Below are 57,671 nucleotides of genomic sequence, written 5' to 3'. Positions count from 1 at the left end.
TTTATTCTTTTTTATCTGTATTACCGGTAATATTTCTTTTAGTGCCTCTACAGTTATCCTCGCATCTTCCTCTGTGTTCAGGTGTGAAAAACTGAATCTTATTGCTCCTTCGATATCACAAGCTGCCAAGCCAATGGATTGCAATACATGACTGTATTTATTCTTTCTTGAAGAACATGCACTACCAGTAGAGACGAAAATACTCCTTTCCTCCAGGTGGTGCAACAATACCTCTGCTTTAACATTAGGGAAAGATATATTAATAATATTGGGCAATGCATTTTCAGGCGATACTGCTTTATATTCTATATCTTTTGTTTTTAGTTCATCCAGAAAGATCCTTTTTATTCCGTTTACTTTTTCCTGGTTCTGTTTCAAATCTCTATGCACAATCTCGGAAGCAAGGCCAAAACCGCATATTCCCGGTACATTTTCCGTCCCGGATCTAAGTAGTGCTTCCTGACCTCCCCCAAAGAGTATCGGCTTAATCCTTTTGCTTTTATTTACATAAAGAACACCTACTCCTTTGGGACCGTGAATTTTATGGGAACTGAATGACATCATGTCTATCCCGGATTTTTGTGGCAATATTTTTATTTTGCCGTAGGCTTGCACTGCATCGATATGTAATACAGCCTCCTTGTTTATATTATTTTTTATCTCTGATATTTTTTCGACAGGCTGTATGGTACCTATCTCGTTATTCACCAGTACAATACTTATGAGTGAGGTATCATCTCTTATCTTTTTATGTAAATCATCAAGATCTATCATCCCTTCAGTATTTACATTAACATAATCTGCCTGATAACCGTTTGCACACAGGTATTTATATACTTCCAACACTGACGGGTGTTCGATTTTACTGCAAATAATATGCTTTCCCTTACGAGGATTTGCATCAAGATATCCCCGGATAGCCAGGTTATTTGATTCTGTTCCTCCTGAAGTAAAGTAAATTTCCCTGTTTTCTGCCCCTAAGGATGCTGCTATGCTTTCACGCCACTTCTTTATCAATCTTTCTGCTTCAATTCCCTTTCTATGGAGAGAAGAAGGGTTACCATAATATTCCTTAGAGATAATATCCATATATTCAATAACTTCATCCAATGCCCTTGTTGTAGCACTGTTATCAAGATATACTTCCGAGTACATTATAAACCTTCCTTGTAAAAATACTAACTGCATTAGTTATTCTAACATATTATACAATTTTTAACCATTATGTTTTATATTTATGCTTTTTTTACAATACTGTGGAACTTAATCACTATCTAAACCGTCTTATTTCTTGTAACTAAACCCTCTATATGATAAACTGTAAGTATCTCGAAATACTTGATTATGAAAGGTTGAGCCTAACTTGTCAAATTCTATAAAGAGAATTATTGCTACCATAATAATTATAATTTCACTAACTTCTTCTTTACCGGTAATTTCTGAAACCCTTCCGGATACACAAAAATTTTCTGATGTCCCGAAAAACAGTATTTCATATAAAGCAATACACAACCTCAGAGCAATGAATGTGTTTGAGGCCGCTGCAAATAATAAATTTGGATATGGTAAACCAATAACCAAAAGTGAATTTATATCCATAATTGTCAAACTAATGAAATGTCCTTTGTATAAACCTGAAAAAGGAAGCTTTTCCGATAATCAAAACAAAAACAAAGCATATTTTTCATACATAGAAACTGCTTTAAAGTATGGAATAATCAAAAAGGATTCCCCTACAGTACGGCCAGTTTCTTACCTTACACGTGAAGAAATGGCAGTAATGCTTGTAAGGTACATGGGTTATGATACACTTGCAGTTCAAAAATCGATTTCCTCCGAAAAGCCCTTTAGCGATATAACGAGAAATGCCGGATATATATCAATAGCACGGGATTTCGGTATAGTCGGTGCAAAAAGCGGCACTTCCTATGCACCTAATGAAACTGTAAAAAAAGAAGATGCTGCTCTCTATCTGTTTTCTGCATATGAAAAAATTAATTCAAAAATAAAGGAAATGAATGCTTTTTATGCTCTCAATGCCTTCAGGCAAAAGGATATGATAAAAAGTTTAAGCTCTGTCAGCTTTGGTTGGAGCAGACTTGAATATGATAAAGATAATAAAAAGGTTTTTCTTAATATGGAAGATAACGATAATGCTGATTTTTATCTTCCGGAGGGATTTTCCATTCCTTTTAATACGGCCAGGGAGTATACAGCTACCACTCAGTTAAGCATTTATGCTTCTCAAGAGACATTGGTATGGAATGATGAAAAAAACAGCTATACAGGCCTGCTTGAATTGGCCTTGTCTGATAAGGAATCAAGAAAATCAATTGTCGAGAGTATTATAGAAAAAATAGTTCTTACTAAAGACGATAATGCCAGTATTTCTTTTGACGGCGTAGTTATAGATTTTGAATGTTTAAAGGGGAAGAAATTACGGGATAACTTTAACAGTTTTATTACCGAATTGAAGCCAGAGCTGAAAAGACTTAACAAAAAACTTTATGTTGCCGTTCACCCTAAAAGAAAGAATCAATCATATTACGACGGATATGACTATAAAACTATTGGAAATATATCAGATAAAGTTATCCTTATGGCCCATGATTATAATGCAACAAGTCTGACTGAAACCGACATGAAAAATAATTATACTCTCACGCCTCTCACTCCTATAGATGAGATATACTATGCACTGAAAGCAATTACGGATAAGAAGGACGGAGTTGCTGACGTTAATAAAATCTGGCTGCAAATATCCTTTGGAACAGCTCAATGGCAATCCAAGGACAACAGTGTTATCAATAAGAATGCTAAAACACCTTCATATGAACAAATACGGGACAGAATAATTAATAAGGATAACATGAAAAATGTAACCATAAGTTATAGCAAAATCTTTGAAAATCCTTATGTAAAATATTATAATGAAAAGGAAAACATACATAATAGAATATGGTATGAGGACAGCAGGAGTGTTATTGCAAAAATAAAACTTGCAAAAATGTTTGGGATAAAAGGCATTTCTCTCTGGAGGCTGGGAAATATACCAGACTTTGAAGAGGTCAAAGGAAAGGCAATGTACCTTGATATTTGGCAGCAAATACTAAAAACATATCGGTGAGGCCAATGCTGAAAAAATTAGAGAATAAGCTTAATAAAAAATTAATAGTCTTTGGGACTCTGACCATTATAACACTAATCATATACTCAAACAGCTTTATGGCTCAGTTCACTTTAGATGATTTCGGCAATATTGTAAACAATAGTTCCATAAGATTTCCCTGGGATTTCCCTTCACTATGGAAATTCTATTCAAACAGGGTAATTATCTATTTTACCTTCTCAATAAACTATTTCTTCCATCAAACGGAAGAAATCGGATATCACATAGTTAATGTGTTGATACATATTTTGAATAGTATTATTGTATACCTTATAATCAATAATATCTTAAGTTTAAAGCATTTTTTCGGTAAGCTTGTTTATAAGTACAGAAATACTATAAGTCTCTTCTCTGCACTTGTTTTCGCAACACACCCCGTACAAGTAAATGCAGTTACATATATAGTACAACGTACAGCATCTCTTGCTGCTATGTTTTATTTTCTTGCTATACTTTTCTTTATAAAATACCGGTTAACTGATAAAGTGCGTAATATTCTGTTAACATTACTTTTTATAGTGCTTGCAATGTTTACGAAGGAGAATACCATTACTATCCCGTTTATGCTCATACTTATTGAGTTTCTGTTTTTTTTAAAAGACGGAAGAACGACGTGGAAAAAACGCATTGTTGTCATATTAATATTATTAATTACATTACCTATTATTCCCGCTACAAATGTAGTATTTCATGGCTACAGCCAGAGTGATCCCGGTGTAAGCTTTAAAGCCAGCACTTCCATGCCGAGAGACTGGTATTTTTATACTCAGATGAATGTCATAGTCCATTATATCAGACTACTTTTCATCCCGGACAGGCTTAATTTTGATTACAGTAACGACTACCCCATTTCGCATAATATTTGGGAAAACGGATCATATATTTCCTTTGGAATACTGCTCTTAATAGGGCTATTCTCCTTGCTTAACCTGAAAAAGAACAAACTGACATCCTTCGGCATAATGTGGTTTTTTATAGGGTTGGCTGTAGAATCATCTTTTATTTCCATTAAAGACGTATATTTTGAACATAGACTTTACTTCCCTATTGTAGGTTTTGCAATATTTCTTATTGGCATGATTTTCTCCGGTTACAGGATAGTCGGAAGACCATACCTTTTTAGAAAACCATTATTGTTTTTTGTTACTTTCATATCAATAATTATAGTTATGAATTCTGTACTTACACTAAAAAGAAATTATGTTTTCAGTGATAATATAAGGCTCTGGAGCGATGTAGTTGAAAAGGCACCTTTAAGCGACAGGGGTCATTGCATACTAGCAACCAATTACCTGAATGCTTATGAGGATAATAAAAATAACAAAGATTATTTATTGAGAGCAGAAGAGGAGTTCAAAAAAGCTATTGAGCTAAACTCCAGAAATGATACGGCTCACTGTAATTTGGCAAAAGTTTATTACCTTAAAGGCGATTACCAAAAATGTATAGACGAAGGAAATGAAACCAACAAAATTTCTAGATCGGAATATGCATTTTTCAACATAGGTCTTGCATATGATAAGCTTAATCAGCCCGATAAAGCATTATCTTCATACTTATCAGGTTATTGGGTAAATGGAAAATGTACTTTTATTTTAAAGGCACTCGGGAACGCATACGAAGTAAAAAAGGATTTTGTACATGCAGAATTCTATTACGAGAAATTTTTAGAGTATAATGACTATTCCGACAGCAAGGAAATAAAAAAGAAGCTTGAGGAAATACGAAAAAACAAGTAGAAAAAATTTCTCCTTATTTTTTCGTATTATCTAATTTTTCTTTATCCTCCTGTTTTTTGATAAAATCTTCCAGAGCTATGCTCCTATATGGGTTAATTTCATCTATGCATTTTCCGCAGTTATTACATATTTTATTATTATTCAGATCGCATATCTCACATTCACCGCAATTACTGCATACTCTATCATACAACACGCATTCCTTACTCATTTTCATACCCTTTCCTGTTATTAATATATCATATGCAATTCTTACCAACCATTTTATATTATTGCTCTTAATATAACAACCTATTTCCTCTCTATAGCTTTTAGTAGCCCATATATTATAGCTTGCGGCCTTGGCGGACATCCAGGTATATATATGTCTACCGGAACAATACAATCTATCCCGTTTCTTGTAGCATAGCTATCCTTGAATATGCCACCGCTGCATGCGCAGGCTCCAACCGCAACAACCAGCTTTGGATCAGGTGTTGCATTATACGTTTTGATAAGTGCAAGTTCCATATTACGGCTGGCAGGACCTGTGACAAGAAGCATATCAGCATGCCTTGGTGAGGCTACAAAACTAATACCGAACCTTTCAATATCATTATATGGTCCGTTTAGTGCATTTATTTCGTTATCGCATCCATTGCAAGATCCGGCATCTACTTCTCTTATTTGAAGACTTCTACCGAAATATCTGTTTATATTTTCCTTAAGCTGCTGCCCTATTAATTCATACTCGTCAGATGGTAAGTCTCTATCCTTTACAACTACAGGAGTTTTTCTCAAACTCTCTCTGTCATACTCCGCCAGTTCAAAATTGTTTGTCATTGTAATTGCATTTTTATTACACACATCGCTACACAAAGAACAAAAAATGCACTCATCTAAGTTTAAACTTAGAGTTGAAATTGCATTATTTTCAGTTACCTTTTTTGTCTTATTCTTATCAGTCTCAAGCTGTAGTGCTGACGAAGGACACCTTTTTACACACTCTCCACATGCATCACATCTACCCATATCTATTTCCGGCTTTCCTGTGATAGATTTACTGTTAACAGGTTTTTTTGGGTAATCAACTGTTACTACACCGTGGTTTATAAACTTTTTTATTATGCTATACATATTACCATCCCTCAATTATTATCTTAAGTCTGAATAATTCAATCTAATTTATAAATCATTTCCTGAATATGACAAATTAAAGCTTTTATTTATTAAAGGGAAATCAGGAACTATGTTCCCTTTTACGGCATGACACAGTACAGGCCAATTACAGAAGGACGGAGTCCTTATTTTATACCTGAAGATTGTATTTTTTTCACCTGACATAAGCCAATGAACGTTCTCGCCCCTTGGCGATTCGGTAATTCCAAATGCATATTTGTAAGGCTCAATATCTGTAACCGGCTCAATAAAATTACCTTCTACAGGCATGCTTTCTATGGATTTTTGTATTATTTTTATTGATTCGTTTACTTCTTCAATCTTTGTGTTCATTCTGCAGTTTACATCCCCATTTCGATGTTCAGGTATTGAAAATTGAATCCTATCATATGCTGCATATGGATAGTTTGCCCTCACATCTTCCCTTATGCCCGCTGCACGGGCCGCCGGACCTACAGCATTTAAATCTACGGCCACCGAGTGCCTGACTATACCAGTATTTTCCACCCTGTCTATAAACATACTATTTGATTTTATTATATTTACAGTCTCGTTAAATTCTTTATCAAGTTTTTGCAAACTTGATAAAATAATACTTTCTTTATTCTTTATAAAATCCTTTCTTAGCCCACCAGGCCTGTTAGCACTTCGTAAAAACCTGCTTCCGGTCAATTCCTCATTAAGCATCTGACACCATCGTCTCATCATGGCAAATTGACCATTTGCAAATACATAGGCAACATCAACACATAATCCGGCAATATCACCAATATGGTTATATAGCCTTTCCAATTCGCAAAGAATTGTTCTTGTATAATCCGCCCTTTCAGGGATTTGCGTAAAGCCGGCTATTTTCTCCAAAGCCATGCAGTAAGCCAGTGAGTTTGAAAATGTTTCATCTCCTGAGATTCTCTCGGATAAAAACAATACCTTTTCAAAATGCTGATTTTCAGAAAGTTTTTCTATTCCTTTATGAACATAAAATAGTTTGGCTTCAAGGTTGATAATTGGCTCACCTGCCACACTGAATCTGAAATGGCCCGGCTCTATTATGCCTGCGTGTACAGGACCTACAGGAATCTCAAATACTCCCGTTCCGTTTATTTTTATAAATTCCTGTTCATTATCTTCAAAAGGAGGCTTTTCAGAAACTGGTACTTCTTTTCTCATTGGATACAACTTTTCTGGCCAATTCTCATGAAATACAAATTTTCTGTTGTCAGGGATTCCCTCAAAGTTTATTCCATACATATCACTTACTTCTCTTTCATAAAGACACGCAGCAGGTATTGAAGAAGAAATTGATTTCAAAACAGCTTTATCATTAGAAACCTTTGTTTTTACAACAAGCAAAGCTCCCGCCTTCCTTATCGCAAACGTATAGTATACTGCATAGCTTTCATCAAGGGTCCTATCATCATTTGCAAAAAGCGAAACAAGTGAACAATCAATATTTTTATAGATAAAGTTACATATTTCCATTACACTTTCTGTTGTTATTTCTATATATATTTCATTATTGTTTACTGTTTCATATTTTTTAATTTCTCCAGGAAAGCTCCTCCTGAGCGCATCAATTATCTTTTCAAGCATAGTCCCGTACCCCTTTAGACAATAATCAGTTTACAGTTCTTCCTTATACTTTTCACTTTACAGTACCTCTGACAATTTCTCCTGCAGAATCAATAAGTTCTTTTACTGGACCAGGAATATAGAAGCCTGTTATTGTGATAATTATTATATACGTAATCAGTATTACTGACCCTATCCGGTTTATCTCGCCTGGTCTCAACTCTTTAATTTGAGGTTTTCCATAAAACATTTTCATCATTTGCTTAACAAAACCCGCAAAAACAAATGTTAGAAATAAAAGCATCAATGCAGCGGGTATATAGCTTGTCTTTTCAAAGGATGCAATAATTATGTTCAGTTCACTGCTGAAAACGCTGAAAGGAGGCATTCCTGTTATTGCGAAAAGTCCTATTATAAATGCAGTACCTGTTATGGGCATTGTTTTTAAAATACCTTGAACCTTGCTTATCTTTTTTGTGTTATATTTTAAATATATATTACCCGAAGCTATAAAAAGCATTGATTTTGTAAAAGCGTGATTTATTATATGATATAGTGCCCCAAAAATACTTAACGGTGTGAATATACCAAGGCTTAAAGCTATAATTCCCATATGCTCTATGCTTGAATACGCAAGCAATCTCTTGAAATCCTGCTGTACCAGGATAAATATTGCAGCCGTCCCAATAGATATTATTCCTAATGCTACAAGAAGTTTGCTTGTATAAATATTGTTTCCGGCATTTTTATTGACAATTATCATAACCCTTATAATACAGTACATGGCTGTATTCAGCAGCACTCCTGAAAGCAGGGCACTTATTGGCGATGGTGCCTGACTGTGTGCATCAGGGAGCCACGTATGCATAGGGGCTAATCCAACCTTTGTTCCAAATCCGACCAGTATAAATATAAAAGCTATCTTAAGTATGCTCCCCTGCAGCTTCCCGGCATTTTCAAAAAGATATGTCCAGTTTAGTCCTGAAACAGATTCTCCTAATGAATGCATCGAGGAATAATACAGCATGACAACGCCAAGCATGGCAAAAGCAATACCGACTGAACATATTATGATATACTTCCAGGCTGCTTCGATCGATTTCTTGTCATTATAAAAACCTACCAGAAAAGCTGAGGCTAATGTTGTTGCTTCTACTGCGATCCACATAAGTCCCATGTTTTGCGTAGTAATTGTAAGGATCATGGTGAAAATGAATACATGCAGAAGAGTATAATAAATCTGAAGCTTTTTAATGCTAATTATTTTTCTGTCAAACTCCTCATTCATATAGCCAATAGAATAAACTGAAGCCAGAAAAGCAACCGATGAAGTAACTAAAAGCATCAAAGCGCTGAGAGAATCAATATATATGATATCACTGAAAAGCTTGAGGGTGATGTTTTTATTCAGTATGACATCATATGCACAATACACAGATAACCCAAGCAGTAATGTTATTCCGGATGCATTTATGATATTCAATATATTCCTATTTTTTGTAGACCAGAACATTCCACACGTAATAAGTGGAATAAACAGCAACAATGCTATCATAATACCTCCTATACCTTATCCCTTTAGATTACGTAACTTATTTATATCTATTGAATCAAAATTCTCATTTATTCTGAACACGAATACTCCCATAATCAAAACTGCTGTGAGCAAATCGAAAAATACACCTATTTCTACAATCATAGGCATTCCGAATGTGGTAAGTATGGCAGCCATAAACATACCGTTTTCTATTACAAGAAAGCCTATTATCTGTCCTATCGCCTTTCGCCTGCTGATCATAAAGAAAAGACCTATAAGCACTACTGCTACGGAATTAGTCAGGAATATACGCTCGTACATGTTTCTGATATCAGGTATTAACGAAACAACATACCAGATTAATATTACCAGTCCACAGCAAATGATAATGGAAATCGGAATGTTTATAAAAAAGTCTTTTTCCACTTTATACTCAACTCTTTTAGTAATTCTTTTCAGCATACTAGGTATATAAATAACCTTAAGAGCAATAATTAGCAGACATATTATAATGATACCGTCAAACTTCCCTTCTTCTATTAGGTGGTAAAGGCTAAATGTAGCAGCTACTAAAGCCAGAAGAGCCGACTGAAGCCTGAATGTCTTAATATAAGAATTGATTCTTTTATTTGCTACAAGTATAAAAGTAGTTATTAGAATAAACATTGAAAAAAGATTCAAGATATCTAAAAACTTATTCATCTCACTACCTCCCGAATACAAATGACGCCATAAAACCTAATAATGATAATATAAATGCAAGTGCCGCATAATTTGGCACACTGAACAACCTTAGTTTTACAGAATTGATCTCAACAAATGCTATAAGAGCAGTTGTCAAAACTACTTTTAAAACATATAAAATCAGTGTTATGAAAAGACCTATTATCGGCTCTGCTTCAATACTAAAAGGGAAAAATACATTTACTACAAGTGTAATCAGTAAAAGCTGCTTTATTGAAGCAGATATCTGCATTAAAGCCAGATATCTGCCCGAATATTCCAATATCATTGCTTCATGTACCATAGTCAGCTCCAGATGAGTTGCTGGATCATCTACCGGTATTCTTGCAGTTTCGGCAATAAGCACTATCAACATTGCGGCTAAAAGCAGCATATATGCAGGGCTGAATATACCAGCCCCCACATTTATTGAGCCTGCATAAATAGCTTTAAAATTAGCTGAATAATTATTAGGGTTAAGTCCTAAAGTAAAAAGTGTTATTAATAGCGAAGGTTCAATAAGGGATGAAATCATCATTTCACGACTGCTGCCCATACCTCCGAATGTACTTCCTGTATCTAATCCTGCTAAAACCATAAAAAGTCTTCCTATTGCAAGAAGGTATACAAAAAGTACCATATCTCCCGTAAAGCCAAATGAAAACATTTGTGGAATTACCGGTACAAACAGAGCCGCAATGATTATTGATATAAAATAAACATAAGGGGTTATCCAGAAAATCCATGATGAGTTCTCAGGAATAACTACATCCTTCTTAAAAAGCTTGAGAAGATCATAATACATCTGAAAGACAGGTGCTCCCTTTCTATGTTGAACTTTAGCCTTGATTTTCCTTATTATCCCGTTTACTAGAGGAGCAAATATTATAATGACTGATATTTGCAAAATGCATTTTGCTAAATCTATAAACATTTTTTCACCCCGATATTAGGATTTTGCATAATAAATGAACATTACAACAATAACTACAAATATATAAATGAGGTAAGTATGTATACTCCCTGTCTGTATAAGAAATCTGGTTCTCCTTGCAAAATTTATGACATTTTTAATAATTGGTTCATACATGTATTTTTCAAATATTGATTGAGTTGAAACTTTATATTGGGCTGATTTGAAAAAATACTCCGTAGCTCCGCTTTCTACCTCAAATTCTCTATTTGGCCTGTATAATGCTCTAAATACAATTCGTAACGGTTTAGAGAAACCTGTTGCAGAATACTGCATTCTTGAATCTAAAGCCCTGTACCCGCAATCCCACGTTTTATACACTCTTTTTTGTGCTTTTCCTTTAAGTAGATTTACTATTAGCAATAAGACGGGAATCAAAATCAAAAAAGCTATGACAAGTGCAGCTAGAGAAATTGATGTACTACTCTTATCAGAAAACATTAGGAAGCTGGACTTTCCAGTGATTACACTGCTTATTGAATTACCAAAAAAATCATTGCTCACATTTTCAATCAGTCTGAGAGTTATTCCAGGCAGTATGCCAAACAATATGCACAGGAACGATAAAATTCCCATACCTGCAAGCATTGACTTAGGAACTTCCTCGGCTGATTTTGCGCTGCTTGTCCTTGGAAGAGCAAGAAATGCAATACCAAATGTCTTAATAAAGCTTGCTGCTACCAATACTCCTGCCATTCCTAATAATGCAACTATTAATATAAGTATGATCTTATACCAGCTTCCGGTTATTCCGATACCTGCAAAAAGTGACTGATATATAAGCCATTCACTGGTAAATCCATTAAAAGGCGGAATCGAAGATATGGATAAAGTTCCACACAAAAAAAACAAAGCTGTAAATGGCATACGTTTTATCAAGCCGCCCAGCTTTTCCATATTTTTTGTATCAGTCGAATAATGTATAGCTCCAGCACCTAAGAAAAGCATACTTTTAAATATTGAATGGTTCAATGTATGTAGGAGTGCAGCACTTATGGCAAATACAGCTATTCCCGTATACCCTTTTGAATAGGATGTTAAGGCTATCCCTACACCTATCATTATGATACCGATATTTTCTACACTAGAGTAAGCAAGCAACCTCTTGATATTATTTTCCATTAAGGCAAACGCTATTCCCAGTATTGTTGTGATACCTCCGATTACAAGTACCAGCGTTCCCCACCAAAGATACTGGGGGTCCAAAAAACCAAAACATACTCTGATAATACCATATACAGCAGTTTTTATCATGACGCCAGACATCAAAGCAGAAATATTACTTGGTGCCGCCGGATGTGCTTTAGGCAGCCACACATGTAATGGGATCAGACCGGCCTTGGTGCCAAAGCCTATCAAACTAAATAAGAATATTATGTTTTTTACAGCTAAAGGTGTTTTTTCGAGGTTTATTGAGGAAAAATAAGCTGTTCCAGAGTATTTAAATATTAATACAAAAGCAGCTATAATAAACGCTGTTCCTATATGTGTCATTATTATGTACATAACACCCGCTTTTTGCGTTTCAGCCTTTTCGTTCTCAAAAACAACCAGGAAGTATGAAATCAAGGACATTAACTCCCAGACTATAAGGAAAAAGAATAGATGTCCGGATGAAACAACCAGTACCATTGATAAAACAAAAAAATTATATAGAAATCCAAATAAGCTTAAATTTCTTTTATGTAAGTAATGCCTCAAGTATCCATATGAATATAATGAAACTGTAAGGGAAATTAAAGAAATAATCAGTATAAATAAAGCTGAAAGATTATCAATTCTGAAATCAATTGAAATATTTTTGATGTTACTTGCAAATGAAAACTCCAAAATGTTTTTGTTTTCTGAAGATAATATCATTAAAGAAAAAAAGCTACCTACTACAGAAGCAGCTATTACTGCAGAATTTGATATTATTAAAGCTGTTTTTTGTCTTTTGTGTAGAATTAAGGATATTAATGCACCTGATATGTATATTACCAACATGAATAGAAATATGTATTTTAAATCTTCAGAAAGGAAAACCTTTTCCAAATACATTTATTGACCCCCCAATAAAACCTGTTTTTTCAAACTTCTTTTAAAAGGAAATTAAACTAGGTATTATGATACTCCTTTTAGAATGGGTTGTCAAATGAACATTGAATTTTGTCGAACACGAGTAAACACCACTGTTTATGTCAATTATTTTTATACTATTCTAAAACAGGTATTTTTAGTTCCTGTCCTGAGATTATGTTACCATCGTTAAGGTTATTTACTTTTTTTATTTCATAGATATACTTTCTTATATCACTTTCTTTATTGTTTTTATTTGCTATGTCCCATAATGTGTCACCTTGTCTGACAATTATTGTTTTATAGGAAGATTCCTTATATCCATATACTGTCGTTGCCAAAAAAGTTGTAGTTATGGTTATTATCATTATCATTATTACTGTTGTAAATCTCGTCTTATTTTTTAAAACATACTTCTTTTTCATAAATTCACCTCATACGGAACAGATGTTCTTTATGAAAACATTATATTCGAACGTTTGTTCTTTGTCAATATTTTGTAAGAAAATTTCGAACATAAGTTTGATTTTTGTAAAATTTATGATATAATACAATCATATAGTATTAATTTGTTTGACTGTACAAAACAGCATAAAGATGATTTGTATTACAGGTTTCCAAATTATCTTCAAAACACATTATGGACACTTGATATCCTATGTTTCAGGTATGAGGTTATGAGCGTATATAAATAAGAAGAGGTGCTACTATGCAAAAAAAGTTAAATGAAAAGCAGCAAAGAATATTAGACTTTGTCAATAAACAGGTTGAGGAAAAAGGTTACCCTCCATCTGTCAGAGAAATATGCAGCGCAGTAGGTTTTAAATCTACTTCTACCGTACACGGTTATTTGGAAAGGCTTGAAAAGGACGGCATGATACTTAAAGATCCCACCAAGCCAAGAGCACTTAAAGTGGTCAGTTCTAAAAATAATAAACCCATAAGAAATGAAGAAAATTTTTATCCTAGGAAAGAGCTTGTGGAGGTGCCTATTGTTGGGAAAGTAACTGCTGGGCAGCCGATTCTTGCCGTAGAGAATATAGAAGATACTTTTCCTCTGCCTGTGGACTTTGTCCAGAATTCCACAGCATTTATGCTTAGAGTACAAGGTGACAGTATGATTGAAGCAGGTATATTCGATAAAGATTTTGTACTAGTAAAACAGCAATCCATAGCTAATAACGGCGACATAGTTGTTGCTCTTATAGGTGATGAAGCTACAGTAAAAACCTTCTATAAAGAAAAGGGCTATGTACGGTTGCAGCCGGAAAATCAGTACCTCGATCCTATAATAGTAACAGACAATCTTTCTATTTTAGGAAAAGTTATAGGTGTATTCAGAAAATTATAAATAACTACATAAAAAAAGATAGCTATAAAGGTAGCTATCTTTTTTTATGTAGTTATTCTCTGTTATTATTATCATTAAATATCAAATTTACAGCTTTCATTGGACTTATAGTTGATATTGCATGTTTATAAACCAGTTGCTGCCTGCCTTCGCTGTCAAGTACTACGGTAAAATTATCAAACCCTTTTACCATTCCTTTTAGTTGAAAGCCGTTTGTCAGGTATATTGTAACACCTATATGTTCCTTTCTTACCTGATTTAAAAATACATCCTGTAAATTAATATTGTTCTTAACCACTGGAAATCCTCCTCTATTCTCGTCTTTTATCTAAAAGTGAAATACATTAGCTTCTACAATAATTAAAAATTATTGAGAAATATACTTATATTTTATATAAGCATTTATATCTATAAACCATTATTTGTCTACACATATTCTACAAGAAAATTCCAAATGATGCAATATAATATTTGATATTTTCTAGAATACCAGCCTCTTCACTGTATTTGTCCACATCAATCCAATGTATATACTCTATTTTTTTAAACCATGTTATCTGTCTTTTTGCATAGTGCCTTGAATCTCTTTTTATTATATAAACTGCGTCCTCTAGTGTTACTTCTCCTCTTATGTATGAAAGAATTTCTTTATACCCTATACCCTGCATTGCAATAGTACTACTATCGTACCCCATTTTTACGAGATTTCTGACTTCTTCCACCAGGCCTTTTTCCATCATAATATCAACTCTTTTGTTTATTCTGTCATAAAGCCTTTGTCTTTCCATACGAAGGCCAATAACGGCAAATCTGTATTTTGGTGGCACTGCTCTAGAGATCTCTTGGTGATAGGAAATAGGCTTTTTTGTATGTTCATAAACCTCCAGAGCCCTGATTACTCTTTTTACGTTGTTTTCGTGTATACTTTCTGCAGCTTCGGGATCTACCTCCCTCAACCTTTCATGAAGATACTTGTTTCCTTTCTCCTCTGCAACTTTTTTCAAATTTTCTCTTAATCCCCAATCACTTATAGTTTCAGAAAAGTTCAGATTATATATGAGCGAATTTATATATAATCCTGTACCACCCACTATAATTGGAACTTTGTTTTTTTGAATGATTTCATCTATATATTCGAGGGCTAACTGTTGAAACTTTGCAACATTGTACTCCTCATCAGGATAGATTTCATCGATTAAGTAATGTTTTATTCCGGACATTTCTTCAGTATCAGGCTTGGCTGTACCTATGTCCATGTATTTATAAACCTGCATCGAATCTGCAGAAATAATTTCTCCGTCCAGTATTTTCGCTATATCTATAGATAATTTGGTTTTCCCTGATGCAGTAGGCCCTACTATCACTATTACAGTCTTCACGCTGACCTCCAAATATATCACATTCCACTTTGTAAATAAAAACCTATATTTCTCTAACCATTTTTACACTATTCTTTTAAACATTTTTTCCAGTTCATATTTTCTAAGCCTGACTATTGTAGGACGGCCATGGGGACAAGTAAAGGGATTTTCAAGCTTTGTCAGCTCGTTTATTATACTCTGTATCTCCATGTCATCTAATTTTTTGTTAGCTTTTACTGCTGATTTACACGCAAGGGTATAAATCGCTTCGTCTGCAATGCTTGAAAATGAATCCTTTTTATAACCGTTTTTTACTGCTCCGATTACATAATCAAGAATCTCTGTAAATATTTCCTTTATTGAACCCCCATTATCCAAATATGGAATTGATCTAAGCATTATAGTATTATTACCAAAGCTTTCATAATTAAAACCTAATCTTTGTAAAAATTCTTGTTCCTCCTCCAGAAACTTAATCTCATGGTTTGCAAGCTCTATTACTACAGGGGATATCAGCTCCTGAGACATTGACTCGTTATTTATAAATTTTGTCCGTAGTCTTTCATACATTATTCTTTCATGGGCTGCATGCTGATCAATCATTAACAGCTCATTTTCATGCTGAAGCAGTATATAAGTAGAAAATGCCTGTCCGATGATTTTAGAATTTACAAGAAACTCATTCTTTAGTTCCTGAACGTTTTGACACTTTTGTTCCAAAGATGTTTCAGTATGCTCGTTTTGATTTTTCAATTCCCTACTATCCTCAGATATTTCATTCAATATAGTATTAATTTCAGCAATACTGCTTTTTTGAGTAGTATTTTCATTCTTAGCAGTTTGTTCATTATTTTCTTTTCTTACTGGTGAAACTATGTCAGTATAAGTATGCAATGATTTTTTTTCCTCAACCGGTTTTTCCGGCAAACTTTCTTTACGAATCTCTCTGCTTACATTGATTTCATCTCTCTTAGCACTATTTGTGTAATTGTTCAATGTACTTGTTGAAAAAGTATTTTTACGGGTAAATGTTTCAGGTTTTTCTTTTATATATTGAAACCCGGTACTAAAGTTTTGCTGAATGTAGTTTTCTTTGTAGGCTGGCTTGTTTTCAAATTTATAGGAAATATTATTATCCTTCTCTTCAAAATGTGCCGTTTTTGCTGTTACTTTTCCCAGAAGTGCATTATTTATTGAATGATATACACTTCTGAATATTTCTTGCTCTTCTGAAAATCTTATTTCCATCTTCGTAGGGTGTACATTTACATCAACAATAAGAGGATTTACTTCTAAATTCATCACAATAAAAGCAAATTTATTTTTCATAAGAAATGTCTTGTATGCCTCATCTATGGCAGATGTAATCAATTTGCTTTTTACATATCTTCCATTTACAAAAACAGACTGGTGATTCCGTGTCGCTCTTGATATTTCCGGTTTTCCTGCATATCCTGTAATTCTTACCTTATTATCTTGATAGCTGATTTCTGCTACTTCCTTTGCTGTTTCCTTGCCGTATATGCTGAAAACCGCACTTAGCAGTTCATTATTTCCCGGAGTATGGATAATAGTTGCATTATTGCTGATAAGCTTGAAGGAAATATGCGGCTTAGCCAGAGCGATTCTGCTTATTATATCAGAAATATAACCTGTTTCTGTACTATCTTTTTTTAAAAACTTAAATCTCGCAGGTGTATTATAAAAAAGATCGCGTATAATAAAGGTTGTCCCGACCGGACATCCCACAGGTTTGGATTCTTTTACATTTCCCCCCTGAATGCTTATATACATACCATGTGCATTTTTTTGTACCCTTGAAGATAATTCTACACGCGAAACAGCTGCTATACTTGCAAGAGCTTCACCTCTGAATCCTAATGTGCTTATTGAATCAAGGTCGTTTGCACTTTTAATCTTACTGGTTGCATGTCTTTCAAATGCAATTTCAACATCATCTTCGTCTATACCGGAGCCGTTGTCCGTAACTCTGATATAAGAAATACCACCATTTTTGATTTCTACAGTTATACTACTTGCACCTGCATCTATAGAGTTTTCAACCAGTTCTTTTATCACGGAAGCAGGCCTTTCGATTACTTCTCCGGCTGCAATCTTATTTGAAGTATTTTCATCCAATACAATAATCTTTCCCATAATATAAACCTTAGCATCCTTTCCTGGCTTTTTGCTGAAGCTTATACAGCACATTAATTGCATCCAAGGGTGTAAGCGCTGAAATATCCACACTTTTTAGTTCATCCATTATTTCATCTTTCGATTTTGATGTATTGCCGAATGAAAAAAGGTCTATCTGTCCGTCAATAGGAATCCTGTTTTTCCTTATTTTGATTTCCTTCTTGCTTATATCTGCATCTTCAAGCTCACATAGTATTTCTTTTGCTCTGTCTATTACCGGCTGTGGTACACCTGCAAGTCTCGCAACTTGTATACCATAGCTGTCGTCTGCCCCTCCACGGATAATTTTTCTCAGGAATATTATGTCTTCACCCTTTTCTTTTACTGAAATGCAGTAATTCTTTATCCCTGTAAGTTTACCTTCGAGCTCTGTAAGTTCATGATAATGAGTGGCAAACAGTGTTCTGCATCCCAATTTTTCCTTATCTCCGATAAACTCAATTACAGACCATGCAATACTTAACCCGTCAAAAGTGCTTGTCCCTCTACCTATTTCATCAAGAATTAGCAAACTCCTAGAAGTGGCATTATTTAAAATGTTTGCTACCTCGGACATTTCAACCATAAATGTGCTTTGCCCTGCAGCCAGATCGTCGGAGGCCCCTACTCTCGTAAATATCCTGTCAACAATACCGATCCTTGCACCTGATGCAGGCACAAAGCTGCCTATCTGAGCCATAAGTATGATTAAAGCCACCTGTCTCATATAAGTAGATTTACCCGCCATGTTTGGGCCTGTAATTATTGCAAGTCTGTTTTCGTCCATATCGAGAAGTGTGTCATTGGGCACGAAGGAAATCTGTTCTCCATACGATGTATGATTTATCATTTTTTCTACTACGGGATGTCGTCCGTCAATTATTTCTATCCTGTCTTCGACCGACATCTCAGGCATGGTATAATTTTCCCTGTCTGCTACTTCTGCCAAAGAGCATATTACGTCTACTTCAGCTATACTTCTTGCTGTGTTTTTTATCCTTCCCACTTCTTCAGCTATTTTATTTTTTATTTCCAGAAACAGCTGATACTCCAGCTCTATTACTTTTTGTTCCGCTCCCAGTATGGTATCCTCGATTTCTTTCAGCTCTTGCGTAATAAATCGTTCGCAATTTGCAAGTGTTTGCTTTCTAATATATGAATCAGGAACCAAAGAGTAATATGATTTAGTTACTTCTATATAATACCCGAATACCTTGTTGAAGCCTACTTTCAGATTTTTTATGCCAGTACGTTCTCTTTCCTTGTTTTCAAGCATTGCAACCCAGTCTTTCCCTTCTGTAGTTGCCTTTCTGTACTTATCCACTTCAGGATTATAACCAGTTTTAATAATCCCGCCTTCCTTAACTGAAACAGGAGGTTCTTCAATTATTGATTCTTCAATAAGTTTATAGATGTCTTCCATTGTATCAAGCTGTTTATAATTTCTCTTGTTGAGTTCTGATGAACATTGCTCTAGTATGTTTTTTATGAACGGAATCTGCCCAAGAGAATTTTTTAAAGCTACCATGTCCCTGCAATTTACGTTTCCCAATATGATCTTTCCCATCAACCTTTCAACATCATACACCCTCTTTAAAAGATCGCGGATTTCCATACGTACCATAAACTTTTCTTTCAGTTCATTTACTGCTTCAAGCCTTTCATTAATATCTGAGAGGTTTATCAATGGCTGCTCTATCCATTTCCTTATTGTCCTTCCACCCATTGAAGTCATTGTCCGGTCAAGAACCCAAAGGAGTGTTCCTTTTCTGGATTTTTCCCTCATAGTCTCAGTCAGCTCAAGATTCCTTCTTGTTGATATGTCAAGTACCATAAATTCTTCTATTTTGTATGAGCTTATTCCCTGAATATGATTCAAATTAACTTTCTGCGTTTGCTCCAGATATTCAAGAAGTGCACCGGCAGCATTTATTGATAAATCGTATCCCCTGCTTAACAATTCACACTCTGAAAATTTTTTCCGTATAATGTCAGCTGCATTTCCATCTTCAAAATACTTATCATCAAAGCCTGAGGTGTATGAGCTAAATCTCTTTCCTACCAATTCCATTATTTCCTTGTCATTATAGAACTCACTGTTCACTATGATTTCTGTAGGAGAGAACTTTGCTATTTCATCCATCAGCTTACTTGTTGTATTACCCCAGTTAATCTGGGAAGATATAAATTCGCCTGTAGAAATATCAACTACCGCTATTCCAAAGTAGAACTTATTTCGGTATACAGACATCAGATAGTTGTTTTTCTTTTCATCAAGCATGGATGAATCAGTTACAGTACCTGGTGTAATGACTCTTATCACATCTCTTTTTACAATACCCTTTGCAAGTGCAGGATCCTCCACCTGTTCACATATAGCTACCTTAAAGCCTTTATTTATCAGTTTTGATATATATGAATCAGCAGAATGAAAAGGAACTCCACACATGGGAGCTCTTTGTTCAAGTCCGCAATCTCTGCCTGTCAGCGTAATTTCTAACTCTTTGGACGCAGTCTCGGCATCACTAAAAAACATTTCATAAAAATCACCGAGCCTGAAGAAAAGTATGCAGTCCTTGTATTGCTCTTTTATGTCCAGATACTGCTGCATCATAGGTGTAAGTGCCGCCATTTTTTACCTCACTGAAACGCAATATTTATATAAGCTTAATTTTTCACTATAACCGTATTCCTTACTACTTGCATCCGCCCCCGCAGGAACCACACTTATTTGGCGAACAAGGCTCCTCCCCGGTTATTGTGTGAATGATTACATTATTTATATCCTTCATCATCTTATCAAAATCAGATTTTGATTCCAGATAGTTTTTTGTCACCTCATATTCATTGACTTCCTTTTGCTTATCCATAAGCCTTTGTTTTATGCTATCGACTATATCTTTGTCCCGGCCTTCTTTTGTCGCCCTCACAAGCTCTATCTGTAAAAGTTTATAATCCTCAAGAAGTCTCTTAGCCGTATCATCTCTTTCTATACTTTCTTCGGCTCTACTCAATCTATTCATCTCAGGTGATTCTGCAATCAACTGGCCTAATTCTCTAGCTTTTGCAATTACGTCCATCTTTTTCTCCTTTTATCCTTTTTAAGTATTTTATCATAAAAAAACTTTGCTAGCAAAAAAGTTACTAATCCTTTATTGCTATAACATCCCCTTCTAACGACCAGGTCTGTATTCCGGTTATTCTTACCGTTACCAACTTGCCTACCATTTCCTTTTTTCCTCTGAAATTAACTATTTTGTTAGTTCTTGTTCTGCCTGTATAGGTAGTCTTCCTATTTTTGCTCAGTCCTTCCACCAGAACTTCTTCTTCTTTTCCAAGATAATCATCATTTAGCGCTTTACTGATTTTATTCTGTACCTCCAGAAGTTTCTCAAACCTTCTCTTCTTTTCATCTTCACTAACCTGGTCCGGATTTTTTGCAGCAGGTGTGCCTGTCCTTTTTGAGTACAGAAAAGTAAAAGCAGAATCAAATCTTACTTCTTCCATGATATCGATTGTTTCGTCAAAGTCCTCATCTGTCTCTCCTGGAAATCCTACTATTATATCTGTAGTAAGAGCAGCTCCCGGAATACTTTCCCTGATTTTTGCAACTAAACCGAGATACTGGTCTTTTGTATATTTTCTATTCATTTGCTCAAGAATTTTTGTGCTTCCAGCTTGAACTGGCAGATGAATATGCTCACAAACCTTTTTACAATCCCTTACTGCATAAATCAAATCTTCAGTCAAATCCTTCGGATGTGAAGTCATGAATCTTATCCTTTCAATGCCTTCAATTTTGTCAACCTCTTTCAGCAGCATTGCAAAGCTTATATCTCCATCAAGGTCTTTTCCATATGAATTTACATTTTGGCCGAGAAGTGTAACTTCTTTGCAGCCATGTTGACCTAATGTCCTTACCTCATTAACTATATCATTAATACTTCTGCTTCTCTCCCTACCCCTCACATACGGCACAATACAGTATGAACAAAAATTATTGCAGCCGTACATAACCGTCACATATGCTTTTATATCATATTTTCTTTGTATAGGCATTCCCTCGGCAACTGCCCCGGTTGTCTCCCAAATATCGATTACATTTTGTTCTGAATGAATTGAACTATATAGTAATTCCGGAAACTTATACAGATTATGTGTACCAAATACAAGATTTACATGCCTGTACTTCTTCTTTATATGCTCAACAACTTCCTTTTGCTGCATCATGCAGCCACATACCGCTATCACTAGATCAGGCTTTTCCTTCTTCAATTTTTTAAGGGCGCCCAAATGCCCATATACTTTCAATTCTGCATTTTCTCTTACACAACAGGTGTTATATATGATTATGTCACTCTCATTAACATTATCAGTCTCTAGATAACCCATTTCAGCAAGCATACCGGCCAGTTTTTCCGAATCGTTTTCATTCATCTGGCAGCCAAATGTCTGAATACAATACCTTTTAAGCTTTCCAAGATTAATTTCCTTTACGTTATGAATAAACTCTTTTTGCTTTAATATATCTTCCTGAGGTATACATATTGTTTCTCTCTTGCTCAATCTTGTTTCCTCCAAGTTGTATTTGTAATTATTATTATCTTTTTAAATACTAAGAATGCTATAACATATCATAATCCATGGATAAGTAAAATTCAACAATAAATTGATCAGCAGAAATTCTGAATCGGATATGTTATTTTAAAATTTTTGTAATATATATTCTTGTCTAATCATAAATGATTAGGGGGTGTGTATTTTATGACAATTATTATTATAAAGAAAAAACTTCTTAAAATTGTAACAGTATCAATTCTATTATTAGCATTGGGTATTGGTATTTTCACTTATTCACAGAATAGCAGAAATCCGGATTCACTTGAAATGACTGTTTATGAAAATAGTCATCCTGATAAAGATTACTTACTTTCATTCTTGGCCTCGCCAAATATATCGGTTCAGGAGGAAAAGCAAATTGAAATTTTCGATGTTTCTAAAGGGGCTGTTATAAAAAAGGTTAAGCGGAATACAAAAATTCAGGATTTGGCCGAAAGTTATCTAAACGGAATAACAGGTGTATTTATTAAAGCAAGCGCCTTACCTAAGAACGGTTTTATAGTAAGAATTCCATTAAATCCTTCTATAGAAATAAAGACTCAGTGGCTAAGTCAACTAGTGAATGAAGTCTTTCTGATATTTCCTAATGGTGAAAAACCTTATTTATTGGTTTTGGACTATAAATTCAGACCATTGTTTTACAATTTTGAGGGTAATACTGATAAGTTATTGAAAACCCTGGATTTTAGCCTTAATTAAGTATAAAACCTCAGGATAATGTCAGTTTAATCGTTAGACATTATCTTGAGGTTTCTCTAACTTCTTGTTTTATTAACCGTATATTTTTTTATCTATACAAAGCTTTGCCCGTTCCTTTGTCTTTTCGTCTGCATTTAGTGCGTTCTCAAGGAATTCAGGGTGTGTTTCGAGGAATTCCTTCATAGAATCCTTAGGGTTTTTTATATATCTTACTATCATTTCATACTGCTCTACGTTAATCAATTTCATGTCAAGGACTTTGTCAAACAGCTCCTTATCTATGCTGACCATTGAAAATGATTTTACTCCTTCCTTTGCCAGCAATGCTTCTCCCCCTTGTTTTCTATCAACTACAACAACACTCCATAACATCTCTCCGCTAATATTTTTTATAGCTGGAATCCATGCCCTTTCATAACTTGATGCTTCAGTTATCAAGTCAGCTATATGTAATACCTTCTTACCACTTAAATTTCCGACTGGTGTTGTGTTGCCATTTTCGGAAATAACAGCTTTCATATCTTTATAAATCGTGATATGTGGTTTTCCTAGAATTTCCGCTATAATAAGAGAGAAAAACCAGTCACGTCTTTCTCCACCTGATATGCAGTCAATCTCAGATATATCTATATTTTCCCTGATATAGCTGCACATCTCCTCGATTAAACCTTTAAATATCCTATCACTCTTATAGTTTTCCCTGGTTGCGTCCAGAATTCTCCCGGGACAATTCACAATGTCATTCTTTTCTGAATCTATTTTTTTAAGTAAGTCGTTTGCTTTTGATTCACTTCCATACAAGAAATGTGTATTTATATAATATGGACCTATAGTACCAGATGTATACCAAAACGGCTTATTCTCAGGGCACACCCTGACTGCGTCTGTTTCAAACAGCCATGTAACCAGTTTTTCATTTGCACTCATACCATATACCCCCAATCTTATTCTTTGTTTTTTGAATTATAACTTTCCATATATTCTGCCCACCACTCCTGATTCTGTAGCGTACTGAGCTCTTTACCAAGATGGCCTGCATCCCCTTCCAGTACAACATTGAAATTATCATCTTCATAATCTATTATTGTTACGGAAGTATTGTCATACCACGGAATATCTATCATTTTTTCCAGACTGCAATTATGAAAGCTGCACATCATTGATCTTATAGCAGTTCCATGGGTTACAATGCAGATATTTTTTCCTTTATTTTCTTTTATTATTCTTTTTACCTCGTTAAGCAGCCTTCTCTGGAATTCTTCCATATTCTCACCGTTTGGCATTTTATGTGCATGTGGCTTGTTTTCCCAGGTATCATACTCTTCAGGCCATAATCCCGGAAGTTCATCCCATCGCCTGCCTTCCCAGTCTCCACCGTTTATTTCTTTCATCTGATCTGTTCTTATAATAGGAAGATTTTTTGCTTTTGCAATATACTCACAAGTCTGCAATGTTCTTTTCAATGAACTTGAGTAGATAATATCTATCGGTATGTCCTTAAGGCGTTCTGCTACCTTTTGGGCCTGTATATGCCCTTTTTCTGTAATAGGGCTATCTGTCCAGCCATGAAATCTCCGGATAACGTTTCCTTCCGCTTCAGCATGTCGTACAAAAATAAGACGAGTTTTCAAATCAAACCGCCTCCTCTATTTTGAACAAGTCATTATAAATTCAGTTCCAGCTTCCCCACTATGTCATTTACACTTTTATAGTTATGCCTTGAAAGATAGGATTCTATTCCCTTTACTACATCAATACATGCAGCGGGATTTACAAAGTTTGCTGTGCCGACCATCACTGCACTTGCTCCGGCAAGCATGAATTCGACTGCATCATCACCTGTTGAAATACCTCCCATCCCGATTACAGGCACTTTCACCATCTTTGAAACCTCATATGTCATTCTTACCGCTACAGGCTTTACTGCAGGACCTGACAGACCGCCGACATTATTTGCAAGTATAGGACGTCTTTTGTGAATATCGATAGCCATACCCAGAATAGTATTAATCAATGAGATTGCATCTGCACCTGCCGCTTCTGCTGCTGCTGCAATTTCCTTAATATCCGTTACATTTGGTGAAAGCTTAACTATAAGAGGTTTTTTACATGCTTCTCTGACTCTCTTTGTAAGAAGAGTTGTACCACCTGTGCTGGTTCCGAAGGCTAGGCATCCTTCTTTAACATTGGGACATGAAATATTAAGTTCAATAGCGTCTATATCTGTGTCACTTAAAATCTCTGCCATTTCGACATAATCTTCTATTGTATTTCCTGCAATATTAGCTATTACCGCTGTATTAAACTGTCTCAGATATGGAATCTCTTCTTTAATAAATACCTCTACTCCCGGATTCTGGAGTCCCACACTGTTCAAAATACCTGCAGGTGTTTCCGCTATTCTGGGAGGTTTGTTACCCAAAGTAGGTTTTAGTTTGAGCCCTTTAACGGAAATACCGCCTATTTGATTCAAATCCACGAATTCTGCATACTCCCGTCCAAACCCGAAGGTTCCCGAAGCAGCTATAACAGGATTCTTTAGCTCAATACCTGCTATGTTAACACTTAAATCAATCATACTCTTTAACCTCTTTATTTATTTTATCGCACCTGCCATACGGCAGGTATGCAATAGCTTTCCAGGCCATTGCCTTTCGAGCTATATGCTCCATGTCCCCAATCCGAATGAATCCTTTAATCAAATATTACTTCATCACTCCAGAATACGGGTCCGTCTTTACATACATGGCTATACTCCCACTCATCACCCAATCTGGTTTTGCATGCACATACAAGGCATGCACCTATTCCGCATCCCATTCTTTGCTCTAAAGATACCTGACACTTAACTTGAAATCTGTCTGCTATATCAACTACTTTCCTTATCATGGGAGTTGGTCCACAAGTATATATAATATCAAACTTATCTTCCATGAGATCCTTTTCCAACAATTCCGTAACCAGCCCTTTATGGCCTTCACTTCCGTCATCAGTTGATATGGTTAGTTTATCTGAAGCATTTTCAAACTCATCTCTTAATACTATGAATTCCTTGCTTCTAAATCCCAAATAGGCATGTTTTTTGGCACTTTTAATATTTTTAAGCAGATAAAGCAGAGGGAAAACGCCTATCCCTCCGCCTACTACAGCAATTCTTTCACAGCTCTCTGAAACCATAAACGGTTTTCCTAAAGGAGCTATTATATCAACTTCCATTCCGGCTTGTTTTTGTGCCAGATATTCCGTTCCTATACCCTTGACTTGGAAAACAATATCAAGTAGATTCCGCTCTCTGTCAATATTACAGATACTAATAGGTCTTCTCAGCAGTGCATTTATTCCTTCACTGCATTTAATGTTCACAAATTGTCCAGGCTCCGCATTTTTTGCTATATACTCAGAGCTGATTATCATTTTATAAATATCCGGAGCCAGTCTTTCCACAGACTGTATTTTTTCTTTCAAAACCTTTGCCATGGACTTCCTCCGCTAATAATACTGTTTAGTCAAACACGCTCAAGTTGATTATATCCAGCTCCCCTACATCTTTGCCCAGCTTTAGACATTGAATTACAGCCTTTGCAGTATCCAGTGATGTAAGACAAGGTATCTGAATTTCTACAGATTTTCTCCTTATTTTGAAACCGTCTCTTTCAGGTTTACGACCTTTTGTAGGAGTATTAATAACCATGCTTATCTTTCCCGATTGTATCAAGTCTATGAGATTCGGAGATCCTTCATCTATCTTTTTAACTGCATTTGTAGCAATACCCTGACTGTTTAACATTTTCGCAGTTTTACCTGTAGCCCATAATTCAAAGCCCAGTTTTTCAAAATCTTCTGCAATCCCTATAAGTTCAGGCTTATCGGTATCCCTTACAGTCATCAGTATACCGCCGCCTTTCTTTGGAAGTTTTATACCTGAAGCTACTATACCTTTATACAGTGCCTCCGTTACACTCCTTGCTATTCCCAGTACCTCACCTGTAGATTTCATTTCAGGTCCAAGGCTCGTATCTACATCGTGCAGTTTTTCAAATGAGAATACCGGAACTTTCACAGCTACATAATCCGCTTCTTTATATAGTCCTGTTCCGTAGCGGAAATCACTGAGTTTCTTACCCATCATCAGTTTTGTTGCTATATTTACCATAGGTATTCCTGTCACCTTGCTTATATACGGGACAGTACGGCTTGAACGTGGATTTACTTCAATTACATACAGCACGTTGTTATACTGCACATACTGGATATTAACCAACCCAACTACATGCAGCGCTTTTGCCAGCTTTCTTGTATAATCTATTATCTGCTCTTTCGTTTTTTCGTCTATAGTCTGAGTAGGATATACAGAAATACTGTCTCCAGAATGTACTCCGGCTCTTTCAAGATGCTCCATTATACCCGGAATAAGTATATCTTCCCCGTCACATATTGCATCAACTTCTATTTCCTTACCCATCATATATTTATCTATCAAAATAGGATGTTCCTGTTTTACCCTATTTATTATTTCCATAAACTCAGTGACATCCTTATCACTGTATGCTATCTCCATTCCTTGTCCGCCAAGGACATAGGAAGGTCTTACCAGTACAGGATAACCCAGATCATTCGCTGTCTCCAGTGCCTGTTCCAAAGTAAATACGGTTCTACCTTTAGGTCTTGGAATTCCTACTTCCTCAAGGATAGCATCAAACTTTTCCCTGTCTTCAGCAGCATCTACATATTTAGGTTCAGTACCGAAAATCTTAACTCCCATTTCATTTAGGGCCTTTGTCAGCTTTATAGCCGTCTGTCCTCCAAACTGAACTATTGCACCTGCAGGTTTTTCGGTTTCCACTATGTTTTCTACGTCTTCAGGCGTCAAAGGTTCAAAGTAAAGCCTGTCTGAGGTATCAAAGTCAGTACTTACTGTTTCCGGATTATTGTTAGCTATGATAGTTTCATAGCCCTCTTCCTTAAGTGCCCATACTGAATGCACCGAACAGTAGTCAAATTCGATACCCTGACCGATTCTAATAGGTCCGGAGCCGATTACCAATACCTTTTTATTATCAGATTCCTTTACTTCGCATCTTTCATCGAAGGTTGAATAATAATATGGTGTGACTGCTTCAAACTCAGCAGCGCATGTATCAACCATTTTATATACAGCTTTTATGCCCAGTTCTTTTCTAAGGTTTTTGATATCTTTCTTCTCACAGCCTATATACTTCGCAATTATCGCATCTGTAAAGCCCATTTTCTTTGCTTTTCTCAATATTTCCTTTGTCAGGCTGTCTATCTCCAAGGACTTAAGTTTTTCTTCCATCAGTACCAATTCTTTAATCTTACAAAGGAAGAAATCATCAATCTTTGTAATATCGTTTATTTCCTCTACCGAAATGCTCCTTCTTATGGCCTCAGCTATAACAAAAATTCTTTCGTCATTTATATCCTTTAATTTCTCCAATATCTGGTTTGCATCGTATTGCTTATAGATATCCTGCTCAAGAGTAAACAACCCCAGCTCCAGAGAACGGATTGCCTTCATAAGAGCACCCTCAAAAGAGCTGCTTATAGCCATTACTTCTCCAGTAGCCTTCATCTGTGTACCCAGTGTTCTTTTTGCCTTTACAAATTTGTCAAACGGCCACTTTGGTATCTTTACAACAACATAGTCCAGTGTTGGTTCAAAGCATGCATACGTCTTTCCTGTGACGGCGTTTTTTATCTCATCAAGCCCATACCCTATGGCAATTTTTGTTGCAACCTTAGCAATAGGATAGCCTGTTGCCTTTGAAGCTAAAGCAGACGAACGGCTAACTCTAGGATTAACTTCTATTACAGCATACTCGAAGCTGGTAGGATGAAGGGCAAACTGGCAGTTACATCCTCCTTCTATACCCAGTGCCGAGATTATCTTTAAGGATGCTGTTCTCAGCATCTGATATTCCTTATCTGCAAGTGTCTGTGAGGGAGCCACAACAATACTGTCTCCGGTATGCACGCCTACAGGGTCAATATTTTCCATATTACATACAGTAATAACATTGCCCTTTCCGTCTCTCATTACTTCATACTCTATTTCCTTCCAACCTGCAATACATTTTTCTATCAAAACCTGATTTACTCTACTTAAACGCAATCCATTTGAACCGATTTCATGCAGTTCATCCTTGCTGTATGCGATACCGCCGCCCGTACCCCCAAGCGTATACGCAGGCCTTACAATAACAGGGTATCCTATCTCTGCCGCAAAAGCCATTGCATCTTCAATAGTATTTACTACCTTACTGGCAATACATGGTTCGCCTATCCTCTCCATTGTATCCTTGAAGTCTTGCCTGTCTTCAGCCATTTTTATAGCATCTGTCTTAGTACCGAGCAGCTTTACACCGTTTTCTTCAAGAAATCCTGATTCTGCAAGTTCCATAGCCAGATTCAATCCTGTTTGGCCACCCAATGTAGGCAGTATGCTGTCAGGTTTTTCTTCTAAAATAATGTTTTTTACTACCTCAACATTTAGTGGTTCTATATAAACCTTATCAGCTATATTTGTATCTGTCATTATTGTAGCCGGGTTACTATTTACAAGAACAACTTCAATACCTTCTTCCTTTAAGGCCTGACAGGCTTGAGTACCTGCATAATCAAACTCTGCAGCTTGTCCTATGATAATCGGTCCCGAACCTATAACTAGTACTTTCTTAACATCATTTCGTTTAGGCATTATCTCTATCCCCCATTCAAATCAATCGGCAACCAATAGCCGCCAATTAAATGCTCTTATGTTTTTTCATCAGTTCTATGAATTCATCAAAAAGGTATGCCGTATCTGTTGGTCCGGGCGAAGCTTCCGGATGGAACTGAACAGTGAATACAGGCACATCCTTATATCTTACACCTTCAATAGTGCCGTCATTCATATTCCTATGGCTTACTTCCATTCTTTCCGTATCCAGTGAATCCTCAATGATTGTATATCCGTGATTCTGTGAAGTAATATAAGTCAAATCCTTGTTCAGATCCTTTACAGGGTGGTTACACCCACGGTGGCCGTATTTGAGTTTTTGTGTATTTGCATTATTTGCTAATGCTGTCAGCTGATGTCCAAGGCATATTCCAAATATTGGTTTCTTACCGATAAGTTTTTTCAGTGTATTTATTTCATCCTGACAATCCTTTGGATCACCAGGTCCGTTTGAAAGCATTATGCCGTCAGGATCTATGTCCAATATCTCTTCTGCACTTGTCCATGCCGGAAACACATGTACATCACAACCTCTTTTAATTAGTGACCTTATTATATTTTGTTTTATTCCATAATCAATAAGCGCAACTTTAAATCCTGTACCTTTATAGTGTGCAACTTCCTTTGTAGTTACCTGGTGTACAGGTTCCTTTATAGCGTAAGCTTTTATCTCTTCCAGCCTTTCTTCAAGCTTGAAGTCAGGGTTAGTAGAGATAATTCCTTTCATAGTGCCCTTATCCCTTAAAATTCTTGTAAGAGCTCTTGTATCAATACCCTCAATTCCTATTATATTATGTCTCTTCAGGTATTCATTCAAGGATTCTATCGATCTCCAGTTACTGGGTGTTTTGCAAAGCTCTCTTACAATAAACCCTCTTACCTGCGGTTTACTTGATTCTATGTCTTCCAGATTAACACCGTAGTTGCCTATAAGTGGATATGTCATCGTAACAATCTGACCACAGTACGATGGATCTGTCAGAACCTCCTGGTATCCTGTCATTCCTGTATTAAATACTATTTCTCCAATTATTTCGCCTTCTATCCCAAAGCTGTTACCATGAAAAACCGTACCATCTTCAAGCGCCAATATCGCCTTCATTTATTACACCCCTTAAATCTATATTATAGGCTAATTACTAATTAATTGCCTTTTTTACATGAGTATTTCTGTGACCTGTGCGGTTACTTTCCATAGGCCGCTTTTATCGCAGCGTTTATGTCATCTTTCATTCTTAATGCTTCTGCTCTGCAAGCCTCACTATATCTTTCCTCACTGAAATTGCTCTTCCATAAATCCGCCTTATAGGCACACATGATGCTTCTGGATGCATTTACTATTGCGCCCAGCCCATCCTCATTAAATGAGCTTACTATATCCTGCGCCGTTCCACCCTGTGCTCCGTATCCTGGTACAAGAATATATGCATTCTTCATTATCTTTCTTAAGACTTTTGCCTGTTCGGGATAAGTAGCACCTACAACAGCACCTACGCTGCTATATCCATACTTTCCTTTCACATCATTACCCCATTCATTGACCAATGCAGCCATTATTTCATAAATATGCTTACCATCCTGTGTAATCAAATCCTGTAGCTGTCCTGATGATTTGTTTGAAGTCTTGACCAGTATGAAAATGCCCTTTCCGTAGTTTTTACAATCATCTATAAAAGGCTTTACCCCATCTACACCAAGATACGGACTTACTGTCAATGCATCAGTCTCAAATGCTGCTGTATAGTTATCACCCTCAAGTTTTGTTTTCCCAAGGTATGCAGTAGAGTATGCTTCAGCAGTACTTCCAATATCATTTCTCTTTCCGTCAGCTATAACAAGCATACCGTTTTCTCTGGCATACCTTATTGTCCGTTCAAAAACTTCTATACCGTCAAGTCCATACATTTCATAGTAGGCTAACTGCGGCTTTACAGCGGGTACTATATCGCAAACTGCATCTATTATTCCCTTGTTAAACTCCCATATGGCCTCGGCAACACCGTTCAGGTTGTTTCCATACTCTTCAAAGGCTTTATTTTTTATATACTGTGGAACATACTCAATCCTTGGATCCAACCCAACAACAGTCGGATTGTTCTTCGCCTTAATGTTTTCTATAAGACTGTCAATAAACATACTTCAACTCCTTATAATAACACTTTTTCACGTACTACTACTTTTCCATTTACAATTGTACAATTTACTGTACCCTTCAACTTAAAACCGTCAAACGGTGAGTTTTTACTTTTTGATTGAAACTTTTCTATATCAACGACATATTCTTCTTCAGTGTCAATTATTGCAATATCTGCACTTCTTCCTACGTCTATAGACCCTTTATTCAATCCTAATATTTTTGAAGGGTTTACACACATTTTTTCTACCAGCTGTTCCATTGTCAAATGTCCAGGTTGTACAAGGTACGTAATTGCCAGCGGCAGTGCTGTTTCAAAACCAACAATTCCGTTTGCAGCAACGCTGAATTCAACACGTTTTTCGTCTATATGATGAGGAGCATGATCTGTCGCAATTATGTCTATGGTACCATCTTTCAAGCCCTCTATAATTGCTTCTACATCTTTTTTTGTCCTGAGAGGAGGATTAACCTTTGCAAATGTATTAAAATCTGTACAGGCCTCTTCAGTAAGTGTAAAATAGTGCGGACAGGTTTCTGCCGTTACTTTGACTCCGCGTTTTTTGGCGTTTCTGATCAAATCAACAGAAAGCTCTGTACTTACATGTGCTATATGGATTGGTGTCTTTGTATATTCAGCAATGATCAGGTCCCTGGATACCATTATTTCTTCCGCTGCTGAAGGTATTCCTTTTAGTCCCAAAACCGTGGATTGATATCCTTCGTTCATCACACCGTCTTCTGCCAGCTCCATATCTTCACAGTGAGATATTACAGTCATGTCAAACATTGAGGCATACATAAGTGCTTTCTTCATCAATGAAGGATTTCTTACAGGCTTACCATCATCAGAGATTGCAACCGCTCCTGCAAATTTCAACTCTCCTATTTCCGATAATTCCTCACCCTTTTGCCCTTTAGAAATAGCTCCTATAGGGTAAACATTAACTATACCTTCATGTTTGCCTTTATTTATTAAGTACCTTACTACACTCTGGTTGTCTATAACAGGATTTGTATTAGGCATACAGGCTATTGAAGTAAAACCACCCATTGCTGCACTCCTTGTTCCTGTTTCTATATCTTCCTTATACTCATATCCTGGATCTCTCAAATGACAATGTGCATCCACTAGTCCGGGTATAACATACTTTCCTGAAGCATCAATAAGATCGCAAGTTGGCGTTACTTCAATATCATTATCTATTTCAACTACTTTGCCGTTCTCAATGACTATATCGTATTTTCCATTTCTGCCGGATTTAGTGTCTATAACATGTCCATTCTTAATTATTATTCTCACTGATACCCCTCCTAGTCAAAAGATACAAGAGCGCCATTCTTACAGCTACACCGTTCATAACCTGTTCATTTATGACAGATTGGTCACAATCAACTACACTGCTTGAAAGCTCAAGCCCTCTGTTTACAGGTCCTGGATGCATTAGAAGCGCATCTTCCTTTGCAAATTTAAGTCTCTTGTCATCCAGACCGAAAAACCTTGCATATTCTCTCGCAGTAGGAAATAATCCCTTCTTTTGCCTTTCGAGCTGGATTCGTAAACCCATTACCACATCAGCATCAATCAAAGCTTCCTGTATTGTGCTGTACACCTTTACGCCTGTTTGTTCTATGCCTGGAGGCATTAGTGTAGACGGACCTGCAACACTGACTTCTGCACCCATTTTCAGCATACCCCAGATGTTACTTCTTGCTACCCTACTGTGGAATATATCTCCAATAATAGCTATTTTAAGCCCTTTGAGACTGCCTTTCTTTTCAACTATTGTAAACATGTCCAAAAGAGCCTGTGTAGGATGCTCGTTCATCCCGTCTCCCGCATTAATAACAGAAGCATTTACATGCTTTGCCAGTAAATGAGGTGCTCCGGACATCGGATGCCTGATAATTATTACATCCGTACCCATCATATCTATTGTCTTTCCGGTATCTATAAGTGTTTCTCCCTTTGAAACGCTACTGCTTGAAGCAGAGATATTTGCCGCGCTTGCACTCATGTACTTTGATGCAAGTTCAAATGATAGTCTTGTCCTAGTACTATTTTCATAGAAAAGAGTAATTATGGACTTTCCCTGTAAATGCGGCGTTTTTTTATTATTTGCCGTTAAAATATACTTCATCGTTTTTGCAGTATTCAGAATATGATCGATTTCTTCTGCTGTGATATCTTTCAGTCCAAGCAGGTCTTTTGACTTTAGCATCACTTTTACCCCACCCCTGTCATCTTAATTAAGAGTTATTTTTCTTTAGATATAAACTATCAATAAGTCACTGGTATATAAAACCATATTTCCCTATATATTAAAAAAATAGCAAGGACACTTACTCCTTACTATTCACAAATTTATTAATTAACTTAAAAGAGAAAATGAATAACGAGTAATTATCCGAATAATACTTACAACTATTAATTTTCAGGATTTTCATTTCTCTTTTCATAGTGATTATCCTCTCATTTTACAGTCTTTGTACTATATTTCCTTCTCCATATCGCTTATGGTTACAGCGTTTATACCGTCTATATCCTTTACTTTTACATTAATAACTTCATTTCTTGCAGTAGGAACATTCTTACCGATATAGTCCGGTCTTATTGGAAGTTCTCTGTGTCCTCTGTCAATGATTATAGCAAGCTGTATCATTTTAGGCCTTCCGATATCCATTATTGCATCTATCGCAGCTCTTGTCGTTCTGCCGGTAAATATGACATCATCTACAAGAATAACTTTTTTTCCTGTCACAGGAAAGTCAATCTCAGTACCGTTTATTATCGGATGCTCCGACAACATGCTCAAATCATCTCTGTAGAGTGTAATATCCAGTATGCCCACAGGTACGGTAGCACCTTCCACTTCCTTTATCTTCTCTGCTATCATCTTTGCGAGAGGGACTCCACGTCTCTGTATTCCTATTAATATAACATCATTGATACCTTTATTTTTTTCTATTATTTCATGGGATATTCTTGTTATGGCTCTCATCATGCCACTTTCGTCCATAATTTCTGCTTTTTCTATCATCATGGTACACCCCATTTCAAATTAATAAAGCTTCCCGCCAGATAGCAAGAAGCTTGTATACGCTCAAAAATGATTTATCATACTCAATTAGACAAACTGAATAGATTTCATTAAACGTTATTGCACCCTTGCAGCCTCTCTGGACTTTTTAAAAGGTATATTTTTATTTCTTATTAATATTATCACAATCACTTATCTTTGTCCATAGGTTTTCTTAAATCTTCTAAAAGGTTCTGAAAATAGCCCGGTATGGGTGCTTCAAACTCCAAATACTTTTTACTTACAGGATGTTCAAACCCTAATATCTTCGCATGAAGAGCCTGTCCGTCTATGTTTAGTTTCTGCTTTTTCTTACCGTATACTTTGTCCCCTGTTACAGGGTGCCCTATATATGACATATGAACTCTTATCTGATGAGTTCTTCCGGTTTCCAATGTCACTTCAATAAGTGTTGCATCTTTGAATCTTTCCAACACCTTGAAGTAAGTGACTGCCCTACGCCCGTTTTTTGTATTTACACACATCTCTTTTCTTTCTACAGGGTGCCTTCCTATGGGAGCATCAATTTTTCCTGATTCTTCCCTTATAATACCATCAACTATTGCAACATAGACACGCTTTATATCATGGATTTTCAGTTTTTCGGATAATCTTTCATGTGCCAAGTTATTTTTCGCAATCACCAATACCCCAGAAGTATCCTTATCAATACGATGTACTATTCCCGGACGTATAACCCCGTTTATATCAGACAAACCCTCTTTGCAATATTCCATTAGTGCATTTACAAGAGTGCCTGTGTGATTGCCTGCTGCCGGGTGTACAACCATACCTTTGGGTTTATTTACAACAATAATATCTTCATCTTCATATACAATATCAAGATCGATTTTTTCCGGCTTAACGTCCAGCTTCTCCGGTTTTGGAATATTAACCGATATTTCATCGTTAATTTTTACTTTATAATTTGTTTTTATGTCTTTCCCATTCACTTTTACAAATCCATCATCTATGAGCTTCTGTACATATGTCCGCGAATGATTTTCAAGCTTTACCGAAAGCCAGGCGTCTATCCTCATGTTCTCTTGATCGGAAAATAGTTTTAAGTCATCCATTGCTTTTATTCCGCCTCTATCTTTTCTTCATTATTATCCTTGTGCAAAAAGATCAGGTAATATCCCAGTAAAAAAGTACCTACAACTATAAAGCAATCTGCAATATTAAAAATCGGGAATATGTATGATCCGAAATGAAACTCTAAAAAGTCCACTACACTCACTCTGAACAACCTGTCAATATAATTTCCGATTGCACCGCCAATTATAAAAGAAATTGAAATATTCAGGAGCTTGTTTTTTGACTTGGTCAAATAAAAGCCCAATACAGCTAGAATTATCGGTGTAATAATCAGAAAAAAATATCTTCCGTTTTGAAGGATGCTCCAGGCTGCTCCTTTATTCCTTACATATGTCAGGTAGAAGAAGTTTTCTATCACCGCATTTGATACTCCCAGGCCTATGTTGTTTATTACCAGAAATTTGCTTAATTGATCTAAAATCAATGCAATAATTATTATAATTATCCAAATCATTAATAAAACTCTCCCTGTAGTTTATAGTCAAGCGATATCATGCAAATTATACATTCATATACTTTATTTTGTAAAGCTAAATTTGTTTTAAAGCGTATACTCCCAAGTTTATCAGGCTATCACACTGTTTTTCAGACAGATTTGCTTATTTTTTATGTGTATTCGCAATATACCACTCTGATATTCCGTTAAACCTATCCCAGATAGACGGGCTTATCTCTCCTTTTACTCTTTTACTGAAAAGAGCTGCGTTATTATAAAAGAATAATCCTAAATAAGGCATGTCATCCATTATTATACCCTTCATTTGTGTGAACAATAATTTCCTCCTGTTTTCATCGCTTTCAGTACCTATTTGTTCAAGTAATCGATCTACAGTTGTATTTTTGTATCCCGATATATTAAAGCCGCCAGAAGCCTCAGCTGATGAATATGCAAAAGAAATATCCGGTACTGAACTTACCCTGTACCCCAATAAAACCATATCATACCTTTTTGATCTTATTTGTTTGAATTCATCTTCCCATTTTATTTTCCGAATACTGAGATTTATTCCTATTTCTTTTAGTTGTGCGCTTATTTCATCTGCTATTTTACTTCTGTTTATATTATAGTCGTTAACCATCAGCTCTAGATTTAAATACCGCTTGACTCCTTTTATAGTTTTGAATAACCCGCCCTCGTCTTCCTCCCAGCCACCCTGTATCAGCATTTCCTTAGCTTTTGCCTTATTACTGTTATAGGTTATGATACTTGTATCATATAGCCATGTATTTGGCATCACAGGAATTTCCGAAACTACAGCCTGACCTGCAAGATAATCATTGATTATCTTTGAACGATCTATCGCATACGCAATTGCCTGTCGTACGAGCTTATCCGACAGTATTGGATTTTCCAGATTATAAGCTATAAACTCATAATTCTTACTGATAAACTTGCGAAGCGACAAATCCGGCCTGCCGCTGTACTTGCCGAAATCTCCCGATTGGATGAAAGCAACATCAATATCATTTATTTGCAAAGCATTTATTTCATCTTTACCGCTCCCATAAATCCTCACATCAATTTCACCGATATAAGGAGAATTACTTTCATTTGAATCCTCTTTTTCTTCCAAGCCCCACCATTTATTATTTTCAATAAGCTTGATAATATTTGGATCATTTGATTTCACAAACTTGTAAGGGCCTGTTCCCACAGGCTCCGTGTTTCCTCTTGCGTCAAGCTTTGTGACATCCTCACCCATGAAGTAGTGTCTCGGTATGATTGGGAATGTCATGGTCTCAGCCGTAAAAGAATTTGGCTTTCTTAAGAATATTTTAAAATTGTTTTTGTCTACAGCTGTAAACAATGAAATATTTTGAGTATTTTTTTTATATATATTATTTATTTTGCTGTTTTGAATAGTTTCAAGAGTAAATTTTACATCATCCGCAGTTACAGGCATATTGTTGTGCCACATTGCATTTTCGCGGATATGAAAGGTCCACACCAACCCGTCAGGCGATACCTCCCACCTGTCTGCCAATGCGCTTACCGGCCTTTGGTCTTTTCCCAGTTTTACCATTCCCTCAAAAACCAACCCTAAAAAACTATGAACGTAAAGGTTATTTGTAAGAATGGGATTCAGAATATCAGGTTTTGTACTGAAGAGCTTAAGAACTCCCCCTTTTACCGGCCCCTGATCCATTACATCATAATCATTTTCCGCAGATATTTTTTGGTTTTTCTGCTCTTCTTCATTCTTATATTCGCCATATATTGAACATGAAGTCATAAATATAGAAATCGTAATAATAATTGAAATAAACTTCAATTTATGCATTTTTTCACCTTTTTTCAAAACAAAGATATTTTTATTTCAGCTGCATTATAGCAGCCATACTACCGGTTTTCCCACAGTCTCCTCTGTGTGAAAAGAAAACATCCTTATTGCATTTGGTACACACATTCGAACTTACAATGTTATTTTTATTGATACCTGTGTTTATTAATGACTTGTGAATAATTGACTGTAAATCTATATGCCACTTATCGGTACCTGTTTTGTGACAGAATTCATAACTCCAGGGTAATTTTTCAGAAAACTCACTGATTACTTCCTCTCCTACCTCAAAACAACATTTTCCTATAGAGGGTCCGATAGCAACTTCAATATCGTTTATACTGCTTGCGTATTCTTCTTCCATTCTTCTTATAGTAACTGAAGCAATTTCTTTTACTGTTCCTCTCCATCCCGAATGCGATTCAGCTATCACTCTTTTAACAGGATCAAAAAACAGAAGCGGTACACAGTCTGCATAAAAAGTAACTATAGCAACTTCATTAATATTTGTAACCAAGCCGTCGTAGCCTATTATGTCGCTGCTCCTTATTATTCCCTTTCCTCTATCACTTTCACAGACTACCTTGACCTTACTGTCATGAACCTGATTTGAAAACACCATATGCTCATAATTTATTTCTAAAGTCTCAGCAACCCTTTTATAATTTTCCAGTACATTTTCTCTTATATCATTTCTGTTAAATCCTAGATTCATAGTCCGGCACTCGCCCGTACTAACTCCGCCAAACCTTGTTGTAAAACCGTGTATAAGAATATCCTCATACTTCTTCAGGTTTTTGAACTGAATTAGTACTACACCGTTTTTTTCCTTAAAGCTTATTTTTTCATTATCATTAATTCTGTCTAACAAAGCTTACCTCCAATATTTACGAGTCTCTACTATAGTATAATATAAAACTATAATAAAAAAAAGGCATATAAAAATGTGTATAATCACACTTTCTATGCCTTATTTACCATTATATATCTTCCGTTTATATGAATTTTTATAATTCCTACCTTCTTGGCTCAACAATCAATTTGATTGCAGTTCTTTCCTCACCATCAATCTGTATATCGGTAAAAGCCGGTATACAAATCAGCTCAAGCCCTGATGGAGCAACAAAACCACGTGCTATAGCAACTGCTTTTACTGCCTGGTTTAATGCTCCTGCACCTATTGCTTGAATCTCGGCAGTTCCTCTCTCTCTTATTACCCCTGCTAAAGCTCCTGCAATGGAATTTGGATTGGATTTTGCTGAGACTTTTAACACATCCATAATACAACCCCCTAACTTAATATGGATATATTATTCTACAAAAATTTAGAAAATCCTTCTTTTTAGTTAAATTTTAGCAAAAAAAACTTTATTAGGATAAATATTAAAGTAAACTAGTCCAGGATTTTGGTAATTCTTTCAATTTTTATAGTTTTACCTGTCTTTTCATCAACTTCCAAAGCTACCGCGTTAAATTGCACTACACCTTTTGCAACTTCAAATTTTACAGGCATATGCTTCAAGAACTTCTCAAGAATAATATCTTTATCAACACCGATTATTCCTTCATATGGACCCGTCATACCCACGTCTGTTATATAAGCCGTTCCGCAGGGAAATATTCTTTCGTCGGCCGTTTGTACATGGGTGTGAGTTCCTAATACACAGCTGACTCTTCCATCCAGATACCATGCAAGTGCATTTTTTTCTGATGATGCTTCAGCATGAATATCCACCAGTACTACTTTTGTAAAGCTCTTTAAATATTCCAATTCCCTGTCTGCCGCCTTGAAAGGACAGTCAATGTTATCCATATATACTCTTCCAAGTAGATTCAGTATTCCTATTTTACCTTTTTCATTGCTGAGTATTGCTGAACCTCTTCCTGGTAAATCCTGTGGGTAATTCGCTGGTCTCACTAATTTTCCGTCAGTTTCTATAAAGTTCAATATTTCACTTTTTGCCCATACATGGTTACCCATCGTTATACCATCTATACCTAATTTATAAATCTCCTGCGCTACTACATAGGTTATTCCTCTTCCACCTGCAGAATTCTCGCAATTTGCGATACAAAAATCAATCGACATGCTTTTTTTCAGTTGGGGAATAATTTCCTTTGCAGCTTTTCTTCCCGGATTGCCAACAATGTCACCAATAAATAAAATATTCAATACCTGTCCTCCATTCATATGCTACATACATCTTTGTCTTATGACCTGACCTATGCGTATTATATAATAAAAGCGTGCTGACATTCAATAATGTTAGCACGCTTTTATCAATTTTACTTTATTAAGCTTCAAAACCTGAATAAACTTTTTGCGACACTCTATTTAGCATACTCAATTGCTCTAGTTTCTCTGATTACGTTTACCTTTATCTGACCGGGATATTCAAGCTCGCTTTCGATCATTTTTACTATTTCACGAGCTTTCATTATAATCTCATCGTCAGCTACATCTTCAGGTTTAACTATAATCCTGATTTCTCTACCAGCCTGAATTGCATACGATTTTTCTACCCCTGGGAAGGAGTTTGCAATCTCTTCAAGCTTTTCAATACGCTTAATGTAGGATTCAAGTGTTTCTCTTCGTGCACCAGGTCTGGCAGCTGAAATAGAGTCAGCAGCCTGTACAAGTACTGCAACAATTGATGACGCTTCTACATCACCATGATGAGCCATTATGGCATTTATCACTTCATTGCTTTCCTTATACTTTTTAGCAAGATCTCCACCTATAGTGACATGCGAACCTTCAACTTCATGGTCAACAGCCTTACCTATATCATGCAGTAAACCGGCCCTTTTTGCGATCATTACATCTGCACCTAACTCTGCAGCCATCAATCCAGCAAGATGCGAAACTTCTATTGAGTGATTCAATACATTTTGCCCATAGCTAGTCCTAAACTTCAACTTACCTATAAGTCTTATAAGCTCAGGATGTAGTCCATGTACTCCTGTTTCAAATGTAGCATGATCGCCTTCTTGCCTTATTGTGTTTTCTACTTCCTTCTTAGCTTTTTCAACCATTTCTTCGATCCTTGCCGGATGAATTCTTCCGTCAATTATCAATTTTTCAAGTGTTATTCTTGCAACTTCTCTTCTTATTGGATCAAATCCAGAAAGTATAACAGCTTCCGGAGTATCATCAATAATCAGATCAATTCCGGTGAGAGTTTCCAAAGTTCTTATATTCCTACCCTCACGACCTATTATTCTCCCTTTCATTTCATCATTTGGAAGAGGAACAACAGAAACAGTAGCTTCAGATACATGATCTGCTGCACATTTCTGAATTGCGGTTGCAATAATATCACGGGCTTTTCTGTCTGCTTCTTCTTTGGTTCTGGTCTCAATTTCCTTGATAAGAATCGCTGCTTCGTGTTTTACTTCATTTTCAATATTTCTTAACAAATATTCCTTTGCATCTTCAACAGAGAGTCCGGATATTCTCTCGAGCTCTTCCATTTGTTTCTTGTAAAGCTCATTGATCTTATCCTGCATAGCTTGAGTTTCCTTGCTTTTCTTGCTAAGTACTTCTTCTTTTTGTTCAAGAGACTCCATCTTTTTGTCCAGAGTTTCTTCCTTCTGTACCAATCTTCTTTCATTTCTCTGGATTTCATTACGTCTGTCCTTGATTTCCCTGTCAAGCTCTACTCTACTCCTGTGGATTTCTTCTTTTGCTTCAAGAAGTACCTCTCTCTTTTTGCCTTCGCCTATTTTCTGCGCTTCACTAATTATTCTGACCTTCTCCTGTTCTGCACTTCCAATCTCGGCTTCAGCCTTTTTCTTTCTGAATTCGATACCCTTATTAAACATTATTTTTGAAGCAATAATTACACTAATTACTGCAATACCAATACCTATCAGTAATCCGCCTACAAAAGTAATAGCACACACCTCCTCGATATTCAGTTTTCAATGCTCAGTCCTGCCATTTTTATTATTGTAGGAAAAGATAATAATATTAAACTATATATCCTGGTTCAAAAAAATTTTCCCATTATAGAAATTATACCCAACTTAGCGATAAATAACGCGTAAAAAAATATAGACATTACACTCCATCTCCAAATAGATCTCTATCCGATTTATCCGGTCGGACAGCGTGAAATCTATAAATCCCCTGGTATAACCTTCTTTTGAAAACCCAAGAAAGTAAAATATATTATCATTGTATGATGAACATATTGATAAACAACCGCTAAATTGACATAAACTGTTGTTCAATCGAAATATTCTAGCAACTCAAAGCCAAAACTACTATAAAAAACTATTCCGAACTTTAGAGTTGTTTGACTATCACTTACGTCCACTCAGCATAATTTTAAACTTTTTTAAATTTTATGTCAAGAATCATTTGTAATACGGCTTACTCCATCCTTCATTTCTATCCTATACCATTTATCTGCAATTTCACTCAGATGTCTGTTGTGGGTAACCATTATTACCTGTCTTCCAAACATGGTACTTACTTGTTTCAGAAATTCAGCCACTTGAGTAATGTATTCATCGCTTACGTGTTTAGCTGGTTCATCCAAAATGACCGGACCTTTAATATCAAGATTGCTGCATTGGAGCATAGCTATCCTGACAGCTAGGGAAATAATATCAATTACCCCACCTCCCCTTGCTTCCTGGGGTTTTGTCCTGATAGCGTCACCATTTATATTACTTACTACATAGAATTCTGCTTCCGGTCTGCCTCTTACTTCTTCAATTTCAATTTTAAATTCAAGGTTTGAATCAAATATATACTGAAGACAGTTTGTAACTAATGCTTCTATTTGCTGTCTCGATTGCTCTCTTGCATATTCGGATACTTTTTGAAGTAAAATACGTACTTTTTCAAGAGTATCTATATTTTCCAGTATTTTTTGAAGCGAAGTCTCCAGTTTGCTTTTTTGCTCCTGAAGCTGTTCCTTTTTCCCACTTTCATTATAATAGTATACCTTTACTTTTTCATATTTTTCCTTCAAGCTTCTAATTCTATCCTGAAAGGATGTAATATCATGCATTTGAGTCGAATATTCCATTATAATACACTTCTTTACACTTTACTTTGTAATCTTGCAGCTTTCACAGTGTTTTTGAGAAGAATAGCTCTTGTCATAGGCCCAACACCGCCTGTAACACGTGTTATTGCTGATGCTTTTTCCGAAACGGTTGAAAATTCTACATCCCCTACAAGTTTATTATTCTCGAGCCTGCTAACGCCTACATCGATCACTACTGCACCGGGTTTAACTGCATTTGCCTTTACTATCTCTGCCTTACCTACTGCAACTACCAATATATCCGCCCTGCGGCATACCTCATCAAGGTCTTTAGTTCTTGAATGGCATACGGTTACTGTTCCGTTTTTATTCAATAACATAATAGCCTGAGGCTTTCCTACAATATTGCTCCTGCCTACTACTACACATTCCTTTCCACTTATCTCGATATTATGTTCCTCCAGAAGCTCTATTACTCCCGCTGGAGTACAAGGCAGAAAATCTGGTTTTCCGATCATGAGCTTTCCTACGTTTACAGGGTGGAAACAGTCTGCATCCTTTAAAGGGTTTATTGCGAATATTACGTTATCCTCGTTGATGTGTGGGGGTAGCGGACTTTGTACCAGAATACCGTTAACCTTAGGATCTTTGTTTAGCCTTTCTATCAAATTTATAAGCTCTTCTTCCGTTGTTTCTTCTGCCAAAGCATACTCAAAGGACTGAATCCCCACCTCTTCACAATCCTTTTTCTTAAAATCAACGTATAGCCTGGAAGCCGGGTCATTTCCCACTATAACAACAGCCAATCCTGTATTAACTCCATTCTGTTTTAGTTGTCCGACCTCTTCCTTTAAGCTTTCTTTGATCTTCTTTGCTAAATCCGTACCACTTAATACTTTAGCGCCCATTATGTATCAAACCTTTCTGAAATTAATATTTAAAATCATATTATCTTTATATGATTTCTCCTTCACCAAGCAATCTTAATTTTATTTTAATACCTTTCTCTTGTCAATTTTTTCATTTTTGAAGAACTTTTATTTTTAGTCTTATTACTCTGTTTTTCCGGTTTATTTTTACAATTTTTCTGAAGTTTTCTTCTATCCCCTGTTTTTAGTTCGGTTTTTCTCTCTTCTGCACGCCTTATTACCCTTCTCGGTCTTAAAAGTGTTTTGGGACCGAATCCTATCAGATCATCCCTCCCGGCGATTTTCAGAGCCTCGTATACAAGGTTGTAGTTTTCAGGCTTCCGATATTGCAGCAAAGCTCTTTGCATTTCTTTTTCCCTTGTTGATTTCGGTACATAGACCTTCTTCATATCTCTAGGGTCCAAGCCTGTATAGAACATACAAGTAGACAAGGTTCCCGGCGTAGGATAAAAATCCTGTACCTGCTCAGGCATATACCCCAAATCCCTCAGATATTCCGCAAGCTCTATTGCAGCTTTCAAATCACTTCCCGGATGGCTTGATATCATATACGGTACGAGATACTGTTCTTTGTGCAGCTTTTTGTTTATTTCATAAAATTTCTTTACAAACCTGTCATAGACCTTTCTGCCCGGCTTTCCCATCTTTTCAAGTACTCTGTCTGCTATATGTTCCGGTGCAACCTTTAGTTGCCCACTAACATGATGTTCACAAAGTTCAGTAAAAAAGTCATCATTTTTGTCCAGCATTAGATAGTCATATCTTATGCCTGATCTGATAAATACCTTTTTTACTTCAGGAAGTTCCCTTAATTTTCTTAAGAGGCTTAAGTATTCAGTATGGTCAACAATCAGGTTTTTACACGGTTCAGGATGCAGACACTGTTTTCCCTTACATACACCGCTTTTCACCTGCTTTTTACATGCTGCATGTCTAAAATTAGCTGTCGGACCGCCTATATCGTGAATATATCCTTTAAAGCCGGGCAACCATGTAAGCTTCCTGGCTTCATTCAATATGGATTCCTGACTTCTGCTTTGTATAACACGTCCCTGATGAAAGTTGAGAGCACAAAAGGAACAACCGCCATAACAACCCCTATGACTTGTTATGCTGAACTCTACTTCCCTAATGGCAGGTATACCTCCATCTTTTTCGTACATTGGATGATAAGTCCTTTCATAAGGCAAAGCATACACTCTGTCCATTTCCTTTACACTCATGGAGAAGACAGGCGGATTCTGCACCAGATATCTGTCTCCATGTTTCTGTATCAGTGTTTTACCTGTCATTGCATCCTGTTCATCGTATTGAATTTTAAAAGCCTCTGCATATTTTTCCCTGCTTTCCGACACCTCTTCAAATGAAGGTAGAAGTATATTTCCTTCTGATATACCGTTTTTGATTGCATATGCCACTTCCTCCGGTATTTTGTCAATCCCTGCCAAGTAGCAGGTCCCTCTGATACTCCGCATTTCACTTACAGGCACACCCTGCTTAAGTAACTTTGCTATTTCCAATATGGATTTTTCACCCATGCCGTATAAAAGTAAATCAGCTTTAGAATCTTGAAGAATCGACCTTCTGACTCTGTTATCCCAGTAATCATAATGGGCAAATCTCCTGAGACTTGCTTCAATTCCTCCAATTAATACAGGTATATCCTTAAAAGCTTCTCTCACTTTATTTGCATAAGAAATTACAGCTCTATCAGGGCGGTAGCCTGCTTTTCCTCCAGGTGAATAAACATCGCTGCTTCTAGTTTTTTTGCTGGCTGTATAATGGTTTACCATGGAATCAATTACTCCAGAAGATATAAGTGCAGCGTATTTAGGTCGTCCTAACGTCATAAAGTCATTAACATTTCTCCAATTTGGTTGGGGAATTATTCCTACCCTGAATCCTTCACTTTCCAATAATCTAGTAATTATAGCATGACCAAAACTTGGATGGTCAACATATGCGTCTCCGCTAATATATAGAAAGTCGAGTTCATCCCAACCCCTTTTTTGCATATCATCCTTTGTAACCGGTAAAAAACTCATTTATAGCACTCCAATCATAATACACAATTTTAGAATACAAGCGTAAAGCGTAAAACAATATAAATATACCTATCTTTGTCGGTATATTTATATTTCGCAATATTAGTAATTTTAACACAAAATGCTACAAAATAAACAAAAATACTAAGATTCCCGTTTTTTCATACCGAATCTTAGTATTTTTCATTTACGCTAATATCATCTCCTACTTTCTAAGAAACCAATTCCAGAAACTCATTTTTACCTTTCAAGCTTTCAAATGCTTTGTTTTCTTTTGCTTCACTTTTTATACCCGGATTCAGTTCAATAGCCTTTTTCAGATTATCAATAGCAATATCATGTTTTTTCAATAAAGAATATGCAATAGAAATATTATAAAACAAATCACTTTCCGAAGGCTTTATCTTTATGGCATCTTTATACACTTCTACAGCGTCATCGTACTTCTTTATTTCGATTAATGCCGCACCCAAATGATAATTTATTTCAAATTCGTCCGGCTTTATTTCAAGCGCATTTCTATAAGCTTCTACAGCCTCTGAGTATCTTCCCATTTCTGACAGTGTTATTCCCATATTGTAAAAAAGACTGTATTCCTCAGGATTCTTATTCAAACCTTTTACATATATATCAAGCGCTTCAAGATGTCTTCCCATAGTAGAAAGTATTATTCCAAGGTTATTATATGCATCAATAAAGTCAACTTTTATATCTATTACCTTCTTAAATGCGGTTATAGCCTCATCCTGCATTCCTGTCTCATCTAATGCCACAGCAAGGTTATAATAGCTTTTATAGCTATCAGGTTTGATCTCTATTGACTTTTTGAAATACTCTATAGCCTTTTCTTTTTCTCCTGTTCTGTAATATGAGGTACCAATGCTGTAATATGCTTTATAGTCTTCAGGAGCCAGTTTTATCAGCTTATGAAATATTGCTATTGAATCAGAATGTCTTCCTACTTTTGCAAATACCTGCCCCATAAGTTCACAGGTTTCCTTGCATGACGGCTTAATCCTGTGCGCTTCCTGCAATTCGATTATTGCTTCATCATAATTCCTGATTTCGTTGTAAAGCTTACCTATTACATAATGAACCCTGTAATTGTTACTGTCGCCTTCTACCACTTTTTTATAAAAATCTATTGCTTCATTTATCTTATTAAGTGAAATCAATGCTCTGGCTATGTTTTCATTTGCGTCTTCAAGCCCTGGATTGATATCAAGAGCTTTTTTGTATGAATCTATTGCCTGTTCAAATTTATTAAGCTTAAACTGTGCATTACCGAGATTATAATACACCATATATTCTTCATATCTTATTTCTGATTCCGATTTTGCGCTTCCGGCCTCTCTTTTGTTTTTATCTGCTGTCCGCCAGTCACCGGATGCATCCGTTCCTTTTATTAAGTTCTCATTAATATCAAGTACTTTCTTATAGCTATTTACCGCATCAGAATAATTCCCTTTCAAGTAGCATATATTGGCTAAATTATAGTGCAAACCCGGATTGCTGCTTATCAGCTTAATCAGAGTATTGTATATTTCATATGCATTTTCATAATCTTTATTGTTTATATATAATTGAGCCTGTGTAAGACTTTTTTTTGTATTTCTCAGGATATCGTCCTTATTAAGTGAAATGTCGTTCATTAGATCAGGTATCTGGCGTTCTTTAATGATAGGATTTATATACCTTTTATCGGTATTTATATTTTGATCCGGCAAAAGCTCTCTCGGTACAGCTTCTATAAAACCTTCAAATATACCATGGCTTCTTATCTTGTTTACCATTTTTCTATAATCATAAATAAAAAACATAGCCGGTATGATAATTCCCATTAATATAAATGTAGCCTCTATATAGTATGTTTTTAGTACGTCTATGTCATTAATAAAGCTGAAAACCGCCAGAGTTGTGGAAAAAATCTGAAAACAAAGAAATATGAGAACAAGTGGCTTTCTTCGTAAATAAAGCCGGTAGGCCATATATCCGATGAGTAATATCATCATCAATATGGTAAATGCTACAATAATCGACATACAACCCCTCCATTATAAATAGACAGTAGGAACTTGACAAGTAGAAATAAAATTGAGAAAAAACTGAAATAAATTGTTTGTCATCTGTAATCATCATAGCTGTATAAGTAAATGCATTATAAATATAACCCAGGTCATATTTATAATGCATCTGTATGCTTACTGATTGTTTGCCATTTGCATTTCCTGCCATTGCAGCCTGGTCATCAGTACCTGTCTGGGTTTGCTTCCCTCATATCCTCCTACTACTCCTCTTTCCTCCATCTGATCTATAATTCTTGCAGCTCTTGCATATCCCACTTTGAATTTCCTTTGAATAAGTGAAACTGAAGCCTGGCCAGACTCAACAACAAGTTCAATAGCTTGAGGTAAAAGTTCGTCGTTATCACCCGGATCTTTTTCTTCGGGAACGTTTTCACTGTTTATTTCTTCTATAATATTTTCGTCATATTCTGCATTTCCAAGAGACTTTATATGCTCTACTACATTCTCTACTTCCTTTTCAGTTACAAATGCCCCTTTAACCCTTATCGGTTTTGGTTCCCCAACAGGATAAAAAAGCATATCCCCTTTTCCCAACAACTTTTCAGCCCCTGCCATGTCGAGAATCGTTCTTGAATCTACCTGGGATGTAACTGCAAAAGAAATCCTGGATGGAATATTAGCCTTTATAATACCTGTTATGACATCCACAGAAGGCCTCTGTGTTGCTATAACAAGGTGCATTCCTGCAGCTCTTGCCATCTGTGCAAGCCTGCAAATAGCATCCTCTACATCATTCGGTGCAACCATCATCAAGTCTGCAAGCTCGTCGATAATAATGACAATCTGCGGCAATCCTCCCATTTCTCCGGAAGCTCTGAGCATAGCATTGTATCCTTTTATATCTCTTACACCTTTTTCCGCAAATAACTTATATCTGTTTACCATTTCCTGTACAGCCCAGTTTAAAGCACCTGCAGCTTTTCTCGGGTCGGTTACTACAGGAATCAGAAGATGAGGTATCCCATTATAAACTCCAAGCTCAACAACTTTTGGGTCTACCATAAGAAGCTTCACTTCATCAGGGGATGCTTTGTAGAGCAAGCTTATTATAAGGCTGTTTATGCATACACTTTTTCCTGCACCAGTTGCACCTGCAATCAATAAATGTGGCATTTTTGCTATATCAGCGACAATGTTTTCTCCTGATATATCCTTACCAACGGCAAACGCAAGCTTTGACTGGAATTTGGAAAACTCATCGGACTCTATTACCTCTCTAAGGAAAACAGGTGTCACTTCTTTGTTAGGAACTTCTATACCTATAGCTGCTTTTCCGGGTATAGGAGCTTCTATTCTTACCCCTGATGCAGCAAGATTTAGAGATATATCATCCGAGAGGTTAACTATTTTACTGACCTTTACACCAGGACTTGGCTGTAGTTCATACCTTGTGACAGCAGGTCCACGGCTGATATTTATAACTTTTGCTTCCACCCCAAAGCTCTTTAGCGTATCTTCCAGTTTACGTGCTCCTTCAAGCGCACTGCTTTTTAATGCCTTCAAATCCTGTCCGTCAGCGGAATTCTCACTCAGCAGTTCAAAAGGAGGATAATTATATTCACTATTATGAATATGGTTATGTTGGGCAACTTCCTTTTCAATCAGCTTTTCACTTACAGGGGGCTGTGCAGCTTCCTTCTTCCCATCATAAATATTTATTGACGCTTCTATTTTTGGTGCTGCTGCCTTTTCTTTTATCTTATTGATTTCTACCGCAGTACTCTCTTTCAAATCCTTCATTATAAACTCGATAGGTTCAATTTCTGTCTGATTATCCTCTTTTTCTACTTTTCCGGATTTATTGCCTGTTTTTTCTTTTAGTTCCCTTGAAGTTTTTTCAATTTTGAAATCTATAACGTTAGAAACCGGCTTGAACTGCAAACTCAAATCATCTTCATCGCCGACAATCTCCATCTCTTCCTCATATTTATTATCTTCTTTCCTTCTTTCAGCTGCTTCCTTCAACGTAGTTACAGATTTCCTAAATATTTTTACAAAAAGTCCTTTTATATTCCTTATAAAGTTTGCTATGGATATGTTGGTTAATAAAATTATATCTATAATCGAAAGAGTAGTGAGTATAATGATAGTGCCCAATACCTGGAACATCATCAAAAAAGGTGCACTTATCAATCCTCCCAGAATTCCTCCACCGCTCAAGCTCAGACCACTGTCGTAAAACTTATATATGCTTCTCACAGGAGTCAGATTTTCATAATCCTTTTCACTATAAAATCCTGTGTGAATCATTGATGATATGATCACTATTAGAATAATTGAATATAGTACCCTAAGATTAAAATTCCTGCTGTTCTTTTTAAATATGATAAAAAATGCGTAAACGATTATCAATACAGGTAATACATAAGCAGGAATACCTATAAAACCCAGAAGAAGCTCTTTTATAAACCTTCCAAACATTCCTACCGAATTTTTATAGTAGAAGCTTAGTGATACAAGTACACCAAAAGTTAGCACCAGTATCCCTATAATTTCCTGGTTGTATTGAACAAAACCGCTTTCCTTTCGCTTATATCTCTTCTTTTGTGTTTTTTTCGCCTTCACTCTAAGACCCCCGAAAAAAGGCTGAGGATTCTTAGTTTGCTATCCTTAGCCCTAATCTAGTTTCAGCATTAAATATATCATATTTCATATATATTTACTATAGTATTTTATACTCAGTAAAGTATTCTTTTGTACTCTTACAGCATCATGTTATACAAACTTGTCTTTTTGCCTATATAGCGTACTCCTTTATTTTTCAATTACGGTTCCAGGCTGAAGTTTCGGATTCAGATAAGCTTTAGGTGAGGTGCTTATAAGCCTGTTTATCATGTACCTGTTGTTTTCTAACGGAGAAACCTGTATTTTCTCACCCAGATAATCCATTTCTACATAACTGTTTTCTATAGAATTATTGTAGCCATTTCCCATCACCACATCAATAGGGATCACAGAGTGAAATATCACTGAAGATTACCTCCCGGCTCCTTATTTAGTTTGTTTTCTCTTTCTATTTTTATCATCTCGTAAAGCTTGTTCAATGCTTCCGACAAACCTCCAACTTCGTCTATAAGACCATTTCTTACCGCTTCTTCACCAAACAGTACCGTACCTACATCATTAGCCAATTCCCCTGTTTTCAACATCAGATCTCTGAATTTTTCTCTTGAGATTTTTGAATTCTTTGAAACAAATTGTACAACTCTGTCCTGCATTTTATCAAAGTACTCATATGTCTGTGGCACTCCGATAATCATACCATTCAACCTCAGAGGATGTATTGTCATCGTTGCTGATGGCGCTATAAACGAATAATTTGTTGAGACTGCCATAGGCACTCCTATGCTGTGTCCACCGCCTAAAACAAGTGAAACATTCGGTTTTGCCATGCTTGCCACCATTTCGGCTATGGCAAGACCTGCTTCTACATCTCCTCCTACCGTATTCAGTATCAGAAGTAGTCCGTCAATATCCTGATTTTCTTCTATAGCTACCAACTGAGGTATTACATGTTCATATTTTGTAGTCTTGTTTTGAGGCGGTAGTATAATATGCCCTTCTATCTGTCCGATTATCGTCAGACAGTGGATATTCCCCCTTGGGTTTGTTATTGCTGCTGTTCCCGTATCTTTAATGTTTTCAATATCTTTGCATTTTTCTTTCTCTTCACAGGCTTCTTCAATTGATGCCCTTCCAAATGTTACTTTGTTTTGTTGATTCAATTAATCACATCCTTATTTTATGCAGAATAAATATGCCTGTAGTCATCTATTAATTATTCATATTCAAGCTTAGTATTTATTTTTTGAATACAAAATATTACTTGCTGCTTTCTTTTTCTTTTAAACCTGTGTATTATATAAAAATAGTGTTGTATATTGTTATGTTATGTAATTTTGAGGTTTCTATTGTCTTTTTTTGGATATTGAGATATAATATTTATTGTAATTTTTCATTTCAATTTTGGGTAACGATCAAAAAGCTTTATTTTTTCTATTTTGCTTCTATAGCCAATATCAAGCATAACATCAATATTTAGGGGGGCAGCCAGCTTATGGAATCTATTTTCAAAGTACGTAGTGATAGCATGCTTTCAGGATTATTCAAAGGTATCGGTTTAAAAATAATTATCCTTTTGTCTTTGATTTTATTACTTATTTCATTTATAAGCGGTTTCATTTATGTTTCAAATGGCACAAGGGCACTAGAGAACAATGTCAAGCAATTTCTTCAAGAAAGGGTTACTGACAATGCCTATTTGCTTGAGAAAGAAGTTAGTAGTATTAAAACTTCTGTTGAGGGTGTAGCTTTTAGGAGTGAAATACAGTCTATGGTCTGGGACGAACAGTTGCCTGTTCTAAAACAGGAAGTGGAGAGATTGGGGATACAAAGATTTCAGATCTTAGACCTTCAGGGAATGGCAAAATCAACAAACGGTACCACTACCGACCTTTCGGAAAGAGATTATTTCAAGCAAGCCAAGCAGGGAAAAACTGTAATCACCTCTCCTCTTATCAGTAAGATAGATAATAAGCTTGTTATGGTATGTGCTGCTCCTATTCTGTCTCCCTCAGGTGGAAACATAGTCGGCGTGATTACCGCGACTCTTGAACCTACAACGATTTATAATGCAATGAAGAATATAAAAATTGCAGATACCGGATATGCATACATGGTTAACGGTGCAGGTGAAATTATAGCACATCCTAAAATAGATTTTGTAATCAATAAGAAGAATTTTATTAAGGAATCAGAAAAGGATTCTTCTTATTTAGAACTTGCAAATGGTATAAAAAATATGATTGCTGGAAAGTCTGAATTTACTACTTATAAGTTTGAGGGCATTACAAAATACATGACGTATGTTCCTATAGAAGGCACTGATTGGTCGTTAGCTATGTCTGCACCAAAGGATGAATTTTTCAAGGAAATACTGTCGCTAAGAATTAAGTCTGTAGTACTTACATTGATTTTTATCATTGCAGGTATTGCTATATCAATAATTTTTGCCATATATATCAGAAAACCTCTTGGGAAAATCAATGATTATGCTTTTCAATTATCAAATTGTGATCTTTCTAAAGACTTAATAAGCACCCGCAAGGATGAATTCGGACAAACGGAAAAATCACTCAACACTGCCGTGAATACTATCCGTAAGCTTATAGAAGATTTGCAGCAGGTTTCTGAAAAATCAGAAAATCTATCAGATGTTGTTTTAACCTCTTCAAAACAGGTTGCAGCAGCGAGTGAGCAAATCTCCGTTACTATACAGGAGATAGCTTCCGGTATATCAACTCAGGCTTCCGAGGCTCAGGATTGTGTAAGCACAGCTAAAATACTATCTGATAAAATAGAAGAGATAACATTTAAATCCAGAGCTACCATAGAAAATACTTTGGCTTTACAGAAGAAAAATGAAACAGGGATAGATGTGATCAGGGAACTTGAATACAAGTTTGGGAAGAATACGGAAGCTGCTTCAAAGGTTGGCAGCAGCATTCAGGAAATCTCTCAGAAATCTAAATCAATCGTAAATATAATTTCCACTATAAGTACTATCGCAAATCAGACAAACCTGCTGGCTTTAAATGCAGCAATTGAAGCAGCCAGAGCTGGAGAAGCCGGTAAAGGTTTTGCCGTAGTGGCAGAAGAAATAAGGAAACTGGCAGATGAATCAGCAACAGCAACAAAGGAAATTTATAACATAATAAACGAAATACGAAATGTTATATCTGAAACCGATTCAACCATGAAATTTGCAGAACAGATAGTACTTGAAGCAAATGTATCACTTAATGATACAGTCCAGGTGTTTAGTGATATTAGGTCTGCATCAGACATGGTAATAAAGGAAATTGAAGCTTTAAACAACGATGTAGCTGATATAGATGCCGCAAAAGACAAGGTGTTGAATGCAATTGAGAACATATCAGCTATTACCGAAGAATCTTCAGCAGGCTCTGAGGAAATCAGTGCTTCTACAGAACAGCAAGCTGCTTCCATAGAAGAAGTTGTCGATTCGATAAACACTCTGAATACCCTGATAAGAAAGCTTTCTGAAAATATCAAAATATTCAAGATATAAAACAAAAGCACCCGTCATTAAAGCGGGTGCTTTTAATATTTAATATGAGTAAGTCTGTAAGCCGGGTTCTGTATTTGATGATCATCTATCTAGACCTTACATTTCTGCAAAGTTCAAGCCACCTACACGGGACTGGCGGGCAACCAATATGTCCCTCTACGGTGTTGCTCCAGGTGGGGTTTACATAGACCGACAAGTCGCCATGTCGCTGGTAAGCTCTTACCTCACCTTTCCACCCTTACAAACCAGTTTCCAGAGACCGGATACTTGAAACCGAAATAAAATTTCTTTTTAGCTACTCTTATTCCAGCCTCAAGTCTCCAGTCTCAAGTCTCCAGAATGCGGTATATCTCTGTTGCACTTTCCTTAAAGTCGCCTTCACCGGGAGTTACCCGGCACCCTGCCCTTTGGAGCCCGGACTTTCCTCATATACGACCTTTCGGTACTGTACATGCGATCATCTGGCTTACTCATGTTTTTATCTTTATCAGATTTATTATTTTACACTCTTATTATTTTGATGTCAACTGAATTTTATTGGGTCTTCTTCCATGTCGCTGGCAGCAACTTTTATACCTTTAAATTTATCATTTATGAGACTGACCAGCTTTGGTACAATAATTCTTTCAGTGTTATAGTGCCCGGCATCTATTACACATAAACCTTTTTCAATCATTTCTAAAGCTGTATGGTATTTTATATCGCCTGTTACCAAAATATCTGCACCCGACTTTTCTATACCGGAATACTCCTGATCAAAGCTGCCACAAAAAACAGCTACTTTTTTGATTTCCTTTTGACTGTTTCCGATTAGTCTTACATTTTCTGCATTAAGGACTTTCTTAATATGCATCAAAAACTCTTCCAGTTTCATAGGCTTACTTAGTAGGCCTACTTTTCCCAAGCCATTCTCTTTTCCCTTTCTTGCCAGCTCATATACGTCATAAGCCACTTCTTCATATGGATGTATATTTAGCATTGCATCTATAACATTGTTTAGGAGGCTTTGGGGCACAATTGTTTCCAGTCTGTATTCATCAACCTTTTCCAAAATCCCTTTTTTGCCCATATAAGGGTTGGTTCCTTCTAAAGGCTTGAAAGTTCCAGTTCCTTTTATACTGAATGAACAATCGCTGTAATTTCCAATCCAACCCGCTCCAGCATTGCACATAGCCTCTCTGACTCTTTCAATGCTATCTGCAGGTACAAATACTACTATTTTATATAGCTTTTCACTCTTATACTTATTTAGGTTTTTAACTTCCCTCAAGCCAATAATCTCAGCAAGACATTCATTTATCCCACCATCTGCCACATCAAGATTTGTATGGGCACTGTATACGCTTATATTGTTTTTTATCAGATTATATATTAATTTCCCTTTAAAATCATCCTCTGTAATTCTTTTCATTTCCTTAAATATAAGAGGATGATGGGAGACGATCAGATCAATTCCGTTACTTACTGCCTCTTCAGCAACCTTATCAGTTACATCCAGGCATACCAATACTTTTTCCACTACCTGTCTGCTACTTCCAAGAATAAGTCCTACATTATCCCAATCTTCAGCAAGATCTGGCGGAGCTAATTTTTCAAGAAAGCTTACTATGTCCTTACACTTTATTTTCATTATGTATCCTCCTAGGTATAGTCAACGCACTCCAGAATCCGTAGTTCAGCCTTAAGAGTGCGTAGAGTTTGATAAACGGCTGTCCCTATTCATTCCACTAAAAACTTTATACTAAATAACCCTGTTTAAGTTTTCTCAAATCCTTTAACAGAGCACTATAAATATCAACAACTCCCCTATTCATTTCTTTTGCATTCCGTAGCTCTTCTAATGCCCTGTCTAACTGTACAATCTTTCGTGAAATAAGAAACTTTAGTAAAGGGTCATTTTTTTCTATCAACCGTCTGCCTATATGATAATAAATATTTTCTTCAACAATAGCCTTTTCCCCTGTCCAGCGGGCACAAATTACATTATAAAGCTTTGTACCTTCTTCCGTCAGTTCCTCATCATATATTTCGAATCCGTTATCCAAAAGCATTTTTCTCACTATTTCAAGATCATTCATGGGCTGTATTACCAGATACTTTGCTTTCCTTGCCAGCTTTATTCCTCTTAGTATTATTTCCGATATAAGTGTTCCACCCATACCAGCTATAATAATAGCTTCAGCTTCTTCTTCAGCGATTGTATCCAGACCATTTCCAAGTCTGACTTCTATTTTTCCATTGAGTCCATAATGACATGTATTTTTCCGTGCTGCTTCTACCGGGCCAATCCTGACATCCGAGGCTATTACTTTTTCACATATATTTTTCTGTACCAGATAAATAGGTATATATGCATGATCCGTTCCAATATCACATGCTGTTCTACATACGGGGATTTTATCTGCTATCAGCTTAAGTCTCCCTTTTAGCTCCATTAATGCCTCCGAGTTACTTTCCTAAATTCAAATATACAGCAACTTAATAATTTTTTCATAAGTAAATGAGCATAATAATATTAATGATTAAGTTCTCAAAAGTATCATATACCAATATAGAGTTGAAAATACAGTTTGTTGAAAAACATGTTTAATATTTAACAAATTTCTTTTATTCAAAATTTGTGAGAGATAAACATATTAATGATTGTATCACAAAAAATATCCTTTGTCAGATAAAATTCCCAGTAAACAGGAGGCAAATAATGATTCAAAACTTTAGAGGTAAATATATTAAAGATATTGAAACTGCATCAGACACTATAATGCATAATTCAGATTTTACTTCAAGCATCAGACACAAAGACAAATCAAACAATTCTTTAGGTGTAATTTTTCAACAAGTCGGCAGTGATACATTTGATAACTATATAGAAAAAAAGAACAAGGAGCTTAAATAACTCCTTGTTCTTTTATGGTGGGCCTTCAGGGACTCGAACCCCGGACCAACCGGTTATGAGCCGGTTGCTCTAACCAACTGAGCTAAAGGCCCAAATGGCTCCTCAAGTAGGACTCGAACCTACGACCCTGCGGTTAACAGCCGCATGCTCTA

Annotated in this window: 47 protein-coding genes, 1 tRNA gene and 1 other RNA gene (1 of these 49 running past the window's edge); 6 read left to right on the top strand and 43 right to left on the bottom strand. The window is 36.1% G+C overall.

The genetic code is table 11. The features are described 5' to 3' along the window. Positions 1-1,155, bottom strand: partial view of a cysteine desulfurase gene (locus N3I35_11340; GenBank protein MCX8130678.1) — the 5' portion only. The gene continues 15 nt to the left of window position 1, outside the view; only the first 1,155 of its 1,170 coding nucleotides appear in the window; its start codon is at positions 1,153-1,155; its stop codon lies beyond the left edge, outside the window. Between the two features lie 208 nt (positions 1,156-1,363). Here N3I35_11340 and N3I35_11335 point away from each other — a divergent pair, with 208 nt between their 5' ends. Continuing rightward, positions 1,364-3,127 (top strand): glycosyl hydrolase family 18 protein, encoded by a 1,764-nt coding sequence (locus tag N3I35_11335; protein ID MCX8130677.1) that lies wholly within the window; start codon positions 1,364-1,366, stop codon positions 3,125-3,127. 5 nt (positions 3,128-3,132) lie between these two features. Beyond that, complete coding sequence (locus N3I35_11330) at positions 3,133-4,908, top strand: tetratricopeptide repeat protein (protein MCX8130676.1); 1,776 nt, start codon at positions 3,133-3,135, stop codon at positions 4,906-4,908. 13 nt (positions 4,909-4,921) lie between these two features. Here the strand turns inward: N3I35_11330 and N3I35_11325 are convergent, their stop codons facing one another. The 8 genes from N3I35_11325 to N3I35_11290 form a co-directional block, all read right to left on the bottom strand. Then, positions 4,922-5,119, bottom strand: coding sequence for a hypothetical protein (locus tag N3I35_11325; protein ID MCX8130675.1), 198 nt, complete (start codon positions 5,117-5,119; stop codon positions 4,922-4,924). 80 nt (positions 5,120-5,199) lie between these two features. Next, positions 5,200-6,024 (bottom strand): NADH-quinone oxidoreductase subunit NuoB, encoded by an 825-nt coding sequence (nuoB, locus tag N3I35_11320; GenBank protein MCX8130674.1) that lies wholly within the window; start codon positions 6,022-6,024, stop codon positions 5,200-5,202. Positions 6,025-6,072: 48 nt separating this feature from the next. Then, the gene (locus tag N3I35_11315; GenBank protein MCX8130673.1) at positions 6,073-7,659 is read right to left on the bottom strand and encodes an NADH-quinone oxidoreductase subunit C; all 1,587 of its coding nucleotides are present in this window, start codon (positions 7,657-7,659) and stop codon (positions 6,073-6,075) included. A gap of 52 nt (positions 7,660-7,711) precedes the next feature. Further along, a complete protein-coding gene (locus N3I35_11310) occupies positions 7,712-9,193 on the bottom strand; it encodes a hydrogenase 4 subunit F (GenBank protein MCX8130672.1) in 1,482 nt (493 codons plus the stop codon). Between the two features lie 15 nt (positions 9,194-9,208). After that, positions 9,209-9,877 (bottom strand): hydrogenase, encoded by a 669-nt coding sequence (locus N3I35_11305; protein MCX8130671.1) that lies wholly within the window; start codon positions 9,875-9,877, stop codon positions 9,209-9,211. 4 nt (positions 9,878-9,881) lie between these two features. Next, the gene (locus N3I35_11300; GenBank protein MCX8130670.1) at positions 9,882-10,832 is read right to left on the bottom strand and encodes an NADH-quinone oxidoreductase subunit H; all 951 of its coding nucleotides are present in this window, start codon (positions 10,830-10,832) and stop codon (positions 9,882-9,884) included. Positions 10,833-10,847: 15 nt separating this feature from the next. Beyond that, complete coding sequence (hyfB, locus tag N3I35_11295) at positions 10,848-12,911, bottom strand: hydrogenase 4 subunit B (GenBank protein ID MCX8130669.1); 2,064 nt, start codon at positions 12,909-12,911, stop codon at positions 10,848-10,850. 155 nt (positions 12,912-13,066) lie between these two features. Next, positions 13,067-13,354: a LysM peptidoglycan-binding domain-containing protein gene (locus N3I35_11290; protein MCX8130668.1), complete on the bottom strand. Its 288-nt coding sequence runs from the start codon at positions 13,352-13,354 to the stop codon at positions 13,067-13,069. Between the two features lie 284 nt (positions 13,355-13,638). On the opposite strand from N3I35_11290, the gene lexA reads away from it, so the two are divergent. Beyond that, the gene (gene lexA / locus N3I35_11285) at positions 13,639-14,280 is read left to right on the top strand and encodes a transcriptional repressor LexA (GenBank protein MCX8130667.1); all 642 of its coding nucleotides are present in this window, start codon (positions 13,639-13,641) and stop codon (positions 14,278-14,280) included. Between the two features lie 52 nt (positions 14,281-14,332). Here lexA and hfq read toward each other — a convergent pair whose 3' ends face one another. The 6 genes from hfq to miaB form a co-directional block, all read right to left on the bottom strand. Then, positions 14,333-14,578, bottom strand: a complete 246-nt coding sequence (gene hfq, locus N3I35_11280; GenBank protein MCX8130666.1) for an RNA chaperone Hfq — start codon at positions 14,576-14,578, stop codon at positions 14,333-14,335. Between the two features lie 139 nt (positions 14,579-14,717). Then, positions 14,718-15,659, bottom strand: a complete 942-nt coding sequence (miaA, locus tag N3I35_11275; protein ID MCX8130665.1) for a tRNA (adenosine(37)-N6)-dimethylallyltransferase MiaA — start codon at positions 15,657-15,659, stop codon at positions 14,718-14,720. 63 nt (positions 15,660-15,722) lie between these two features. Next, the gene (gene mutL, locus N3I35_11270) at positions 15,723-17,798 is read right to left on the bottom strand and encodes a DNA mismatch repair endonuclease MutL (GenBank protein MCX8130664.1); all 2,076 of its coding nucleotides are present in this window, start codon (positions 17,796-17,798) and stop codon (positions 15,723-15,725) included. Between the two features lie 10 nt (positions 17,799-17,808). Continuing rightward, a complete protein-coding gene (gene mutS, locus N3I35_11265) occupies positions 17,809-20,451 on the bottom strand; it encodes a DNA mismatch repair protein MutS (protein ID MCX8130663.1) in 2,643 nt (880 codons plus the stop codon). Between the two features lie 64 nt (positions 20,452-20,515). After that, complete coding sequence (locus tag N3I35_11260; protein ID MCX8130662.1) at positions 20,516-20,899, bottom strand: YlbF family regulator; 384 nt, start codon at positions 20,897-20,899, stop codon at positions 20,516-20,518. A gap of 64 nt (positions 20,900-20,963) precedes the next feature. Further along, a complete protein-coding gene (gene miaB / locus N3I35_11255) occupies positions 20,964-22,385 on the bottom strand; it encodes a tRNA (N6-isopentenyl adenosine(37)-C2)-methylthiotransferase MiaB (protein ID MCX8130661.1) in 1,422 nt (473 codons plus the stop codon). A gap of 198 nt (positions 22,386-22,583) precedes the next feature. On the opposite strand from miaB, the gene N3I35_11250 reads away from it, so the two are divergent. Next, positions 22,584-23,138 carry a hypothetical protein gene (locus N3I35_11250; GenBank protein ID MCX8130660.1) on the top strand — a complete coding sequence of 185 codons (555 nt, stop codon included), beginning with the start codon at positions 22,584-22,586 and terminating at the stop codon, positions 23,136-23,138. A 72-nt stretch (positions 23,139-23,210) separates the two neighbouring features. Here N3I35_11250 and N3I35_11245 read toward each other — a convergent pair whose 3' ends face one another. The 24 genes from N3I35_11245 to N3I35_11130 all read right to left on the bottom strand — a co-directional run bounded on the left by N3I35_11245 (position 23,211) and on the right by N3I35_11130 (position 52,257). Continuing rightward, entirely contained in the window at positions 23,211-24,065 is an 855-nt protein-coding gene (locus tag N3I35_11245; protein ID MCX8130659.1) for an orotate phosphoribosyltransferase, read from the bottom strand. A gap of 17 nt (positions 24,066-24,082) precedes the next feature. Continuing rightward, on the bottom strand, positions 24,083-24,769 hold the full coding sequence (locus N3I35_11240; protein ID MCX8130658.1) for a histidine phosphatase family protein: 687 nt from the start codon (positions 24,767-24,769) through the stop codon (positions 24,083-24,085). Positions 24,770-24,801: 32 nt separating this feature from the next. Beyond that, positions 24,802-25,716: a dihydroorotate dehydrogenase gene (locus N3I35_11235; GenBank protein ID MCX8130657.1), complete on the bottom strand. Its 915-nt coding sequence runs from the start codon at positions 25,714-25,716 to the stop codon at positions 24,802-24,804. A 116-nt stretch (positions 25,717-25,832) separates the two neighbouring features. After that, entirely contained in the window at positions 25,833-26,615 is a 783-nt protein-coding gene (locus N3I35_11230; protein ID MCX8130656.1) for a dihydroorotate dehydrogenase electron transfer subunit, read from the bottom strand. Positions 26,616-26,640: 25 nt separating this feature from the next. Then, complete coding sequence (gene carB / locus N3I35_11225) at positions 26,641-29,853, bottom strand: carbamoyl-phosphate synthase large subunit (protein ID MCX8130655.1); 3,213 nt, start codon at positions 29,851-29,853, stop codon at positions 26,641-26,643. Between the two features lie 46 nt (positions 29,854-29,899). Continuing rightward, entirely contained in the window at positions 29,900-30,976 is a 1,077-nt protein-coding gene (locus N3I35_11220) for a carbamoyl phosphate synthase small subunit (protein MCX8130654.1), read from the bottom strand. Between the two features lie 83 nt (positions 30,977-31,059). Beyond that, entirely contained in the window at positions 31,060-32,010 is a 951-nt protein-coding gene (gene pyrF / locus N3I35_11215) for an orotidine-5'-phosphate decarboxylase (GenBank protein ID MCX8130653.1), read from the bottom strand. An 11-nt stretch (positions 32,011-32,021) separates the two neighbouring features. Continuing rightward, positions 32,022-33,311 (bottom strand): dihydroorotase, encoded by a 1,290-nt coding sequence (locus tag N3I35_11210; GenBank protein MCX8130652.1) that lies wholly within the window; start codon positions 33,309-33,311, stop codon positions 32,022-32,024. Beyond that, entirely contained in the window at positions 33,295-34,233 is a 939-nt protein-coding gene (locus N3I35_11205) for an aspartate carbamoyltransferase catalytic subunit (GenBank protein MCX8130651.1), read from the bottom strand. Before N3I35_11205 ends, N3I35_11210 begins: the two co-directional genes overlap by 17 nt. Before the next feature lie 267 nt (positions 34,234-34,500). After that, a complete protein-coding gene (pyrR, locus tag N3I35_11200) occupies positions 34,501-35,049 on the bottom strand; it encodes a bifunctional pyr operon transcriptional regulator/uracil phosphoribosyltransferase PyrR (protein ID MCX8130650.1) in 549 nt (182 codons plus the stop codon). A 188-nt stretch (positions 35,050-35,237) separates the two neighbouring features. Next, complete coding sequence (locus tag N3I35_11195) at positions 35,238-36,164, bottom strand: RluA family pseudouridine synthase (protein ID MCX8130649.1); 927 nt, start codon at positions 36,162-36,164, stop codon at positions 35,238-35,240. A 5-nt stretch (positions 36,165-36,169) separates the two neighbouring features. After that, positions 36,170-36,640 (bottom strand): signal peptidase II, encoded by a 471-nt coding sequence (gene lspA / locus N3I35_11190; GenBank protein ID MCX8130648.1) that lies wholly within the window; start codon positions 36,638-36,640, stop codon positions 36,170-36,172. A gap of 145 nt (positions 36,641-36,785) precedes the next feature. Beyond that, positions 36,786-38,468: a peptide ABC transporter substrate-binding protein gene (locus N3I35_11185; protein MCX8130647.1), complete on the bottom strand. Its 1,683-nt coding sequence runs from the start codon at positions 38,466-38,468 to the stop codon at positions 36,786-36,788. A gap of 31 nt (positions 38,469-38,499) precedes the next feature. Further along, positions 38,500-39,339, bottom strand: a complete 840-nt coding sequence (gene pgeF / locus N3I35_11180) for a peptidoglycan editing factor PgeF (GenBank protein MCX8130646.1) — start codon at positions 39,337-39,339, stop codon at positions 38,500-38,502. Positions 39,340-39,484: 145 nt separating this feature from the next. Further along, a complete protein-coding gene (locus N3I35_11175; GenBank protein ID MCX8130645.1) occupies positions 39,485-39,748 on the bottom strand; it encodes a stage V sporulation protein S in 264 nt (87 codons plus the stop codon). Positions 39,749-39,861: 113 nt separating this feature from the next. Continuing rightward, positions 39,862-40,641 (bottom strand): TIGR00282 family metallophosphoesterase, encoded by a 780-nt coding sequence (locus N3I35_11170; protein MCX8130644.1) that lies wholly within the window; start codon positions 40,639-40,641, stop codon positions 39,862-39,864. Positions 40,642-40,799: 158 nt separating this feature from the next. Next, entirely contained in the window at positions 40,800-42,374 is a 1,575-nt protein-coding gene (gene rny, locus N3I35_11165) for a ribonuclease Y (GenBank protein MCX8130643.1), read from the bottom strand. 449 nt (positions 42,375-42,823) lie between these two features. Continuing rightward, positions 42,824-43,510, bottom strand: coding sequence for an ATPase (locus N3I35_11160; protein MCX8130642.1), 687 nt, complete (start codon positions 43,508-43,510; stop codon positions 42,824-42,826). A gap of 14 nt (positions 43,511-43,524) precedes the next feature. Then, positions 43,525-44,379 (bottom strand): bifunctional methylenetetrahydrofolate dehydrogenase/methenyltetrahydrofolate cyclohydrolase FolD, encoded by an 855-nt coding sequence (gene folD / locus N3I35_11155; GenBank protein MCX8130641.1) that lies wholly within the window; start codon positions 44,377-44,379, stop codon positions 43,525-43,527. A gap of 86 nt (positions 44,380-44,465) precedes the next feature. After that, entirely contained in the window at positions 44,466-46,445 is a 1,980-nt protein-coding gene (locus N3I35_11150; protein ID MCX8130640.1) for a YgiQ family radical SAM protein, read from the bottom strand. Positions 46,446-46,657: 212 nt separating this feature from the next. Then, positions 46,658-48,487, bottom strand: coding sequence for a tetratricopeptide repeat protein (locus N3I35_11145; GenBank protein MCX8130639.1), 1,830 nt, complete (start codon positions 48,485-48,487; stop codon positions 46,658-46,660). 159 nt (positions 48,488-48,646) lie between these two features. Next, a complete protein-coding gene (locus tag N3I35_11140) occupies positions 48,647-51,097 on the bottom strand; it encodes a DNA translocase FtsK (protein MCX8130638.1) in 2,451 nt (816 codons plus the stop codon). A 189-nt stretch (positions 51,098-51,286) separates the two neighbouring features. After that, positions 51,287-51,502, bottom strand: a complete 216-nt coding sequence (locus tag N3I35_11135; protein ID MCX8130637.1) for a YlzJ-like family protein — start codon at positions 51,500-51,502, stop codon at positions 51,287-51,289. After that, complete coding sequence (locus tag N3I35_11130; protein ID MCX8130636.1) at positions 51,499-52,257, bottom strand: ATP-dependent Clp protease proteolytic subunit; 759 nt, start codon at positions 52,255-52,257, stop codon at positions 51,499-51,501. The genes N3I35_11135 and N3I35_11130 overlap by 4 nt, the downstream gene beginning before the upstream one ends. A 332-nt stretch (positions 52,258-52,589) precedes the next feature. Between N3I35_11130 and N3I35_11125 the strand changes: the two genes are divergently transcribed. Then, positions 52,590-54,623, top strand: coding sequence for a methyl-accepting chemotaxis protein (locus N3I35_11125; GenBank protein ID MCX8130635.1), 2,034 nt, complete (start codon positions 52,590-52,592; stop codon positions 54,621-54,623). A 41-nt stretch (positions 54,624-54,664) separates the two neighbouring features. Here N3I35_11125 and rnpB read toward each other — a convergent pair. The 3 genes from rnpB to N3I35_11110 all read right to left on the bottom strand — a co-directional run bounded on the left by rnpB (position 54,665) and on the right by N3I35_11110 (position 57,058). Then, positions 54,665-55,096, bottom strand: an RNA gene (gene rnpB / locus N3I35_11120) — RNase P RNA component class A. 50 nt (positions 55,097-55,146) lie between these two features. Next, the gene (locus N3I35_11115) at positions 55,147-56,253 is read right to left on the bottom strand and encodes a Nif3-like dinuclear metal center hexameric protein (protein ID MCX8130634.1); all 1,107 of its coding nucleotides are present in this window, start codon (positions 56,251-56,253) and stop codon (positions 55,147-55,149) included. Positions 56,254-56,359: 106 nt separating this feature from the next. After that, positions 56,360-57,058, bottom strand: coding sequence for a class I SAM-dependent methyltransferase (locus tag N3I35_11110; GenBank protein ID MCX8130633.1), 699 nt, complete (start codon positions 57,056-57,058; stop codon positions 56,360-56,362). Positions 57,059-57,324: 266 nt separating this feature from the next. Here N3I35_11110 and N3I35_11105 point away from each other — a divergent pair, with 266 nt between their 5' ends. Continuing rightward, the gene (locus tag N3I35_11105; protein ID MCX8130632.1) at positions 57,325-57,519 is read left to right on the top strand and encodes a hypothetical protein; all 195 of its coding nucleotides are present in this window, start codon (positions 57,325-57,327) and stop codon (positions 57,517-57,519) included. Between the two features lie 15 nt (positions 57,520-57,534). On the opposite strand, the gene N3I35_11100 is transcribed toward N3I35_11105, so the two are convergent. Further along, a tRNA-Ile gene (locus N3I35_11100) sits at positions 57,535-57,611 on the bottom strand. Between the last annotated feature and the right edge of the window lie 60 nt (positions 57,612-57,671).

The sequence above is a fragment of the Clostridia bacterium genome (assembly GCA_026414765.1).
GTDB lineage: Bacteria > Bacillota > Clostridia > Acetivibrionales > DSM-27016 > SKW86.
Note: the sequence above shows the minus strand (reverse complement) of the source record. Positions and strands in the feature narration are given on the sequence as shown.

Excerpts from the sequence above, each read along its gene's own strand:
- lspA (MCX8130648.1), bottom strand. The coding sequence starts at position 36,640 with ATGATTTGGATAATTATAATAATTATTGCATTGATTTTAGATCAATTA.
- N3I35_11260 (MCX8130662.1), bottom strand. The coding sequence starts at position 20,899 with ATGGACGTAATTGCAAAAGCTAGAGAATTAGGCCAGTTGATTGCAGAA.
- hyfB (MCX8130669.1), bottom strand. The coding sequence starts at position 12,911 with ATGTATTTGGAAAAGGTTTTCCTTTCTGAAGATTTAAAATACATATTT.
- N3I35_11110 (MCX8130633.1), bottom strand. The coding sequence starts at position 57,058 with ATGGAGCTAAAAGGGAGACTTAAGCTGATAGCAGATAAAATCCCCGTA.
- lexA (MCX8130667.1), top strand. The coding sequence starts at position 13,639 with ATGCAAAAAAAGTTAAATGAAAAGCAGCAAAGAATATTAGACTTTGTC.
- N3I35_11125 (MCX8130635.1), top strand. The coding sequence starts at position 52,590 with ATGGAATCTATTTTCAAAGTACGTAGTGATAGCATGCTTTCAGGATTA.
- N3I35_11220 (MCX8130654.1), bottom strand. The coding sequence starts at position 30,976 with ATGAAGGCGATATTGGCGCTTGAAGATGGTACGGTTTTTCATGGTAAC.
- N3I35_11300 (MCX8130670.1), bottom strand. The coding sequence starts at position 10,832 with ATGTTTATAGATTTAGCAAAATGCATTTTGCAAATATCAGTCATTATA.
- N3I35_11175 (MCX8130645.1), bottom strand. The coding sequence starts at position 39,748 with ATGGATGTGTTAAAAGTCTCAGCAAAATCCAATCCAAATTCCATTGCA.
- N3I35_11195 (MCX8130649.1), bottom strand. The coding sequence starts at position 36,164 with ATGGATGACTTAAAACTATTTTCCGATCAAGAGAACATGAGGATAGAC.
- N3I35_11115 (MCX8130634.1), bottom strand. The coding sequence starts at position 56,253 with ATGAAAATAAAGTGTAAGGACATAGTAAGCTTTCTTGAAAAATTAGCT.
- N3I35_11235 (MCX8130657.1), bottom strand. The coding sequence starts at position 25,716 with ATGATTGATTTAAGTGTTAACATAGCAGGTATTGAGCTAAAGAATCCT.
- N3I35_11330 (MCX8130676.1), top strand. The coding sequence starts at position 3,133 with ATGCTGAAAAAATTAGAGAATAAGCTTAATAAAAAATTAATAGTCTTT.
- pyrR (MCX8130650.1), bottom strand. The coding sequence starts at position 35,049 with ATGATAGAAAAAGCAGAAATTATGGACGAAAGTGGCATGATGAGAGCC.
- N3I35_11305 (MCX8130671.1), bottom strand. The coding sequence starts at position 9,877 with ATGAATAAGTTTTTAGATATCTTGAATCTTTTTTCAATGTTTATTCTA.
- mutL (MCX8130664.1), bottom strand. The coding sequence starts at position 17,798 with ATGGGAAAGATTATTGTATTGGATGAAAATACTTCAAATAAGATTGCA.
- N3I35_11310 (MCX8130672.1), bottom strand. The coding sequence starts at position 9,193 with ATGATAGCATTGTTGCTGTTTATTCCACTTATTACGTGTGGAATGTTC.
- N3I35_11145 (MCX8130639.1), bottom strand. The coding sequence starts at position 48,487 with ATGTCGATTATTGTAGCATTTACCATATTGATGATGATATTACTCATC.
- pyrF (MCX8130653.1), bottom strand. The coding sequence starts at position 32,010 with ATGTTTATTGACAGTCTTATAGAAAACATTAAGGCGAAGAACAATCCG.
- folD (MCX8130641.1), bottom strand. The coding sequence starts at position 44,379 with ATGGGCGCTAAAGTATTAAGTGGTACGGATTTAGCAAAGAAGATCAAA.
- N3I35_11185 (MCX8130647.1), bottom strand. The coding sequence starts at position 38,468 with ATGCATAAATTGAAGTTTATTTCAATTATTATTACGATTTCTATATTT.
- N3I35_11290 (MCX8130668.1), bottom strand. The coding sequence starts at position 13,354 with ATGAAAAAGAAGTATGTTTTAAAAAATAAGACGAGATTTACAACAGTA.
- N3I35_11245 (MCX8130659.1), bottom strand. The coding sequence starts at position 24,065 with ATGAGTGCAAATGAAAAACTGGTTACATGGCTGTTTGAAACAGACGCA.
- N3I35_11325 (MCX8130675.1), bottom strand. The coding sequence starts at position 5,119 with ATGAGTAAGGAATGCGTGTTGTATGATAGAGTATGCAGTAATTGCGGT.
- mutS (MCX8130663.1), bottom strand. The coding sequence starts at position 20,451 with ATGGCGGCACTTACACCTATGATGCAGCAGTATCTGGACATAAAAGAG.
- N3I35_11315 (MCX8130673.1), bottom strand. The coding sequence starts at position 7,659 with ATGCTTGAAAAGATAATTGATGCGCTCAGGAGGAGCTTTCCTGGAGAA.
- N3I35_11150 (MCX8130640.1), bottom strand. The coding sequence starts at position 46,445 with ATGAGTTTTTTACCGGTTACAAAGGATGATATGCAAAAAAGGGGTTGG.
- nuoB (MCX8130674.1), bottom strand. The coding sequence starts at position 6,024 with ATGTATAGCATAATAAAAAAGTTTATAAACCACGGTGTAGTAACAGTT.
- N3I35_11230 (MCX8130656.1), bottom strand. The coding sequence starts at position 26,615 with ATGGCAAAGGTTTTGAAAGAAAAAATACAGTCTGTGGAAAGACTGGCT.
- carB (MCX8130655.1), bottom strand. The coding sequence starts at position 29,853 with ATGCCTAAACGAAATGATGTTAAGAAAGTACTAGTTATAGGTTCGGGA.
- N3I35_11160 (MCX8130642.1), bottom strand. The coding sequence starts at position 43,510 with ATGGAATATTCGACTCAAATGCATGATATTACATCCTTTCAGGATAGA.
- N3I35_11250 (MCX8130660.1), top strand. The coding sequence starts at position 22,584 with ATGACAATTATTATTATAAAGAAAAAACTTCTTAAAATTGTAACAGTA.
- N3I35_11105 (MCX8130632.1), top strand. The coding sequence starts at position 57,325 with ATGATTCAAAACTTTAGAGGTAAATATATTAAAGATATTGAAACTGCA.